The organism is Pseudomonas citri, assembly GCF_025336485.1.
Classification (GTDB): Bacteria; Pseudomonadota; Gammaproteobacteria; order Pseudomonadales; family Pseudomonadaceae; genus Aquipseudomonas; species Aquipseudomonas citri.
Genome location: NZ_JAODAB010000014.1, coordinates 1 through 57671, shown reverse-complemented (window position 1 = coordinate 57671; position 57671 = coordinate 1). Strand labels below are relative to the sequence as shown.

Genomic DNA, 57671 nt, shown 5'->3' with positions numbered 1-57671 from the left:
GGTTTCGTCGATGCGGGTGTGCACGCCCAGGGTCAGGCCGTAGCCGGATGCGTTGATCTGGTTGATCAACTGATCCAGTTCCTTGCGCTTGTAGCGCACCACGTGCAGCACTGGGCCGAAGATCTCGCGCTGCAACTCATCGAAGCTTTCCAGCTCGATCAGGGTCGGCATGACGAAGGTGCCACGCTTGCACTCATCGCTGTCGGCGATGGCCATCTGGTACACGGTGCGACCTTTGTCGCGCATGGCCTGGATGTGTTTCTCGATACCGGCCTTGGCTTCGGCGTCGATCACCGGGCCGATGTCCACCGACAGGCGCTCCGGGTTGCCGAGACGCGATTGCGCCATGGCACCCTTGAGCATTTCGATGACGCGGTCGGCGGAATCTTCCTGCAAGCACAGGACCCGCAGGGCCGAGCAACGCTGGCCGGCGCTGTCGAAGGCTGATGACACCACGTCGATGACCACTTGTTCGGTCAGGGCCGAGGAGTCGACGATCATGGCGTTCTGGCCGCCGGTTTCGGCAATCAGTGGGATCGGACGACCCTGGTTATCCAGGCGACCGGCGATGTTGCGTTGCAGCAGGCGAGCCACTTCGGTGGAGCCGGTGAACATCACGCCCTTGACCCGCTCGTCACCCACCAGGCGGGCGCCGACGGTTTCACCGCGCCCCGGCAGCAGTTGCAGGACACCTTCGGGAATCCCGGCTTCGAGCATCAGGCGCACGGCCTGGGCCGCCACCAGTGGCGTTTGCTCGGCGGGCTTGGCCAGTACCGGGTTGCCGGCGGCGAGTGCGGCGGCGACCTGGCCGCTGAAAATCGCCAGGGGGAAGTTCCACGGGCTGATGCAGACCACCGGGCCCAACGGGCGGTGGGCGTCGTTGGTGAAATCGTTGCGTGCCTGCACCGCGTAGTAGCGCAGGAAGTCGACGGCTTCACGGACTTCGGCGATGGCGTTGGCGAAGGTCTTGCCAGCCTCGCGGGCCAACAAGCCCATCAGCGGCTGGATATCGCCTTCCATCAGGTCGGCGGCGCGCTCCAGGATCGCGGCGCGTTCGGCCGGCGGCGTGGCCTGCCAGATCGGTGCGGCGTTGAGCGCGCACTGGATGGCGTTGTCGACGTCGACAACCGTGGCTTCCTGGACATGGCCGACCACATCGCGATGATCGGACGGGTTCAGCAGTGGTGCCGGGCTTTCTTCGCTGGCGGCGCAACCGAGCATCGGCGCGGCTTTCCAGTCGTTATGGGCGGTGGCCAGCAGCGCGCAGGACAAGGACGCCAGGCGGTGTTCGTTGGCCAGGTCGATGCCGCTGGAGTTGGCGCGATCGCTGCCGTACAGGTCGCGTGGCAACGGGATGCGCGGGTGTGGCAGGCCGAAACCGCCTTCCAGGGTCGCCATTTGTTCGATGCTCGCCACCGGATCGGCCACCAATTCCTGGATGGAGATCGACTGGTCGGCGATGCGGTTGACGAACGAGGTGTTGGCACCGTTTTCCAACAGGCGACGCACCAGATAGGCGAGCAATGTTTCGTGGGTGCCGACCGGGGCGTACACGCGGCACGGACGGTTCAACTTGCCTTCGGAAACCTTGCCGACCACCTGTTCGTACAGCGGTTCACCCATGCCGTGCAGGCATTGGAATTCGTACTGGCCGGGGTAATAGTTCTGACCGGCAATGTGATAAATGGCCGACAGGGTATGGGCGTTGTGCGTGGCGAATTGCGGGTAGATGACTTCCGGCACCGACAGCAGCTTGCGCGCGCAAGCGATGTAGGACACGTCGGTGTACACCTTGCGGGTATAGACCGGATAGCCTTCCAGGCCTTCGACCTGGGCGCGCTTGATCTCGCTGTCCCAGTACGCGCCTTTTACCAGGCGGATCATCAGGCGATGGCGGCTGCGACGGGCCAGGTCGATGACATAGTCGATCACATACGGGCAGCGTTTCTGGTAGGCCTGGATCACGAAGCCGATGCCGTTCCAGCCGGTCAACTGCGGTTCGAAGCACAGGCGCTCCAGCAGGTCCAGGGACAGTTCCAGGCGGTCGGCTTCCTCGGCGTCGATGTTCAGGCCGATGTCGTATTGCTTGGCCAGCAGGGTCAGCGACAGCAGGCGCGGGTACAACTCGTCCATGACGCGCTCGTACTGGGCGCGGCTGTAGCGTGGGTGCAGGGCGGAAAGCTTGATGGAAATGCCCGGACCTTCATAAATCCCACGGCCATGGGACGCCTTGCCGATCGAGTGAATGGCTTGCTCGTAAGAGGCCAGGTATTTCTGGGCGTCATGTTCGGTGAGCGCCGCTTCACCCAGCATGTCGTAGGAATAACGGAAACCCTTGGTCTCGAACTTGTTGGCGTTGGCCAGGGCCTCGGCAATGGTCTCGCCGGTGACGAACTGCTCGCCCATCAGGCGCATGGCCATGTCGACGCCCTTGCGGATCATCGGTTCGCCGCTCTTGCCGATGATGCGGCTCAGGGAGGAGGTCAGGCCTGCTTCATTGTGGGTGGCGACGAGCTTGCCGGTCAGCAGCAGGCCCCAGGTGGCGGCGTTGACGAACAGCGATGGGCTGTTGCCCAGGTGCGGCTGCCAGTTGCCAGTGCTGATCTTGTCGCGGATCAGCGCATCACGGGTGCCTTTGTCCGGGATGCGCAGCAGTGCTTCGGCCAGGCACATCAGTGCGACGCCTTCCTGGGACGACAGGGAGAACTCCTGCAGCAGGCCCTGGACGATACCGGCGCGGCCGCCGGCGCTTTTCTGGTTGCGCAGTTTTTCCGCGATCGAAGCGGCCAGCTTGTTGGTGGCCTCGGCCATTTCCATCGGCAGGCGGGCCTGTTCGATCAGCATCGGTACCACTTCGGGTTCCGGGCGACGGTAGGCGGCGGTGATGGAGGCACGCAACACCGATTGCGGCAGGATGCTCTCGGCAAATTCGAGGAAGCATTGGTGAGCGTGGTCGACCTGGACCTCACCCGCATCGTCGCCGTCGGCACGGGTCGCACCGTTCAGTTCCGTCAGGGTTGCACCACCCTCGAGTTTTTCCAGGTAATTGAAAATTGCCTGCTTGATCAGCCAGTGAGGTGTGCGATCAATCGAGGTTGCGGCCGCCTTCAGGCGTTCGCGGGTCGGGTCGTCGAGTTTGACCCCAAGGGTGGTGGTAGCCATATTTTTATCCTCATGTTTACCACGTATTGCGTGGCATCAGCTGGCGGCAAGATTAGCTGCGCTCTGGTAGAGGTGCAACCGGGTGCAACCCTTTTTTTCTTGAAAGGTCCTACGCTTCATCGGGCAGCGAAAAAGGCTGGTCCTTATGTGCACTGCTTTGGTGCTGAAATTTTTCGCAAAGCTGTTTTTATTGCCCCAAAAAAGAGCAAAAAGTCGGGTTTTGCCGAGAAAACCGATCAGGTGCAACTGATTCGATCAAAACTGGTTGCACCTTATTTCGTTTGTTGCATAGCATTCGCGGCCAAGGTGCAACCGGTTTTTGGCCGAGGGCATCGGCTGATGGCTTTCCTGGGGAAACATCAGTCATTAAATACGCGGGTCTGCAAATCGTCGCTACAACGTCTGCGTTGTTGGCGCTTGCCACTGCCACCGCAACATAAAAACAAAGCCAGGGCGTAACTCATGAGTGTTAGTAATCCCACCTTGATCACCTTCGTGATCTACATCGCTGCGATGGTCCTGATCGGCCTGATGGCGTATCGCTCCACCAATAACCTTTCCGACTACATCCTGGGCGGTCGCAGCCTGGGCAGCGTTGTCACGGCATTGTCCGCCGGGGCCTCCGACATGAGCGGCTGGCTCTTGATGGGGTTGCCGGGTGCCATCTACATGTCTGGCCTGTCGGAAAGCTGGATCGCCATCGGCTTGATCGTCGGTGCCTACCTGAACTGGTTGTTCGTGGCCGGTCGCCTGCGAGTGCAGACCGAACATAACGGCGACGCACTGACGCTGCCGGATTACTTCTCCAGCCGCTTCGAAGACAAGAGCGGCGTGCTGCGGATCATTTCCGCGGTGGTCATCCTGGTGTTCTTCACCATCTACTGCGCCTCCGGCATCGTGGCCGGTGCCCGTCTGTTCGAGAGCACCTTCGGCATGTCCTACGAGACCGCGCTGTGGGCCGGCGCTGCGGCGACCATTGCCTACACCTTCGTCGGTGGCTTCCTGGCGGTGAGCTGGACCGATACCGTGCAAGCCACGCTGATGATTTTCGCGCTGATTCTCACGCCGATCATCGTGCTGCTGGCCACTGGCGGCGTCGACACCACGTTCCTGGCGATCGAGGCGAAGGACCCGGGGTCCTTCGACATGCTGAAAAACACCACCTTCATCGGCATCATCTCGCTGATGGGCTGGGGCTTGGGCTACTTTGGCCAGCCGCACATCCTGGCGCGCTTCATGGCCGCCGACTCGGTCAAGTCCATCGCCAACGCCCGCCGCATTTCCATGACCTGGATGATCCTGTGCCTGGGTGGCACCGTGGCTGTCGGCTTTTTCGGTATCGCCTACTTCTCGGCGCACCCGGATGTGGCCGGTCCCGTGACCGAAAACCATGAGCGCGTGTTCATCGAGCTGGCCAAACTGCTGTTCAACCCGTGGATTGCCGGTGTGTTGCTGTCGGCCATCCTGGCGGCGGTGATGAGTACCCTCAGTTGCCAGTTGCTGGTGTGCTCCAGCGCCCTGACTGAAGACTTCTACAAGACCTTCCTGCGCAAGAACGCCTCCCAGCTTGAATTGGTCTGGGTCGGCCGGGCCATGGTGCTGCTGGTTGCGTTGATTGCCATTGCCATGGCCGCCAACCCGGAAAACCGCGTGCTGGGCCTGGTGAGCTACGCCTGGGCTGGTTTCGGTGCGGCCTTCGGCCCGGTGGTGCTGATCTCTGTGGTCTGGAAAGGCATGACCCGTAACGGTGCGCTGGCCGGCATCCTGGTCGGTGCAACCACCGTGATCGTCTGGAAGCATTTCGCCCTGCTGGGCCTGTACGAAATCATCCCTGGCTTCATCTTCGCCAGCCTGGCGATCTACATTGTCAGCAAGCTGGGTTCGCCTACCGCCGGTATGGTGCAGCGCTTCGAAGCCGCCGAGAAAGATTTCCGCCTGAACCACTAAGGTTCTCGGCGCGGCCTGGATGGCGTGCCTGAGAAACAGGAAAACGGCCTGTCTCCAATGGAGTCGGGCCGTTTTCTTGTGCATCGTCAGTTCGGGTTCGCATCGGGCTGGTTAAGAAAGATCAGCACTCCGACTATCGCCATGTAGAACCTGAACGCGGCGTCCTGACCGTTCCAGACCTCCGATTGCCACATCAGGAACCATTCGCCGCCGACGGCCATGAAACCAAAGAACCAGACCAGGAATCCGGCCGTCAGCCCGGCGATGGCCCAGCGCTTGGCATCGGCGAAAACCGGGCTTGCGGCCCGGCGTGCCTGCCATAGGCGTAATGCGCCGAAGCCCAGCAGGCCAGCGGTGACGGCTTCGCCAAGGATGATCAGCCAATAGGCGGCGTGCCACAGCCAGGGCTGGGTGATGGCGCGATAGCGGGCGGCGTTGTCCGGGAAGATGGTGTCCATGCTCAGTACGTGTTGTACGAAGTTGAAATTGGAGCGGTAATCCGTGACGTTGTTGAACACCGTCAGCAGGGCGAACGCGGCGAGTGCCAGGATCATTGCGATTTTTGCGTAGCGGGTCGTCATGGGGTGCGTCCTTTGCGCTGGGCGACGACGAACGTTATCACGACCGGCCGCAGTCCCGTGGGACGAGACGTTGTACGAAGCCGCTGATTCGTTCGTACGAAGACAGTCGAGTCGTTGCCGAGAGACCCAGGATGTCTGTCGGAAAATACAGCCCAGTGCGCAGGCATTGTCTCAGCAGGCGTAGGGTAAATCTGTTTTTCATGACCTCCGGTCAGGATCGTGCGTTGCTCATGCAGAATCGTCCGTCTTCATTCTGCAGAGGCACATCGGATGTTCGCGCCCGCCGGCCAACCCCGTTTCACACTGACGTTCGACAGCGGGCCGAATGAGCTCCAGGTCCTTGAGTTCAAGGGCAAGGAAGCCATCAGCCAGCCCTATCGCTTCGACCTGGAGCTGGTCAGCGGGCGCGCTGACCTGGCGCTGGAAGAAATCCTGCATCGCCAGGCCTACCTGGCCTTCGACCGGGGCTGTGGCATACACGGCCAGGTCTATAGCGTCGCCCAGGGCGATTCGGGCAAGCGCCTGACCCATTACCGGATCAGCCTGGTGCCGCGCCTGGCCTACCTGGCGCACCGGATCAACCAGCGGATTTTCCAGCACTTGAGCGTGCCGGCGATCGTCACCCGGGTCTTGAAGGACCATGGCATCCTCGGCGACGGGTTCCAGTTCAATCTCGGCGGGCGATACCCGGAGCGTGAGTACTGCGTGCAATACGCTGAGAGCGACCTGGTCTTCATCGAACGGATCTGCGCCGAGGTGGGGATTCACTATCACTTCCGGCACAGCCCTGACGGCCATCTGCTGGTGTTTGCCGATGACCAGACGCAATTTCCCCGCCTGCCCAAGCCAACGCTTTATGAGCCGGGAAGTGGCATGGTTGCCGACGAGCCGGCGATCAAGCGTCTGGCAGTGCAGCTCCAGACCCGGACCAGCGCCGTGGTGCTGCGCGACTATGATTTCCGTCGGCCCGGTTTGTCGTTGCAAGCCCACCTCGACAGCGAGCAGTTGCCCTTGCTGGAGGATTACCGATATCCCGGTGACTTTGCCGGCAGCGAAGAAGGCGAGCGCCAGGCCCTGCGTGCGCTGGAGCGTCACGCGAGCGACGCTTGCCAGGCCGAGGGCAGCAGCGACCAGCACGCCCTCGTCAGCGGGCATTTCCTGCAAATCGACGGGCATCCCCGGACGCAATGGAATGACCTGTGGCTGCTGACACAGGTCACCCACCATGGCCGTCAACCGCAAGTGCTGGAGGAGTCGCTCGGCGAGGGCCCGGACTCATTCCAGGGGTATCGCAATACGTTTCAGGCGATTCCCTGGGCGGTGTTCTTCCGGCCACCCTTGCCGCCGGCAAGGCCCGCCGTGCGCGGTTACCAGTCGGCCGTGGTGACCGGTCCTGTCGACAGCGAGATTCATTGCGACGAGTTCGGACGGGTCAAGGTGAAACTGGCCTGGGATCGTGACGGCCAGGGCGATGAGCATTGCAGTTGCTGGCTGCGGGTGGCCTCCGGCTGGGCCCATGATCGTTATGGCGCAGTGATGATTCCTCGGGTGGGCATGGAAGTGCTGGTGGGATTCATGAATGGCGATATGGACAGCCCTTTGATCGTCGGCTGTTTGCCCAACGGTGCCAACCCGCCGCCGCTGGACCTGCCAGCGGACAAGACCCGCAGCATCTGGCGCAGCCAGAGCAGCCCCGGTGGCGGTGGCTACAACGAATTGCGCATCGAAGACCGCAAGGGCGCCGAGGAGATCTACCTGCGGGCCCAGCGCAACTGGACCCAGCATGTGCTGCATGACCAGCGGGTGCAGGTCGATCATCAGCGCAGCATTGTCGTCACCGGCACCGCTCGTCACGAACTCAAGGCCGACGAGCAGCGTCTCACCCATGGCCGGCGCCAGGCCGAGGTCCGCCAGGATGACCATCTCTTGGTGACAGGCGAGCGGCATATTCGCGTGGGCAGCCAATCGACCAGCGCGGGTGGGCGGTTTCATGTCCGTGCCGGCCAAGAGGTGGTGCTGGACGGTGGCGTCAGCGCCACCCTCCAGGCGGGCGGGCACTGGATCACCCTTGGCGCCGGCGGAATTTTCAGCAGTGTGCCGATCCAGGTCGGCGGCGCGCCGATGGCCGCCATGGCTGCGTCGGCCGTCGCGGCGGGAGCTGTGGAAAAACTGGCCACCGTCGCACCCCGTCTGTCCCTCGCGCAAATCCTTAGTTTGAAGGGCGCTGCGCCATTCTGCGAAGAGTGCCAGCGCTGTCGGGACGGTGCTTGTGGGGTGATGCCTCCATTCACCTACGCACAGAGTGGCGGATGACACGGCAGCCGCTCGGCTCTCGGCGCCTGACGTTCGGCCTGCTTCAAGGTAAACTCTGCGGCCTTCGCAGGAGCCGCCATGAATTATCGCCACGCCTTCCACGCCGGCAATCACGCCGATGTGTTCAAACACCTGACCTTGACCCGTCTCATTGCCCTGATGTCCCGCAAGGAGCAACCCTTCGCCTACCTCGACACCCACGCCGGCATCGGGTTGTACGACTTGCAGGGTGACCAGGCCAATCGCACCGGTGAGTACCTCGAAGGCATCGCACGGTTATGGGGCCAGGACGATCTGCCGCCATTGACTGCCGACTACATGAAGGTGCTTCACGAGATGAACCCGGACGGGCAGTTGCGCTACTACCCGGGCTCACCTGAGCTGGCACGGCGGCTGACGCGCGCCCAGGACCGGGTGCTGCTCAACGAAAAGCACCCCGAGGATGGCGCGCTGCTCAAGGACAACATGAAGGGCGATCGCCGCGTGGCGGTGCACCTGGGCGAAGGTTGGCATGTGCCCCGGGCGCTGCTGCCGGTGGCTGAGAAGCGTGGCCTGATGCTGATCGATCCGCCATTTGAAAAGCTGGACGAGATGCAGCGCTGTGCCGCATCGCTGAAGGAGGCTATTGGCCGGATGCGCCAGACAGTGGCAGCGATCTGGTACCCGGTGAAAGACCAGCGGATGTTGCGCCGCTTCTACCAGGACCTGGCGGGGACAGGCGCGCCGAAACTGCTGCGCGTGGAATTGCTGGTGCATCCGCTGGCCACCCCCAACAGCCTGAACGGCTCTGGCTTGGCGATTGCCAATCCACCGTGGGGATTGGAAGAGGAGTTGCGTGAGCTGCTGCCTTGGCTGTCGAAAAAGCTTGGACAAACCCAGGGCGGGTGGCAGATGGATTGGTTGATCGCCGAAAGCTGATCGGGTGCGGCGCCGGACCTGTGGGAGCGAGCAAGCTCAGCTCCCACATCGGGGCCGGAAAATGAAAATCAGATCGGGCAAGTCACGCCGGTCCCGCCGATCCCGCAATAACCTTCCGGGTTCTTCGCCAGGTACTGCTGGTGATAGGCCTCGGCGAAGTAGAAGGTCGGCGCTTCTTCGATTTCGGTAGTGATAGTGCCCTGGCCGGCCTTGGTCAATTCCACTTGGAACACCTGCCTGCTGTGCTGGGCTGCCGCCAGTTGAGTCGGGTTGGTGGCATAGATGACCGAGCGGTATTGGGTGCCGAGGTCATTGCCCTGGCGCATGCCCTGGGTCGGGTTGTGCAGTTCCCAGAACATTTTCAGCAACTGCTCGTAGCTGACTTTTGCCGGCTCGTAGACCACCAGCACCACTTCACTGTGGCCGGTAAGGCCCGAGCAGACTTCTTCATAGGTCGGGTTCGGCGTGAAGCCGCCGGCGTAACCCACCGCCGTACTGACCACACCTTCACGCTGCCAGAATTTGCACTCTGCGCCCCAGAAGCAGCCGAGGCCGAAGATCGCGAAATCCACATCCATGGAAAACGGGCCCAGCAGCGGCGCGTCGTGGACGAAGTGTTTTTCTGGCACGGTCATCGGTGTTTCACGGCCAGGCAGAGCTTGTTCTTGAGTAGGGAGCACGTTTTTGTTCACCAGTATTTCCGAGCGCAAGACCATCATCAGTCCTCTTGGGGAGGCAGCTGCAAGTTTCGAGCTGCAAGCTACAAGTGGTGAGAGTGTGCCACCGTTTGCCTGAAGCTTGAAGCTAACGACAAGGATAACGCTTGAGCTTGTCCACCAGCTCTGCACCGGGGATAGGCCGGTCGAACAGGTAGCCCTGGCCGACATCGCAGCGGTGGCGGCGCAGGAACGCCAACTGCTGGGCGGTTTCGACGCCTTCGGCCACCACCTTGAGTTTCAGGTTGTGGGCCATGGCGATCACCGCCGAGGTGATTTCCATGTCGTCCTGGTTGTCGGGGATTTCATGGATGAAGCTGCGATCGATCTTGATGATGTCGATCGGGAATTTCTTCAGGTAGCTCAGCGACGAATAACCGGTACCGAAATCGTCCATGGCCAGGGTCAGGCCCAGGTGCTTGAGCTGGTCGAGCTGCAGGTGGGTGTCTTCGGTGGCTTCCAGCAGCAGGCCTTCGGTCAGTTCCAGTTCAAGCAGGCTGGCGGGCAGTTGTTCTTCCTTGAGGATGCTGGCGAGGGACGCGACCAGGTCCGGGTCGGAAAACTGCTTGGGCGACAGGTTGATCGCCACCTGCAAATTGCCCAGGCCGGCGGCGGTCAATTGTTTGCTCATCCGGCAGGCCTGGCGGGCGATCCATTTGCCGATCGGAATGATCAGGCCGGTTTCCTCGGCGACGCTGATGAACTGATCGGGACGGATCATGCCTTTTTCCGGATGATTCCAGCGCAACAGCGCTTCCATGCCCAGCAGGCGACCGCTGCGCAGGCACAGCTTGGGCTGGTAGAACACGTCCAGTTCGTTCTGGGTCAGGGCCCGGCGCAGGTTGTTTTCCACGAACAGTTTGTAGCTGGCCTCGGCGTTCAGCGCCTCGGTGAATACCTGAACCTGGTGTTTGCCGTTGGCCTTGGCCTTGTGCAGGGCGAGGCCGGCGTTGCGCATCAGGGTCTGCGGGTCGCGACCATGCAAGGGCGCGCAGGCCAGGCCGACGGAGCCGGTCACGCTGATCAACTGGTTGTCGACGAACATCGGTTTGTCGAGGGTCATCAGCAACTGGCTGGCGACCTGCTGCCCGGCCTCCAGGTCGGTGTCGTCCAACAGTACGGCGAACTCGTTACTGGCAAAGCGCGCCAGGCTACCGCTGGGGCTCAGGCTGTTGCGCAGGCGCCGGGACAGGCTGATCAGCAGCTTGTCGCCGGTCTGGTGGCCGAGGCTGTCGTTGATGCGCTTGAAGTTGTCGATGTCCACCAGCAGCAGGCAGATCGGCGAATCGCTGTCCCGGGCGAAGCGCTCGTCGAGGTTGCGAATGAAGGCCGGGCGGTTGCCCAGGTTGGTCAGGTTGTCGGTATACGCCAGGCGTTCGATGCGCTGCTGGGCCAGCTTGGACTGGGTGATGTCTTCGTAGATGCCGATGTAATGGGTCAGTTCGCGGTTGTCGCCGTAGACCTTGGAAATCGACAGTTGTCCCCAGTAGGGCTCCAGGTTCTTGCGCCGGCTCTTGAACTCGCCCTGCCAGCTGTTGCCCTGGGCCAGGGCGGACGGCGCGTCGAACAGCAGCTCGCTGAGGTTTTCCAGGGCCGGCAGCTCCGCCAGGCGCTGGCCGTGGACTTCCTCGGTGGTGTACTGGGTGATGGCTGTGAAGCTCGGGTTGACGTACTCCACCACACCGTCGCAGTTGACCAGCAGGAACGCGTTGGCGCTCTGTTCGACGGCGCGCTGGAACAGGTGCAGGGCGCTGGTGGCCGTGCGCCGGTTGTGGTTGTTGATCACTTGGGCGAACTGGTCCGCCAGCTCACCGGCAAAGGCAATCTCGTCCGACTGCCAGGCGCGGGTGACACCTACTTGCTCCAGACACAGCACGCCGACCACCTGGCCGTCGATACGCACACTGGCATCGAGTATGGCATTGACGTTGCGGGTGCGCAGACTCTCGGCCAGCTCCCGGGTGCGCGGGTCACGTATCGCATTGTGGGCGTCAATGGCGCGGCAGGTCTGCAGGGCTTCCATGTAATGGGGGTATTCGCTGGCGTTGATCACCGTCGGCAGGAAGTACTCATGGGACGCCCGGTTATAGGCGGAAATCGGTACCAGTTGGTCATTTTCCAGGTTCCAGAGGCTGGCACAGTCAATCTGGTAGATGTCGCAAGCGCTGCGGGTGATCAGTTCGGCGGCTTCGAGCAAGGAGTTGTTAGCGCTGTAGCGCTGGCGCGTCAGTAACAGGATCAGGTCCTGCTGGGCGCGGACCCGGTCCAGGTGCTGGAGTTGTTCTTGCTGGGCGCGCTGGTTCAGTTCCAGGGCGATCTGCAGGCGGGAGTTCTGGGTTTCCAGGTCCACGGTCGGCAGGGGGAGTTCAGGCTGGGGCAAGCGATCCACGGCCAGCAGGTAACCGCGCAGCAGGTGGCGGTTGTGCTGCTTATAGGCTTCACCCGTTTCCAGCACGTTCATGGGGCCTTTGGCGGTGTGGAGGGTATAGCTGATCTGGTAATGCGACGCCTGGGCCAGTTGCTCCTGGATGGCGTCGTGCAATTGGTAGCGCGCTTCGGGTTCCATCAGGCTGGCGTAGGGCGAGCTGACCAGCGAACAAAGCTCCACGGCCGGCAGGCCAAAGTGATGTTCGCAATTGGGATCGAGGAACAACAGCGCCCAGCTCGCTTCATTCAGCCGCTCGAAACGCAGCATGCCGAGCCGCGAGGGCACCGGTAACTGCGTCACTACCTCGGCCACCATACGGCTGGCGGCATCGGGTTGGCTTTTCATGAGGAAACTCGCTTCGAAAATACTGATCGCGCCGGGCTGACGCCCTCGTTACTACAGGTTGCCGCAAGGTTGCATCATTGCGGCACTGGCTGACAAGAGAGATGAAGGCCAAGTGCTATAAACCTTTTATCGGCCGACCAAAGGATTTCTCCAGTCGCCAGCCGATCAGAGAGTGTAAAGGGGGCTACCGCCTGTCAGTGCAGGTCGATCCCGACGCGCTGCAACGCGATTGCATCGCGGTTGTGAAAGGTGACCTGGACGCTCTGCGCCGTGACATGCAGCTGGGCGAAATTGTCCTGGCTGATCACTTTGCTGGTCAGTTCGTAGTGATAGTCACCGTCGTCGGTCCGGGCCATGGGCTCGCTGAGAACAAAATCCGTGGCCTTGGCGAAAGGCAGCAGCTTGCTGTTGTAAAACGGCGAGGAAACGATGGTGTGCACTTCGAAACCGGTGTCCTGGCTGTGACGCAGGCGGCACGTCAACGAGCCATGGATGTCGCCGGACACGAAAATCACGTTCCTGATGCGACGCCGACGAATGGTTTCCAACAGGCGCAGGCGTTGTTGCGCAAAGGCTTGCCAGGCGTCACCGTCGTCGTGCCTGGCGTCCGGATAGAACAGGACGCTGGTCACGACGAATTTGACCCGGGCGGGGCTGTTGACGAGCCAGTCGAGCAGGCTGTGCTCCTGTTCCTCGTCGAGGATGCGCCGATTGTCCGACGACAGGTTGCGCTGGGTCCGGCTGTCGGTGACGAACCATCCGACATCGCCATGGGCAAATGAATACCAGTAGCGCTTCAGCGGCTCGCGCCGGGTGCCGTCACTTGAAAGCTCGTGGGCCGGGCTGTGGCTGGCCTGGTAAAGCCCATAGGCGTGCATGGCGTTGGCGTACAGGATGGCGTCGTCGCGGTTTCTGTTGGCTGGCCAGTTGTCTTCGATCTCATGGTCGTCGAGGACCATGTACGTGGGCGTCCCGGACATGAGTTGGCTGATATGCGGCTGGGAAAAAGCCGTTCGGTATTTAAAGAGAATGTCCTTGTAGGTCCGGTCCGGGGCGATGATGTTCAGGTCGTCGAGGTAAACCTGGTCGCCCGTCATCAGTACGGCATCGATAGGTGGGTCGGCCTTCGCCACGATGCGATTGATGCCGGCAAAGGTGCGGTCACCGAGCCCGGGCAGTAGCGCGACGCTTCCGGTAATGCGCAGATACCGGCACGAACCGACGATATAGGCGCGTGGCGTACCGGCCTGGCGGGACGGCGTGCGAAAGCGATAGATCTTTCCAGGCCATCGCAGTGTCAGTTCGCCAAGGATTTCCAAGGTATGACCCGGGTGCAAGGGTGTGAACCAGCCGGCCTGGTATTCATAGGTCGTGGCGGGTTGAAGGCCGTTGAGCACGATGACATCGGACATGTCGCGGTAGGCCTTCAGTTGAACGAAATGACCTTTCGACCAGGTGGTGGCGCCAAGGTGCCGGTAGCGAACGCCGGCGAATGCCGGGCTGTTGTCGTGATCGCCGCGCAAGAATATCCGCGCGTGATCCGTCGTGGTGTGGCCGACAATCGGGCCGACGGTAGGTATGAACATATTCGAATCCATTCGAAATGCAGCATTTTAAAAAGTGTGGACGCGAGCGCAAGGGTGTTGCGCTGTGCCGATGCTAAGGCTCGACGCGGAATAAATATTGATAGGCGAGGGGGCGTAGGTTGTGGGCAATGACTACTAAAGGACGTAGTCATTCAGGCGTGGAGGGGTAGGAAAGTTTGCCAGCGTATGGTCGGTGCTCGTCAATCAAGCGCCGCGAGACTTGTGGGAGCAAAGCGTGCTCGCGATAGCGGCGGATCAGTCGATATCGTTGTCGTCTGACGCACCCTGATCGCGAGCAAGCTTTGCTCCCACAGGTTCTGCGCCGTTCGATCCCTGGAGGCCAGGCAAAAAAAGCCCCGCCATACGAGCGGGGTTGAGGTACGAGCGTGGCGCTCGGAAAACAGCGGCCGAAGGGCCCTCCCCAAGGGAGGGCCGCCCGGTGTTACAGCAGGATGGTACGGATGTCGCCCAGCAGGTCGCTCAGACGCTTGGTGAAGCGTGCGGCGGCGGCGCCGTTGATCACACGGTGATCGTAGGACAGCGACAGTGGCAGCATCAGTTTCGGCTGGAAGGCTTTACCGTCCCAGACTGGCTGGATGGTGGCTTTGGAAACACCCAGGATCGCCACTTCCGGCGCGTTGACGATCGGCGTGAAGCCGGTGCCGCCAATGTGGCCGAGGCTGGAAATGGTGAAGCAGGCGCCCTGCATGTCGTCGGCGGTGAGCTTCTTGCTGCGGGCTTTTTCGGCCAGGGCAGCGGCTTCGGCAGCCAGTTGCAGCAGGCTCTTCTGGTCGACGTTGCGGATGACCGGTACCAGCAGGCCTTCCGGGGTGTCGACGGCGAAGCCGATGTGCACGTATTTCTTGCGGATCACAGCCTTGCCGCTTGGCGCCAGGGAGCTGTTGAAGTCCGGCAGTTCCTTGAGCAGGTGCGCGCAGGCCTTGAGCAGCAGCGGCAGTACGGTCAGCTTCACGCCGGCCTTTTCCGCCACGGCTTTCTGCGCAACGCGGAAGGCTTCCAGCTCGGTGATGTCAGCCTGGTCGAACTGAGTCACGTGCGGGATGTTCAGCCAGCTGCGATGCAGGCTCGACGCGCCGATCTGCATCAGGCGGGTCATGGCCACTTCTTCGGTTTCGCCGAAGCGGCTGAAGTCCACCGCCGGGATCGGCGGGATGCCCGCGCCGCCGGTGGCGCCTTCGGCCGGTGCGTTCTTGGCCTTCTGCATCATGGCCTTGACGTAGGCCTGCACGTCTTCTTTCAGCACGCGACCGTGTGGACCGCTTGGGCCGACGGCCGACAGCTCGACGCCGAATTCACGGGCCAACTGACGCACGGCAGGGCCGGCGTGCACCTTGGCACCGCTTGGCGCAGGCGCGGCGACCGCTGCTGGCGCAGCCTCGGCCTTGGCGGCAGGTGCGGCGGCCGGAGCCGGAGCCGCTTCGGCCTTGGCAGCAGGCGCAGCGGCTGGCGCTGGCGCGGCAGGAGCAGCAGCGCCGGCCACTTTCAGTTTCAGGATCAGGTCGCCGGTGCCGACTTCGTCTTCCAGCTTGATCTCGATGCTTTCCACCACGCCGGCAGCCGGCGATGGGATTTCCATGCTGGCCTTGTCGGATTCCAGGGTGATCAGCGACTGATCGGCTTCGACGGTGTCGCCGACCTTGACCAGTACTTCGATGATCTTGGCCTTGCCCGACGAACCGATGTCCGGGACATGGATGTCCTGGACCGAGGCGGCGGCAGGCGCGGCCGCCGGGGCCGGAGCGGCCTCGGCAACCGGTGCAGCGGCAGGCTTTTCAGCCGCCGCCGGAGCAGCCGCAGGAGCGGCCGCGGCAGGGGCCGCAGCGGCGCCTTCGACTTCCAGCTCCAGCAGTTCGTCGCCTTCTTTCAGGCGGTCGCCCAGCTTCACTTTCAGGCTCTTGATGACACCGGCCTTCGGCGCCGGCACTTCCATGCTGGCTTTGTCCGATTCCAGGGTCAGGATGCTCTGGTCGGCTTCGATACGGTCGCCGACCTTCACAAACAGTTCGATTACTTCACCTTCACCGCTGCCGATGTCAGGTACGCGAATGAGTTCGCTCACGAAAATTCTCCTCAGCAGTCCAGTGGGTTGCGTTTTTCCGGATCGATGCCGAACTTGACGATGGCCTCGGCCACCACTTTCGGTTCGATATCGCCACGGTCAGCCAGGGCTTCCAGGGCTGCCAACACAACGAACTTACGGTCGACTTCGAAGAAGTGACGCAGCTTCTTGCGGCTGTCGCTACGGCCGAAACCGTCGGTGCCCAGCACTTTGAATTCCTTGGAAGGAACCCACTGGCGGATCTGCTCGGCGAACAGCTTCATGTAGTCGGTAGAGGCGATGACCGGACCTTTGCGACCGTTCAGGCATTCTTCGACGTAGGTCAGCTTTGGCTTCTGGCCAGGGTGCAGGCGGTTGCTGCGCTCTACGGCCAGGCCGTTGCGACGCAACTCGTTGAAGCTGGTGACGCTCCAGACATCGGCACCGATGTTGAACTCGTCACGCAGGATCTTGGCCGCTTCACGCACTTCGCGCAGGATGGTGCCGGAGCCCATCAGCTGGACGTGGTGCGCCGCTTCGCGGTTGTCTTCCTCGAGCAGGTACATGCCCTTGACGATGCCTTCCTCGACGCCGGCCGGCATGGCTGGCTGCTGGTAGGACTCGTTCATCACGGTGATGTAGTAGAAGACGTCCTGTTGCTCTTCGGTCATCTTCTTCATGCCGTCCTGGATGATCACCGCCAGCTCGTAGCCGTAGGTCGGATCATAGGTGCGGCAGTTCGGGATGGTCCCGGCCAGCATGTGGCTGTGGCCGTCTTCGTGCTGCAGGCCTTCGCCGTTCAGGGTGGTCCGGCCAGCGGTACCGCCGATCAGGAAGCCACGGGTACGGCTGTCGCCCGCTGCCCAGGCCAGGTCGCCGATGCGTTGGAAGCCGAACATCGAGTAGAAGATGTAGAACGGCAGCATGGGCTGGTTGTGGCTGGAGTACGAAGTACCGGCGGCGATGAAGGAGCTCATGGCGCCGGCTTCGTTGATGCCTTCCTCGAGGATCTGGCCCTTCTTGTCTTCGCGGTAGAACATCACCTGGTCTTTATCGACTGGCTCGTAGAGCTGGCCGACGGACGAGTAGATGCCCAGCTGGCGGAACATGCCTTCCATACCGAAGGTACGGGCTTCGTCCGGGATGATCGGAACGATGCGTGGGCCGATTTCCTTGTCCTTGACCAGTTGCGCGAGGATTCGCACGAAGGCCATGGTGGTGGAGATTTCACGGTCGCCCGAGCCGTCCAGGATCGCCTTGAGGGTGTCCAGTGGCGGAGTCGGGACGCTGAAGCTCTTGGCGCGACGCTGCGGCACGAAACCGCCCAGCGCGGCACGGCGCTCGGCCAGGTAACGGGCTTCGGCGCTGCCTTCTTCTGGCTTGAAGAACGGCAGATTTTCCAGCTCGCTGTCCTGGACCGGGATGTCGAAGCGGTCGCGGAACAACCGCAGGCTGTCGACATCGACCTTCTTGGTGTTGTGCGCGGTGTTCTTCGCTTCGCCGGCACCGGTGCCATAACCCTTGATGGTCTTGGCCAGGATGACAGTTGGCTGCTCTTTGTGGTTGACCGCCTGGTGGTAAGCCGCATAGACCTTGTACGGGTCGTGGCCACCACGGTTGAGTTTCCAGATCTCGTCGTCGGACAGATCGGCAACCATCGCCTTGAGTTCAGGCGTGTTGAAGAAGTGCTCACGGACGAACGCGCCGTCCTTGGCCTTGTAGTTCTGGTATTCGCCGTCGATGACTTCGTCCATGCGGCGTTGCAGGATGCCGTCGACGTCCTTGGCCAGCAGTGGGTCCCAGAAACGGCCCCAGATGACTTTGTTGACGTTCCACTGGGCGCCACGGAACACGCCTTCGAGTTCCTGGATGATCTTGCCGTTGCCGCGAACCGGGCCGTCGAGGCGCTGCAGGTTGCAGTTGATGACGAAGATCAGGTTGTCCAGCTTCTCGCGGCCGGCCAGGGAGATCGCGCCCAGGGATTCCGGTTCGTCGCACTCGCCGTCGCCCATGAAGCACCAGACTTTCTGCTTGCCCGGCTCGATGAAGCCACGGGCTTCCAGGTACTTCATGAAACGTGCCTGATAGATCGCCTGGATCGGGCCCAGGCCCATGGAAACGGTCGGGAACTGCCAGAAGTCAGGCATCAGCCAAGGGTGCGGGTACGAGGACAGGCCGTTGCCGTCCACTTCCTGGCGGAAGTTGTTCATCTGGTCTTCGGAGATGCGGCCTTCCATGAACGCACGGGCGTAGACGCCGGGCGATGCGTGACCCTGGAAGTAGATCAGGTCGCCGCCGTGTGCGTCGGTCGGGGCCTGGAAGAAGTAGTTGAAGCCGATGTCATACAGCGTCGCGCTGGAGGCGAAGCTGGAGATGTGACCGCCCAGGTCCGAATCTTTCAGATTGGTGCGCATGACCATGGCCAACGCGTTCCAGCGTACCAGCGAGCGAATGCGGCGTTCCATGAACAGGTCGCCAGGCATGCGTGCTTCGTGGGTAACGGGGATCGTGTTGCGGTACGGCGTGGTGATGGCGTAGGGCAGTTGCGAACCGCTGCGGGTCGCGAGTTCGCCCATACGGGTCATCAGATAGTGAGCACGGTCTTCGCCTTCTTTGTCGAGAACCGATTCCAGGGCGTCCAGCCATTCCTGGGTTTCGACGGGATCGAGGTCTTGCATGGCTTGCTCCAGGGCGGAAAGGCTACCAGAATCGGTTGCCTGAGTTTGCGACTGGCCTTGTGGGCAGACGGTATAAAATTCTTGGATTGCCGAAGGTTGTCTCGGCGGCGTGTAGTTTTACTACAAATCGTTGGCCGTTTCAGCCTCTCGAATGTATAGACGAGTAGTAAAACTACACCTGAGCGGCTTATAGCCCCTCGTTTAGTTGTGAGAATAATCGATACTGTTGGTCATTAACCAACTCGAGCAGGTAAAAACTTGATGTCGGCTGCCAATAAAAACAGATTTTCAGCTATTTATCATCTTTGTTCGACAGTCAATCAGGTAGTGTCTTTTGAAAAAACACTACATCCAGCCCTTCCCGCGCCGATCAAGGATAGACCATGAGCCTGCCTTCGCTCGTTCAAATCCCGGAAATGCTACCGGTGATTCTCCAACCATTGGTCAGTCGCGCCGAGCAGTCGTTCCGTGCAGCAGTGGGTCGCCTCGACGACGACCACGGTTTCTCCGCCTGGACCCCGCGACACTGGGACGCATTCAAGCGCGTCGCTGCCGCCAGCGACTTTGTCATCGAGCAGAGCCTGCGCGATCCGGTGATGTTGCTGGATCTGGTGCGCAGCGGCGAATTGGACCGCGGCTTCGCCCCGGGCGAAATGTGCGCGCAGATCGGTGTCGCGGTACAGGCCGCCGGGACCGAGGACGAACTGGGTCGGGTCCTGCGCCGCCAGCGCACCCGCCAGCAGGTGCGGATCATCTGGCGCGACCTGACCCGTCAGGCTGACCTGGTCCAGACCTGCCGCGACCTCTCGGATATGGCCGACACCTGCATCGATCAGGCTTATCAATGGTTGTACCAGCGCCTCAGCCAGCAGTTCGGCACCCCCACCGGCCGGCGCAGCGGCGAGCCGCAGCAGATGGTCATCCTCGGGATGGGCAAGCTTGGTGCGGTCGAGCTGAACCTTTCCTCGGACATCGACCTGATCTTTGCCTATCCCGAAGGTGGCGAAACCGTTGGTGTGAAGCGGCCACTGGATAACCAGGAATTTTTCATTCGCGTGGGCCAGCGCCTGATCAAGGCGCTGGACCCGATGACCGTCGACGGTTTCGTCTTCCGTGTCGACATGCGCCTGCGCCCGTATGGTTCAGCCGGGGCGCTGGTGTTGAGCTTCAATGCGCTGGAGCAGTATTACCAGGATCAGGGCCGCGATTGGGAACGCTACGCGATGATCAAGGCGCGAGTGGTGGCGGGCGACCAGGTCGCGGGTGCGCAACTGCTCGACATGCTGCGACCGTTCGTTTATCGCCGGTACCTGGACTTCTCGGCCATCGAGGCGCTGCGCACCATGAAGCAGCTGATCCAGCAGGAAGTGCGGCGCAAGGGCATGGCCGACAACATCAAGCTGGGTTCGGGCGGCATTCGCGAGGTGGAGTTCATCGCCCAGGCGTTCCAGCTGATCCACGGCGGTCGTGACTTGAGCTTGCAGCAGCGTCCGCTCTTGAAAGTGCTGGGCACCCTGGAAGGCCAGGGCTACCTGCCAACCAAGGTGATTGCCGAGCTGCGCGAGGGTTATGAATTCCTGCGCTATGCCGAGCACGCGATCCAGGCCATCGCCGACCGCCAGACCCAGATGCTGCCGGACAGTCCGCAGGACCAGGCGCGCATTGCATTCATGCTGGGCTTTGCCGACTGGGAGGCCTTTCATGAGCGACTGATGCACTGGCGCGGGCGTGTGGCCTGGCACTTTGGCCAGGTCATCGCCGACCCGGATGAAGAAGCCGGTGGCGAAAGCGAAGTGGTGGTGGGCGGCGAATGGCTGCCGTTATGGGAAGACAGCCAGGACGAAGAGGCGGCGTGCCGCCAGTTGCAGGAGGGGGGCTTCGTCGATGCGCCCAAAGCGCTCAAGGCGCTGGCCGTCCTGCGCAGCAGCCCGCAATTGCGCGCCATGCAGCGCCTGGGGCGCGAGCGTCTGGACGCCTTCATTCCGCGTCTGCTGGCCCAGGCGGTGGAGCATGCCAATCCCGACCTGGTGCTGGAGCGGGTGCTGCCGTTGGTGGAAGCCGTGGCGCGTCGGTCGGCCTACCTGGTGCTGCTGACGGAAAACCCCGGCGCGCTGCGGCGCTTGCTGACGTTGTGCGCGGCGAGTCCCTGGATTGCCGAGCAGATCACCCGTTTCCCATTGCTGCTCGACGAGTTGCTCAACGAAGGCCGGCTGTTCAAGCCGCCGCTGGCGCCGGAGCTGGCTGCGGAGTTGCGCGAGCGCCTGACGCGCATTCCCGAGGATGACCTTGAGCAACAGATGGAAGCGTTGCGGCATTTCAAGTTGGCGCACCGTCTGCGAGTCGCCGCTTCGGAAATCGCCGGCAGCCTGCCATTGATGAAGGTCAGTGATTACCTGACCTGGCTGGCCGAGGCGATCCTCGAACAAGTGCTGGCCCTGGCCTGGCGCCAGACGGCGGCCAAGTACGGCGTGCCGTTGCGCACCGACGGCAGTCTGTGCGATCCAGGCTTCATCATTGTCGGTTATGGGAAAGTCGGCGGCCTGGAATTGGGGCATGGTTCCGACCTGGACCTGGTGTTCATCCATGACGGCGATCCGCAAGCGGAGACCGACGGGCCGAAACCCATCGATGGCGCGCAGTTCTTCACCCGGCTCGGTCAACGGATCATTCACTTGCTGACCGCCCAGACCAACTCCGGGCAACTTTATGAAGTGGACATGCGCCTGCGCCCATCCGGGGCGTCGGGATTGCTGGTCAGTTCCCTGGGTGCGTTTGCCCGGTACCAGGAAAACGAAGCCTGGACCTGGGAGCATCAGGCCCTGGTGCGTGCCCGGGTGCTGGTAGGCAGTCAGGACGTGGGCCAGGCGTTCGAAAAAGTCCGGGCCCAGGTGCTGGGGCGCAAGCGCGATTTGCCGACGTTGCGCCAGGAAGTCAGCGAGATGCGCGCCAAGATGCGCGATAACCTCGGCAGCAAGGCCACCGCCGCCGGGACCGCGGCAAACGCCTTCGAGGCCACGGCACCCTTCGACCTCAAGCAGGATGCCGGAGGTATCGTCGATATTGAATTTATGGTGCAATACGCGGCCCTGGCGTGGTCCGAAGAGCATCCATCGTTGGTGCGCTACACCGATAACATCCGCATCCTGGATGGGTTGCAGGAGGTGGGGCTGATGCCGGCCGAAGACGCCAGCCTGTTGCGCGAGGCTTATAAAGCCTTCCGCTCCGCCGCTCACCGCCAGGCCTTGCAGAAAGATCCGGGGGTGATAACCGGCGATCAGTTCGTCGATGAGCGCCGGCAGGTCTTGCGGATCTGGCGAGAGCTGGGGCTGAGTTGAGTATTGAGTGAATGTGGGAGCGAGCCTGCTCGCGATGGCGCAATACCAGGCGACATGGAGGTTGGATTCCCCCAGTTGATGGGTGGTGTGTTGTAGATTGAAGGCAGCAGGCAGCGGCCGAAGCCACAGTGATTCTCGAGGCGGGGAGGCATAGGCCTCCCCGTATCGTTCTTGGAAAACACATGAATATTCTGATCGTTGGGCCCAGTTGGGTCGGTGACATGGTGATGGCGCAGACACTGTTCCAGTGCCTCAAGCAGCGCCACCCGCAATGCGAAATCGACGTCCTGGCCCCCGAGTGGAGCCGGCCGATCCTCGAGCGCATGCCCCAGGTGCGCAAGGCCTTGAGCTTCCCGCTCGGCCACGGCGTACTGGAGCTGGCGACCCGTCGGCGCATCGGCAAATCCCTGGCCGGCCAGTACGACCAGGCGATCCTGTTGCCCAATTCGCTGAAATCGGCGCTGGTGCCGTTCTTCGCCGGCATCCCCAAGCGCACCGGTTGGCGTGGCGAGTTTCGCTACGGCCTGCTCAACGATGTGCGGACGCTGGACAAGGATCGCTACCCGCTGATGATCGAGCGCTTCATGGCCCTGGCCTATGAGCCGGGGGCCGAGTTGCCCAAACCCTATCCACGCCCGAGCCTTGCGATCGACCCGGTGACCCGCGAGGCGGCGCTGGCCAAGTTCGGCCTGAGCCTCGATCGTCCGGTACTGGCCCTGTGTCCGGGGGCTGAGTTCGGTGAGTCCAAGCGCTGGCCGGCGGAGCATTACGCCCAGGTGGCCGAGGCGAAGATCCGCGAAGGCTGGCAAGTCTGGCTGTTCGGCTCGAAAAAGGATCACCCGGTGGGCGAAGACATCCGCTCGCGGCTGATCCCGGGGTTGCGGGAGGAATCGGTGAACCTCAGCGGCGACACCTCCCTGGCCGAGGCCATCGACCTGCTGTCTTGCGCCGATTCGGTGGTGTCCAACGACTCGGGCCTGATGCACGTGGCAGCGGCCCTGAACCGTCCGTTGGTGGCCGTCTATGGCTCCACGTCGCCGGGCTTCACGCCACCGCTGGCCGACCAGGTCGAAGTCGTGCGCCTGGGCATCGAATGCAGCCCGTGCTTCGACCGCACCTGTCGCTTCGGTCATTACAACTGCTTGCGCCAGCTCATGCCGTCGATGGTGAACGATGCCCTGGCGCGTTTGCAGGGCACACCGGTGGAGGTGCAGTAACTTGCGGGTATTGCTGATCAAGACCTCTTCGCTGGGGGATGTGGTCCACACCCTGCCGGCGTTGACCGACGCGGCGCGGGCGATCCCCGGCATCCGCTTCGATTGGGTGGTGGAGGAAGGCTTTGCCGAAATCCCGACCTGGCACCCGGCCGTGGGCAAGGTCATCCCGGTGGCGATTCGTCGCTGGCGCAAGAACCTCTGGCAAACCATCAAGAGCGGCGAATGGCGCCGCTTCAAGCAAAACATGCGCGCCGAGAAGTACGACCTGGTGATCGATGCCCAGGGTTTGCTGAAAAGTGCCTGGTTGACCCGCTACGTCAAGGCTCCGGTCGCCGGCCTGGATCAGCAATCGGCTCGCGAGCCGCTGGCGGCGCGTTTCTATTCCCGGCGCCTGGCGGTGGCCCGTGGTCAGCATGCGGTCGAGCGCGTGCGGCAACTGTTTGCCTTGGCGCTGGGTTATGACTTGCCGCAGACGCTGGGTAACTATGGGCTCGATGTCGACCGCTTGGTGGAATTACCGCGCCCGTATCCCTACGTAGTGTTCCTGCATGGCACGACCTGGGACTCCAAGCATTGGCCCGAACTTTACTGGCGCCAGCTCACCGAGCGCATGGGGCAGTTCGGCGTGGTGGTAAAACTGCCGTGGGGCAACCCTGTCGAGAAGGCCCGGGCCGAACGCATCGCCAGCGGGCTGCGCAATGCCTTGGTGCTGCCGAAGCTGAACCTTGGCGGCATGGGCAAGGTGCTCGCCGGCGCCCAGGCTTGTGTGGCGGTGGACACCGGCCTGGGGCATCTGGCCGCGGCCCTGGATGTGCCGACCATTTCGCTGCTGGGCCCGACCAATCCGATATTGACCGGCGCCTACGGCAAGGGCCAGGTTCATCTGGCCAGCGATTTCCCTTGCGCGCCGTGCATGCAGAAACACTGCACTTATACACCGACCGCCGAAGATGCCCGTCGGTTTGACCTGAAACGCGAGCAGCCCCTGTGCTTCACGCGTCTGAACCCCGAGCGTGTGGCCAGCCACCTGAGCACGTTATTGGCTGAGGAGCCGCGCTGATGCAATTGGCTTTTGTCCTTTATAAGTACTTCCCTTTCGGTGGCTTGCAGCGTGATTTCATGCGCATCACCCTGGAGTGCCAGCAGCGCGGGCACCAGATCCGCGTCTACACGCTGATCTGGGAAGGTGATGTGCCGCCGGGCTTCGAAGTGCTGGTGGCTCCGGTCAAGGCGCTGTTCAACCACCGCCGCAACGAGAAACTCAGTGCGTGGATGGAGGCCGACCTGGCCAAGCGCCCGGTGGACCGTTTGATCGGCTTCAACAAAATGCCCGGCCTGGACGTGTATTACGCCGCCGACGGCTGTTTTGAAGACAAGGCACAGAACCTGCGCAATTCGTTGTACCGGCGTTGGGGCCGCTACCGGCATTTCGCCGAATACGAGCGCGCGGTGTTCGCTAAAGACGCCAAGACCGAGGTGCTGATGATCTCCGAGGTCCAGCAGCCGCTGTTCATCAAGCACTACGACACGCCGCTGGAGCGTTTCCACCTGTTGCCGCCGGGCATTGCCCAGGATCGTCGCCGGCCTGCCGACGCCGACACGATTCGTGCCGGGTTCCGCGCCGAATTCGAGCTGGCCGACGACGACCTGCTGCTGGTGCAGATCGGCTCCGGATTCAAGACCAAGGGTGTGGATCGCAGCCTCAAGGCCTTGGCGGCGTTGCCTGCGGACCTGAAAAAACGCACCCGATTGTTTGTAATCGGCCAGGACGACCCCAAGGTATTCCAATTGCAGAGCGCCGCGCTGGGGCTGGGCGACAACGTGCGGTTCCTCAAGGGGCGCAGCGATATTCCGCGTTTCCTGCTCGGCGCCGACCTGTTGATCCATCCGGCCTACAACGAAAACACCGGCACCGTGTTGCTCGAGGCGCTGGTGGCGGGCTTGCCGGTGCTGGTCAGCGCGGTGTGTGGGTACGCTCACTACATCGCCGAGGCGAACAGCGGCCTGGTGCTGGACGAGCCGTTCGAGCAGGCGCAACTCACCGAGTACCTGGCGCGCATGCTGGGCGATGCCGATGCGCGCGCGGCTTGGAGCCGCAACGGTCTGGCCTTCGCCGAGACGGCCGACCTCTACAGCATGCCGCAACACGCGGCCGATGTGATTCTGGCGGAGCACGTGCAATGACACTGATGTTGGCCGAACCGTTCAAGAGCCTCTGGGCCGGGCGCGATGCGTTCGCCGAAGTCGAGGCTCTCCAGGGCGAGGTCTATCGCGAACTCGAAGCCCGGCGCACCTTGCGTACCGAGGTGGCTGGCCGCGGCTATTTCGTGAAGATCCACCGCGGCATCGGTTGGGGCGAGATCTTCAAGAACCTGACCACCGCCAAGCTGCCGGTGCTCGGCGCAGGGCAGGAATGGAAAGCCATCCAGCGCTTGCAGCAAGTCGGTGTGCCGACCATGACGGCCGTCGCATACGGCGAGAAAGGTCGCAACCCGGCAGGCCAGCATTCGTTCATCGTCACCGAGGAGCTGGCGCCGACCGTCAGCCTGGAAGACTACAGCATCGACTGGGTCCGCCAGCCCCCACCGCCGCCACTCAAGCGTGCGCTGATCGCCGAGGTGGCACGCATGACCGGCATGATGCACCGCGCGGGGGTCAACCACCGTGACTGCTACATCTGCCACTTCCTGTTGCACACCGACAAACCGGTGACTGCGCAGGATTTCAAGCTCTCGGTGATCGACCTGCACCGCGCCCAGACCCGCCCGGCCATCACCACCCGTTGGCGCAACAAGGACCTGGCGGCGCTGTATTTTTCGGCGCTGGACATTGGCCTGACCCGCCGCGACAAGCTGCGTTTCCTCAAGGGCTACTTCCAGCAGCCGCTGCGCCGGATCCTCGCCGAAGAGGCTTCCCTGCTGGCCTGGCTCGAAGGCAAGGCCAACAAGCTGTATGCGCGCAAGCAGCGGTACGGGGATGCGCTCTGATGTCCGGTTGGAAACTAGACCCTGCCTACGCGGAGTTGGCCGAGGATTTCGGTAGTCTGGAGGCGGTGTTTGCCTTGCAGGGCGAGCGTTTGACTCGCGATCCGCTGTCGGAAGTCATTCGCGTGCAGCGCAATGGCGTGAATTTTTACGTCAAGCGCTACGTCGGTGCCGGCAAGGGGTTGCGTCGTTATCTGGGCAAGCCACGGGTCAAGTCCGAATGGCAGAACCTCAAGCGCTTCGCCAAATGGGGCATTCCCACCGCGCAGATCATTGGCTGGGGGTTGGAGCGAAACGGCGCGACCTATGCCCGCGGTGCGATGATCACTCGCGAACTGCCCTGCACCGAAGACCTCTCGGCACTGGCCGAGCGTCGAGATGCGAGGCTGGCTGACCGTGCCTGGGTCAATGATGTGAGCCGGCAACTGGCCGACTACACCCGGACCATGCACGAACATCGCTTTACCCATAACGATCTGAAGTGGCGCAATCTGTTGATCGATGACCAGGCGCGGCTGTTCCTGATCGACTGTCCGAACGGTGACTTCTGGCGCGGTTTCTGGCTCAAGTACCGCATCACCAAGGACCTGGCGTGCCTGGACAAGGTCGCCAAATATCATTTGTCGGCCACTCAGCGCCTGCGTTTTTACCTGCAATACCGCCAGCGCGACCGGCTCGATGGGCACGACAAGAAGCGCATCCGCCATGTGCTGAGATTTTTCGAGGGGCGTGAATGACTGATTTCCTGGCCGCTGAGGACCGGGCGTTATTGCAGCGCCACGGCCTGGACAGCTTCGACGCCTTGTGGGCGCGGCAACTGGATGCGGTGGATGAACCCAATACTTCGGGCGACGGTTGGAGCAGTGTGTTCCGGCTGGAGCTGGAAGGGCAGGGCTATTACCTCAAGCGCCAGAGCAACTACCTGACCCGGACCTTCTCGCACCCCTTCGGCGAGCCGAGCTTTTCCCGGGAGTTTCGCAACATCAGCCGCTATCGCCAGCTGGGGATTCCGGCCCTGCAAGCGGTGTTCTATGGGCAGCGCAAGGTGGACGGCGAGGTGCGGGCGATCCTCTTGACCCGTGCCCTGGATGGCTGGGATGACCTGGATTCGCTGCTGCAACGCTGGTCGAGCCTGACGGCCGCACAGCGCAGCACCATCCTCAATGCCTGTGGCCAGTTGGCGCGGCACCTGCACGGCGTGCGTCAGGTCCATGGTTGCTTCTATCCCAAGCACATTTTCCTGCAAGCCACCGCCAGTGGTTATCAGGCGCAATTGATCGACCTGGAGAAAACCCGGCCCTTGCTGTTCGGCCAGCGTGATCGGGTCAAGGACCTGGAGCCCTTGTTGCGTCGTGCGCCCGAGTGGAGCCAAGAGGAGGTGCGGCAGTTGCTGTCTGCCTATCTGGACCAGCCTCGCGACGGTGCGCTGGTCGACCGCTGGATGAGTCACCTGACCGCCCGGCGCAGCCATAAGGAAGCCCGTTGATGCATTTGTCCGAATTGAAAAGCGCCGGCCGCCATCCTGTCCTGCCGTTGAGCCTGGAACTGGTCGATGCCGCCGGCCCGGCGCAATTGCAATTGCTGTCGTTGTTGCGGGTGTTGCCGGGGCAGCGCTACGTCGGTGCGGGCGTCTGGCGCGGTCGGCCGGTGTTGGCCAAGTTGCTGGTAGGCAGCAAGGCAGCCCGGCATTTCCAACGGGAGCTGCAAGGGGTACGCCTGCTGGCCGACCAGGGGCTGACCACGCCGCTTCTGTTGGCCGATGGTCTGAAAGAAGGCGAGGGCGGCTGGTTGCTCTTCGAATTGCTCGAAGATGCCGAAAGTCTGGGGGATGCCTGGAAACAGGTCGAGCACTTGCCTTTGTTGGCCGATGAGCAAACGGCTGTACTGGCCGAAGCCCTGGGGGCCGTCGCGCAGATGCACAGCAAAGGCTTGTGGCAGGAAGACCTGCACCTGGACAACCTGCTGCGCCATGACGGCAAGCTCCACTTGATCGACGGCGCCGGCATCCGCGCCGAAACCCCGGGCCAGCCGCTGTCGAGAGACAAAGTGCTGGAGAACCTCGGGGTGTTCTTTGCCCAATTGCCCAAGGCCATCGAGCCGTTCAACGAAGAGCTGCTGGTGCATTACCTGCTGGGTAATGCCGAGCACGCGTTGCCCATGCAGGCGCTGCAAAAACAGATCAACAGGGTGCATGCCTGGCGGCTGAAGGACTTTTTGGCGAAGGTCGGGCGCGAGTGCAGCCTGTTCAGCGTGCAGCGCGGGCCGTTTGGCCTGCGGGCGATCCGTCGTGATGAAGAGGTGGCCATGGCGCCGGTGCTGGAGCAGGCCGATGCCTTGCTCGATCAGGGCCACCTGTACAAGACCGGGGGCGCGGCCAGCGTCGGCAAGGTCGAGGTGGGCGGTCGCCCCCTGGTGATCAAGCGCTACAACATCAAGCATTTCGCCCACTGGCTCAAGCGCTTCTGGCGTCCGAGCCGTGCCTGGCACTCCTGGCGCGAAGGCCATCGGCTGGCCTTTCTCGGCATCGCCACGGCCAAGCCCCTGGCCTTGCTGGAAAAGCGTTTCCTGTGGCTGCGCCGCGGTGCGTACCTGGTGACCGAATATCTGCCGGGGCCGGACATCATTGAGCGTTTCGCCCCTTACGTGCAGAGCGGCGACGCACCCGAGTCTGAATTGGCGGCGCTGGAGCGGTTGTTCGCCGACCTGATTCGCGAACGCATCAGCCACGGCGACTTCAAGGGCCACAACCTGTTCTGGCAGCAAGACCGCTGGGCGTTGATCGACCTGGACGCCATGTGCCAGCACCGCAGCCACGTCAGCTTCGCCCCGGCCTACGCCCGCGATCGCGCGCGCTTCATGCGTAACTGGCCGCAGGACAGTGCATTGTATCGGGTGATTGACCAGCGGCTGCCCAAAGAGGCCGATAACGCCTCGTCCTAGGCCTGCGGTAAACCTGTGGCGAGGGAGCGCCAGGTAGCCTTCCTCGCAAGCTGGCCGCTTGTAGCTAGAGGCTTAATGCCGCTTTTCAGCTATAATCCCGCCCTTTAGCTGCCCCGCCCCTGGCGCGTGGCACTCATTTTTTCGCGGCGCTTGTCGCCCGTATGCAGATATTAAGAGGCTAGACCCCTGTGGCATTGACGATTCTTGGCCTGTCCGGCGCCCTTAGCCATGATCCTTCCGCAGCGCTGTACATTGACGGCAAGCTGATCGCGGCGGCCGAGGAAGAGCGCTTCGTACGCGATAAACATGCAAAGAACCGCATGCCCTACGAGTCGGCGAAGTTCTGCCTGGAGCAGGCTGGCATCAAGCCGTCCGATGTCGACGTGGTGGCGATTCCGTTCGCGCCGATCAGCCTGTTCGGTGAAGCGCGCTGGCACTACGCCAAGCGCTACTGGTACGCCCCGGACCGCGCCCTCGATGCGATCCTGATGGGTAACCGTCGCTACAAGCGCTATCGCCGCAAGATCGTCTGGTGCCTGGAACAACTGGGTTTCGATCCGAAGAAAATCAAGATCGAGCCGGTCGAGCACCACCTGGCCCACGCCTCCAGCGCCTATCACTGCTCGGGCTTCCAGGAAAAAACCGCCATCCTGGGCATCGACGGCAAGGGCGAATACGCCACGACGTTCTTCGGTTATGGCCAGAACGGCAAGATCCACAAGATCAAGGAGTTCTACGACCCGGACTCCCTGGGCGGCCTGTACGGCGCTATCACCGAATTCCTCGGCTTTGAAATGCTCGACGGCGAGTTCAAGGTCATGGGCATGGCGCCCTACGGCGATGCCAGCAAGTACGATTTCTCGCGCCTGGCCTCGTTCGAAAACGGCGAACTGGTGATCAACACCGACTACGCCAACGTGATCGGCCTGCGCCGCTATAAAGAGAAGGGCAAGGGTTTCTATTTCTCGCCGAAGCTCATCGAATGGCTCGGCCCGAAACGCGAAGGCGACATTGCCGACGAGCCGTACATCCATTACGCGGCCAGCATGCAGGCGCTGTTCGAAAAGCTCGCGCTGCAGATGATCGACCACTACCTGGGCGACGTGCTCAAGGAAACCGGCAAGCTGGCGTTCGCTGGCGGCTGTGCCTTGAACGTCAAGCTGAACCAGAAAATCATCGCCCGTGACGACGTCAAGGAGCTGTTCGTGCAGCCGGCTTCCGGCGACGCCGGTACCGCGGTGGGCGCGGCGGCGTATGTGTCCCATGCCCGTGGCGTGCCGGTGGAGAAGATGGAACACGTCTACCTCGGCCCGGCCTACAGCAACGAAGATGTGATCGCCGCGTGCGCCCGTCACCCGAGCAAGCCGGCATGGCGCAAGATCGACAATACCCCTGAACGTATCGCCAAGATCATGGTCGACGGCAACCCGGTGGCCTGGTTCCAGGGCCGCATGGAGTTTGGTCCGCGTGCCTTGGGCGGTCGTTCGATCATCGGTTGCCCAAGCGCCAGCGGCGTGGCCGACCGGATCAACGAGCAGATCAAGTTCCGCGAGCGCTGGAGGCCTTTCTGCCCGTCGATGCTCGACACCGTTGCACCGCAGATGATCAAGGTCGATCATCCGGCGCCGTTCATGACCTTCACTTTCGAAGTGGCCGAAGAGTGGAAAACCCGTGTGCCGGAAGTCGTCCATGAAGACGGCACCTCCCGGGCCCAGGTGCTCAAGCGCGAATACAACCCGCGCTACTACGACATGATGAAGGCCCTGGAAGTCCTGACCGGCAACGGCGTGTCGCTCAATACATCGCTCAACCGCCGTGGCGAACCGATGATCTGCTCGCCCACCGACGCCTTGAACATGTTCTACGGCTCCGACCTGCAGTACCTGATCATGGAAGATATCCTGGTGGTCAAAGACGGCGTGGACGCTTATGACACGCTCGGCTGAGCGTCATGTGCTGCAGTTCTGCCACGGTTATGACGGGCCGTTCCTGGACTGTGCCCGTCAATACGCCAGCCTGTTCGCCGGTACTGGCTATCGGGTGACCACGGTGTTCCTCACCGGGGCGGCGGATGCGCAAGTCGCCGCCGGTTGCGCCTCGGACGAGGTGCTGTTCATGGAATACAGCTCCAGCGCCATTCGTGGCCTGAAGCTCGGCGCCATCGGCGATCTGCGCAAGATCGCCGCTTCGCGCAATTTCAGTTTCTGCATTGCCCATCGTTTCAAGCCGATCTACATCGCGCTGCTCGGCACCGGCTTGCCGGTGATTGGCGTGCACCATGCCTTTGGCGACTACCAACGCCGTAGCCGCCGTCTGTTTGCGCATATTTTCCGCAAGCGCCTGAGCCTGCTCGGGGTGTCCGATGCGGTGCGTGACGACATGCGTCGTTGCCTGCCCAAGTGGCCGGCCAACCGGATCCAGACCCTCTACAACCGCATCGACGTGGATGTCGCGCAGGCCGGCCTGGTCTCTCGGGAGGAGGCGCGCCACACCCTGGGGCTGGACGCGAATGCCTGGATCATCGGCAACGTCGGTCGCCTGCACCCGGACAAGGATCAGGCAACACTGTTGCGTGGTTTTGCCGCCGCACAGGCCCACTTGCCGCCCCACAGCCAGTTGGCGATCCTCGGCAAGGGCCGCTTGGAGCGGAACCTGCGGGAACTGGCGCTGGAACTGGGCATTGCCGATCGTGTGCTGTTCCTCGGCCAGGTGCCTGACGCGCGCCGCTATTTCCGTGCCTTTGATGTCTTTGCCTTGAGTTCCGACCATGAACCGTTCGGCATGGTACTGCTCGAAGCCATGGCCGCCGGCGTACCGCTGCTGGCCACGGCTTGTGGCGGGGCGAAGGAAGTGGTCGAGGGTGTGGGCATTCTGTTTCCGTTGGGCGACGCCGAGCACATGGCCCAGGGGCTGCAACACCTGGCGAGCATGGACGATCTGCAACGTCGCCAATGCGCCGAGCTGATGCTCGACCGCTTGCGCGAGCGTTTTTCGGATCGCGCCGTACGCGAGGCATTCTGGCGTTTGCCTCAAGTCATCGAACTGGCGCCGAGGGCCTGATGCTCAACCGATTTCAAGGCTGGCGCGAACGCGGCTGGACCGCCGTAGACGCGTCGACGTATGCCCAGGCCTGGCAGCGTTTTGGCGGCAGCGTGGCGACCCACCCCCTGGTGGTCGAGCGCCTGGCGGCCCTGGCCGGGATTCCCGTGCGTTACCTGGCGTTCGAGCAAGATGGAGCACTCAAGGCTGCGATCCCGACCTGGGGGCGCGACCTGGCCTTGTCCAAGGACGTGCTCAAGCGCAGTGGAAAAAAAGGTCTCTTCGACCTGGGCAATGCCGAGCTGATCCTGCCGGCGGCGCCCGACGCGCAGGCACCGTTGCGTCATCGCGGGCGCTACCTGTCGGCGCTCAACGAGGGGCGTTTCACTGGCTTGAAGTTGCAACAGGAGCAACTGGCGATGGCTCGCACGCCGGAGGAGCTGTCGAAAAAGTTTCGCTACAACCAGCGCCGTGAGCTGCGTTTGCTGGAAGAGGCGGGCGGGGTGGTACGACCGGTCGGCGAGTTTTCCAGTGCCGAGTTGGCCTCGATCTACTGCGACCTGTTCCTGCGCCGCTGGGGCTTTGCCGCCACCGGTGCCGAGCGCATGGGCGAAGTGATCGAGCTGCTGCGCGAACTGTTGATCGGCTCGGTGATCTTCCTCAACGATGCGCCGATCGCCATTCAACTGGTATACCGCGTCGAAGCTCCCGAGTGGATCAGTGTGGAGTACATCAACGGTGGCGTCGACCCGCAGACCCGCGAGTTCAGTCCCGGCAGTGTGTTGAGCTTCCTCAACACCCAAAGCGCCTGGGAGCATGCCCGTGCCGCCGGCAAGCCGTTGCGCTTTTCGTTCGGTCGTACCGACCGGGAATACAAGGATCGTTGGTGCAACCCCGTGCCGGTGTTTACCGTATGAACGCCCCGACGAACCGCAAGCAGCAGTTGCTCAAGCGCCACCGTCGTAACAAGCGCGTGGGGTTGCTGCTCGCGCTCATCGTGCTGGTCCTGTCGGGCGTAGCGGTGGCCTGGTGGTTGCCCCTGGTGCTGGCGGTGCTGGGCTGGGTCGCCCATGAAGCCTGGTTCGCCGACCATCTGTTCTATTCGCCCAGGGACGACTATCAGTACAGTTTTGCGCCGTTTACCCAGCAACCCAAGGTGCACCTCAATGCCGGGCGACTGCGCCTGGACGAAGGTGTGATCCTCGACGAAGGCGCGACGTTGATCCTCGCCCTGCGGGTCAAAAGCACCTGGCTGGGACGTTTTCTCGACCCCGTCGTCGAATTGACGGGCGGTGAATACCCGGATCGGCAGACGTTCGAGCGCGGCGTCAACGGCCTACGCTACCTCAACCTCAGTGAGCAGGCGACGGCTTTGTCCCGGGGTGAACTGTGCCTGCGCGGGCGTTTTTGCCGCTTGTTGGGTGAGCCAACGTTGTGGTCGTTCACATCGCCGCAGGTGAAGCACCAGCGGGTGATGATCATCGCTCCCCATGCCGACGATGCAGAACTGGCCGCCTACGGCTTGTACAGCCAGGCGGACGAGACCTGGATCGTGACGCTGACCGCCGGTGAGATCGAGGCCGAACACTACCAGCAGATGGGCCTGGACCGCGTCGAGGCCGCACGGCTCAAGGGCCGCTTGCGTGCCTGGGACAGCATCGCCGTGCCGCGTTGGGCCGGCGTGCCACAAGCCCATTGCGTGCAGTTGGGGTACTTCTGCTTGCAACTGGCCGCCATGCAGGCGGCGCCCGGGCAACCCCAGGGCTCCCGGGAGGCGGACCTGAGCGACACCCGGCCCTTCCGCCAGTTGAACCCGTTTGCCCTGCCCGGTGATGCCGACGGCGCCCCGACCTGGAACAACCTGTTGGCAGACCTGCGCGAGCTGCTGCTCAAGGCCTGCCCTGACGTCATTGTGTTGCCCCACCCGACCCTTGACCCACACCCCGATCATCGCTGCGCCCACGATGCTGTCCTGCAGGCCCTTGAAGGCCTGGAATGGCAACCGACCACGTTGCTGGGCTACGCCAACCACCTGCATGACAACGACCGCTGGCCGATGGGTAATGCGGGAGAGGGCGTGGCGCTGCCACCGGTCTTCGCGGCGGATCGACTGATGCAGCCATTGAGCCTGCCGTTGTCGTTGGCCGGCCAGCGGGACAAGGCCATGGCGTTGGGAATGATGCATGATCTGCAACCGCGAGCGCCGTTCAAGCGTCGCCTGCGCCGCGCTATCCAGCGAGTGCTGGCCGGGCGCACGGTCTCGCGGTATGGCGAGAACGAGTTTTTTCGCAAGGCTGTGCGTCGTCATGAACTGTTTTGGCGACTTTAGCGGCCCCAGGCGGGATGTCCTTGCGCTGTGGCGCAACCGGGCTCCCGGTTTTTTTTCCAGTCGTTTGGTGCCGCAAGGAAAACGATGAAAGTTCTATTTCTGGTGCAGAAAGAACAACGGGCCATTCTGGACCGGCTCTATGAGGGCGTGGCCGCCCATTGCGAATGCGACCTGCGCTGGCTCGACAGCCATGAGCAGCGCAACCTGCGAGCCTACTTCCGGCGCCACGTCGATGTCTCGCGCTACGACCGGATCGTATTTTTCCTGCGCTTCAAGCAAGAGATTCGCCAGGCGGCGTTCATTCGCACCATCCCCAACCTGGTGATTCTCGAGCACGACGCCTATCAGAACTACATTCCGTGTAAATACACCGGCAAGTTCAGCGCGCACTACCGTCGCCTACCGTGGGCGCGCGTCATCAGTTCCGGTTTCATGGTCACCGAGCGCCTGCGCGCCGAAGGTTTTGATGCGGTGTTCGTGCCCAAGGGCTACGATCAGTCGTTGTTGCAGGATCAGGGGCGTGAGCGGGATATCGAACTGGCTTTCGTCGGTAGCACCAACAGCGTCGCCTACAGTGGTCGCAAGGCGTTGCTGGATGAGTTGGGCCGTGTCGAACCGCTGGTGGTGACACGCACCAAGTCCGGTGAAGAGTACTGCGAGACCCTCAACCGCATCCGTTTCTTCGTCAGTGCCGATGTCGGCATGGGCGAGTTCATGATCAAGAATTTCGAAGCCATGGCCTGCGGCTGTGTGCTGCTGGCCTTCGACCAGGGGGCCGATGAGGCCCGTGCGTTGGGCTTGCAGGATATGCATAACGTGGTGTTGTACCGAGATATCGCACAACTTCAGGAAAAGCTCTCCCGGTTGCGTGCCGATCCCGAGCTGGCGCGCAGTGTGGCGCACAACGGCCAGAAGCTGGCGTTGGAACAATTCAGCTTTGCGCGCATCGGGCAGAAGATCGTGCAGGCACTGGAGCCGACCCTGCGACCTCGGGCACCGTTGAGCCTGCTGGAAAAATGGCGCCTGAGGCTGGGTGTTTGACAGGCATGGTCCGCGATAAAAGGTTCCTCGCTCTATGAGCATCATCAACGTCATGTGGGCGGGCGGTTCGCCATTCGCTTCGGTACACAAGGTCCACCACCAGATACTGTCGCGGATCGAGCCTGCCACGCCTGTCAAGACGTGGCTCTTGCAAGGCTCGGCATCTGCCTGCCAGGTTGATGTCGAGCCGGTGCGGGAGTGGAAGCTGACGTCTGCCCAGCTCAAGGGGCGGCATGTCTGGCGGCTGTTCAAACCGTTGATGCACGGCCGTTTCCGCCAGGCATTGCTCGACAGCGATGCCCGTGTCGTGCTGCTCGATGGCGTGGGCGTGGCCCGGGCCTTGTTGCCCGTTTTGCAGGATTTGCCGCAGATTCGCGTCGTGGTGATTTTCCATGGCGCCACTCGACTCAACGCGGCTGTCCGTGACTTGTTGCGCGGCTTCCCGGCCTCCCGGCTGAACCTGGCGGCGGTCTCCGAAACCTTGGCAACGTCGCTCCAGGGCGAACTGGACCTTCCGGTCTTTACGCTACGCAGTGCGTTCGACCCGGTTGCGTTCCGGTCCGCACTCATGCCGCGCGCAGAGGCCCGTGCCCGGCTGGGCTTGCCAGACACTGACGTGCGGGTGTTCGGCGCCATAGGCCGGTTGGTGGACAGCAAGGGGTTCGCCAGTTTGTTGCAGGCGTTTGCCCGGGCGGCGGTCGATCAACCCGAATGGCGTCTGGTGATCGTGGGTGACGGTCCCAGGCGCGAGGCGCTGGAGGCGCGAATCGCCGAGGCGGATCTGGCCGGCAAGGTGGTGTTGACCGGGCATGTGGGGAACGTCGCTAGGCTCTACAAGGCGTTTGACTGGATATTGATCCCCTCCGTGGCCGAGGGGTTGGGCCTGATCCTCCAGGAAGCGGTCCTGGCGGGTGCCCCGGTGCTGGTCAGCGAACTCGCTGTTTTTCGTGAGCAGTTGGGCGATACCGGCTGGTACGCCCCGGTCAACGATGATGAGCGCTGGAGCGAGGCGATCCGGCGGGCGGGGCAGGCGTGCGCAGAGGGGGTCGCGGCCGCCCAGTACCGGGCGCTGGCTCCTGAAGCGGCCTGGTTGAATTTCACCCAGACCGCTCGGCAGCTGATTTCAGGCAGTCGCCAGTAAGGCGTTTTCCAACGCTTGCATTGGAAAGCTGGCGTTCAGGTTTTCACGGGCAATATATCGAGCGAAATGCTGCAAGTTGCGACGCGCCAGATAGCGTGGCAGTGGCGAGCGCAGGAAACGCATGTCCGCCACATCGATCAATCCCAGTTTGTTTTCAGGCGTAACGACAATGTTGCCCAGGTGCAGCGAGCGGAAATAAATGCCGCTGGCGTGCAGGCTGCGGATCAGCTCGACCAGCGCAGGGAGCGCCTGCTGCCAACTGAAATGCTCCTGATTGGATAATTGACGCAGGGTTTTTCCAGGAAGCGGCCGATACAGTACGGCGGTCATGCCGGGCGCGTTCAGGGTATAGGAGGCCAGCACTTGCAAGGTGGGTACGCCGAGCTTGTGCAAGCGCACGGCATTGTTGATAAATCGCGTTGAATAAGGCCGTATGAGGGCCGAGGAAAAAAGCCGCTTGCGGCGAAACAGTTTAAGGATATTCCCATCCTGCAGCAGATAGACTTTCGGGCCGTAGCTGTCGGCCTCCAGAATGCTGGCGCCTTCAATCAATTGATTCAAAGCGGCTTGGGGAAGCCGTGAGGATTGCATCGTAGGGAAACCTTGTTGAAAGAACCGGTGCCGTGGCGGCTCATGATGCCCAAAAGTTTTTGTTTTAACCATGCCGGTTTGGCGGGGACACAGTTTTAGGAGCGATAGATGCAGGCAACACGTTGGGCGCAGAGATGGATGGCTTTTGGCTTGTTATGGTTCTTGTTGGCGATTGCGCTGGCTCCTAGTAACAAGATCTATCAGCAAGGCTTGGTGGTATTTGTCTGGTTGCCCGCAATCCTGTTCGCATGGCCGGCCCGTCGGCGGTTGGGAGAATGGTGGCGCGCCCAGCGGACGATCTGCCTCGCGCTGCTGGCGCTGGCGGCCTGGGCATTGGTCACGCTGCTCTGGGCCGAGTCGGCGGATCCTTCCCGCGAAGTCAAGCGCTTGCTCTACATCCTGGTGTTCCTGATGTTTTTCCCGATCTACGCCGACGGCCAGCCCGAGCGGGTGATTCGTGTCATGCAGTGGGGTGGGGTGGGCCTTGCGCTGACGGCGCTGATGGCGATCATTCATTTCTACGGCATTGCGAACAAACCCTGGACCGCGCGCCTGGAGGGGTTGGGAGAACTCTCCCATCCGCTACTGGGCGGCTATGTGATCGGTCTGGCAGCTATCTGGATGCTGCACTGGATTCCGCGGCATGTCGGGCTGCAAGTGCTTTGGGCGGTGGCCCTGGCGCTACTGGGGGCATTCGTCGTGGCGAGCCAGAGTCGCGGCGCGGCGCTGGCCTTGCTACTCAGCGTGCTGGCCATGCCCCTTTATTGCCGGGACAAGCGCACCCGTCTGATCGCTGTTGCGGCGCTAATGCTGGCGGTGCTGATATTCTGGCTGCTCGCGCCGCTGTTCATGGCGCGTGGCGCGTCCTATCGACCCGAAATCTTCGCTTCGAGCCTGCACATGATCGCCGAGCACCCTTGGGGAGGACTGGGGCTGGCGAGTGACTACCGGGTCCCCGCTAAGGGCCACTTGTTCGATCACGCTCACAATCTGTTCAGTCACGTAACCATTCTGCTTGGGCTACCGGGGCTGCTGCTCTGGTGCGTCGCCTGGTTCTGCGTGCTGCGTGAAGCCTGGCGGGCCCGGGACAGCCAGTTGGGCCGTGGGGTGCTCGGCATGTGGGTGTTTTCGTTCCTGGCGATGCAATTCGACGCCGCGAGCCTGACCGGCACCCCGCGCGCGGAATGGTTCATCAGTTGGCTACCGATTGGCCTGGCCAGCGTTTTGACCTGGGCACGGGCCAAGTCCGATGGCTGTGATAAAATTCCGCGTTCTTCCTAACCAGTGAGCCCGACGATGAGTGACGCACCGCCCAATGCGGAACAGGATTCCAGCCTGAAGATCTATTTTCGGTTGCTGGGATACGTCAAACCCTACGTGGGCATTTTCCTGCTGAGTATCGTGGGTTTCGTGATATTTGCCTCCACCCAGCCCATGCTGGCCGGGATCCTCAAATATTTCGTCGACGGTTTGAGTAACCCCGATGCGGTGCTCTTTCCCACCGTACCGTACCTCAAGGACTTGAAGCTGCTGATGGCCGTGCCGCTGCTGATCATCCTGATCGCCGCGTGGCAGGGCCTGGGCTCGTTCCTGGGCAACTACTACCTGGCCAAGGTTTCCCTGGGGCTGGTACACGACCTGCGGGTCGAGTTGTTCAACAAGTTGCTGGTACTGCCTAACCGCTACTTCGACACCCACAATTCCGGACACCTGATCAGCCGGATCACGTTCAACGTGACCATGGTCACCGGCGCCGCTACCGATGCCATCAAGGTGGTGATTCGCGAAGGCCTCACCGTGGTGTTTCTCTTTGTCTACCTGGTGTGGATGAACTGGAAGCTGACGCTGGTGATGCTGGCGATCCTGCCGTTGATCGCGATGATGGTCAGCAACACCAGCAAGAAATTCCGCAAACAGAGCAAAAAGATCCAGGTGGCCATGGGCGACGTGACCCACGTGGCGTCCGAGACCATCCAGGGTTATCGCGTGGTGCGCAGCTTCGGCGGCGAAGCCTACGAAGAGCAGCGTTTTGCCCAGGCCAGCCAGGGCAATACCGATAAGCAGCTGCGCATGACCCGCACCGGCGCGGTCTATACGCCGATGTTGCAACTTGTGATCTACACCGCCATGGCAGCCCTGATGTTCCTCGTGCTGTTCTTGCGCGGCGACGCGACGGCCGGTGACCTGGTGGCCTACATCACGGCTGCCGGCTTGCTGCCCAAGCCGATCCGCCAGCTCTCGGAAGTCAGTTCCACCATCCAGAGGGGCGTCGCCGGTGCCGAAAGCATCTTCGAGCAACTGGATGTCGAGCCGGAAGTCGACAAAGGCATGGTCGAGCAGGATCGCGTCAGTGGCCGGCTCGACGTGCGCAACCTGAGCTTCACTTATCCCGGTGCCGACCGCGAGGTGCTCAAGGACATCAGCTTCACGGCGATGCCTGGGCAGATGATCGCGTTGGTGGGCCGTTCAGGCAGCGGCAAGTCGACCCTGGCGAGCCTCATCCCGCGCTTCTACCACCATGAAATCGGCGAGATATTGCTGGATGACGTGGAGATCGAGGATTATCGCCTGCGCAACCTGCGTCGGCATGTCGCCCAGGTGACGCAGCATGTCACGCTGTTCAACGACACGGTGGCCAATAATATCGCCTACGGGGACCTGGCTGGCGCGCCGCGGGCCGACATCGAGAAGGCTGCCCAGGACGCCTACGCCATGGACTTCATCGCGCAGTTGCCCCAGGGCCTGGACACCGAAGTGGGCGAGAACGGCGTGCTGTTGTCCGGTGGCCAGCGCCAGCGCCTGGCCATTGCCAGGGCGTTGTTGAAGAACGCCCCGTTGCTGATTCTCGATGAAGCCACGTCGGCCCTGGACACGGAGTCCGAGCGGCATATCCAGGCGGCACTGGACCAGGTGATGAAAGGCCGTACGACCTTGGTCATCGCCCACCGCCTGTCGACCATCGAGAAGGCCGACCTGATCCTGGTAATGGACCAGGGCCGCATCGTCGAGCGCGGCACGCACGGCGAACTCCTTGCACAGAACGGCTATTACGCCCGGCTTCATGCCATGGGCCTGGATGCTCCCGCCCAGGACATCGCCTGATTGCAGGTCAAGGCCCGTGTGGACCGCGCCAGGGTTCCACGGGCTTTGTATCTCTTCTGTTACGTGTATCGACCAAGTCGCTATAAATCCGCGACCTGTGCTTGCTAAGGTTCTGGCGACAGGATTTTCCTGAACGAATCTTCAGCGACGGGTACTTCAATGTTGCAACGTTACCTCTGGAAGCTGTTGCCCAAGCCGCAACGCTCCTTTCTATTGGGGCGTCTGTCGGTTGTCGACCGACAGGTCGTGAACAAGTCGATGTCGGCCAACTGCCGGTTCCCCGACGCTTTCGCTCGACGCGCCTGCCTGTTCATCCATGTACCCAAGTGCGCCGGAAGCAGCGTTTGCGTGGGGCTGTTCGATGGCTACAGTCCAGGACACCTGCCGTTGTATTGGTACGAAGAGCAGTTCGCGCAACAGTACGCCGCCAGCTTCAAATTTACTTTTGTCCGTGATCCGCTGGAGCGTGCGTATTCAGCCTATGCTTTCCTGCGGGGCAATAAACTGGGGCAGCGTGATCATGCGGCGCAGAAGCTGGTGAGTCTTTACCGTGACTTCGACGATTTCGTCAGCCGCTGGCTGCACCCCGAGAACATCACCCGGCAGTTGCATTTCGCTCCCCAGACCGATTTTCTCACCGATTCCCTGGGGCACCTGGCGATGGATTTCATCGGTTACCAAGAGCACCTTGAGCGTGACTACCGGCAGGTGTGCGAGCATCTGGGGTTACACGCAACGTTGCCCCATGTGAACCGCACCCTGAATCGTGTAGCGGTACCGGTACGGGACATATGCTCGGTACGGACCCGTCGGCTGGTGCGGCGGGTGTACCAACGTGACTACGAGATGCTTGGCTATGAATGAGACGTCGAAGGTATCGCTGCAACCCTTGCAGAACCACCCTGGCGCCCTGGCACTTACGCCACGTGACCGGGCCGCCATCAAGCATCAGCGGCCACGCTGCATCTGGCTGACCGGGCTGTCGGGGGCTGGCAAGTCGACGCTGGCCAATGCCTTGGAAGTGCAACTTCACCAACAGGGCTTGCATACCGCCCTGCTCGATGGCGACAACGTGCGCCAGGGATTGTGCCGGGGGCTGGGCATGGACGCCGAGGCGCGCAAGGAAAATATCCGACGTATTGCCGAGGTGGCGCGGTTGATGGTCGACGCCGGCCTGATCGTCATCGTCGCGGCCATTTCTCCTTTTCGTGCCGACCGGGATGCGGCCCGGCAATTGTTCCCCGAGGGCAGTTTCGTGGAAGTGTATGTGAGTACCTCCTTCGACGTGTGTGCCCAGCGCGACCCCAAGGGCCTGTACCGCGAAGCCCGCGCCGGGCGGATCAAGAACTTCACCGGGCTCGACAGCCCCTACGAGGCGCCGCTCGCACCGGACTGCGAGATCGATACCAGCGAGGTGGAACTGGCCCTGGCCTGCGCGCGGCTATCGGCGTTGCTGCAAATCTGAACAATCGCTCGCCCAGTGGCCTGTGGGGTTGATTCGAATGCACGAATCAGCCACGCAGGCCACTGGGTGTCGTGTTGCCACCATGGTCAAGCCTGCGCTAACCCTGTGCTAATATCGCGCCCCTGTTCATTTTGTATTTGGGATGCTCCATGAAGTTGTCCATGCCACGATTCGATCAAGCCCCTGTATTGGTGGTCGGCGATGTCATGCTCGACCGCTACTGGCATGGCGGTACGTCACGGATCTCCCCTGAGGCGCCGGTTCCGGTGGTCAAGGTCGAGCAGATCGAGGATCGCCCCGGTGGTGCCGCCAACGTTGCCTTGAACATCGCCGCCCTCGGTGCGCCGGCCTCCCTGGTGGGCGTGACCGGTGACGATGAAGCCGCCAACAGCCTGGCCAACAGCCTCGAGGGCGCGGGCGTACGGGCGATGTTCCAGCGCATCGCGCACCAGCCGACCATCGTCAAGCTGCGGGTCATGAGCCGTCACCAGCAACTCTTGCGGATCGACTTCGAGGAACCGTTCGCCACCGATCCACTGGCCCTCGGCGCCGAAGTCGATCAACTGCTCGAAGGCATCAAGGTCCTGGTGTTGTCGGACTACGGCAAAGGCGCGTTGAAGAATCACCAGGCGCTGATCCAGGCCGCCCGTTCCCGTGGCATTCCGGTGCTGGCCGATCCCAAGGGCAAGGATTTCTCCATCTACCGTGGCGCCAGCCTGATCACACCGAACCTCAGCGAGTTCGAAGCCATTGTCGGCGGTTGCCACGATGAGCACGAACTGGTGAGCAAAGGCGCCAAGCTGATGCACGACCTCGATCTCGGTGCGTTGCTGGTCACCCGTGGCGAGCATGGCATGACCCTGTTGCGTCCCGATCATCCGGCGCTCCACTTGCCGGCCCGTGCCCGTGAAGTGTTCGACGTGACGGGTGCCGGCGACACGGTAATTTCCACCTTGGCGGCGGCCATCGCGGCCGGAGAGGAACTGCCCCACGCGGTGGCCCTGGCGAACCTGGCGGCGGGCATCGTTGTCGGCAAGCTCGGTACGGCGGCCATCAGCGCCCCTGAGCTGCGGCGTGCGATCCAGCGTGAAGAGGGTTCCGAGCGCGGCGTGCTGGGCCTTGAGCAATTGCTGCTGGCGGTGGATGACGCCCGTGCCCACAACGAAAGAATCGTCTTCACCAATGGCTGCTTCGACATCCTCCACGCCGGTCACGTGACCTACCTCGAACAGGCCAGGGCCCAAGGCGACCGCCTGATCGTCGCGATCAACGACGATGCCTCCGTGAGCCGGCTCAAGGGGCCGGGGCGCCCGATCAACAGTGTCGACCGGCGCATGGCGGTTCTGGCCGGCCTTGGTGCCGTGGACTGGGTGATCAGCTTCAGTGAAGGCACGCCGGAAAACCTGCTGCGCCAGGTCAAGCCGGATGTGCTGGTCAAGGGCGGCGACTACGGGATCGACCAGGTCGTAGGTGCGGACATCGTCACGGCTTACGGCGGCACCGTGAAGGTCTTGGGGCTGGTGGAAAACAGCTCGACGACGGCGATTGTGGAAAAGATCCGCAGTAACTGAGCCGGTGTATCAGATAGTTTTGAATGGGGGGAGCTTCGCTCCCCAGCGGGGATAAATCCCCTCGCCACAGGTTGGCCCCGACTTCTTAACGAGCCACGTTGCGCGGCACGATCTTCTTGAACAACTGCCGGGCCTTGCCCTTGAGTAGGGTCAGGCCCGATTCCTTGTCCGGTGGCGTCAGTCCTTGCTGGCGCAACCAGTCCTTCCAGCGAATCCGCTCGTCTCGCACCAGCCAGCCGTCCTGCCGGGCGAAACTCTCAGCCAGGTACAGCCCACGGGTAGCGGCCGGGTACAACTGATCCTTTTTCAAGGTATACAGCTCGGGCAACGGCTGCCCGTCCTGCAGCGGCATCAGATACAGGTCGGGGCGCTTGCGGTCCAGGCGTGCCACCAGTTGATCGCCTTCAAGGCGTTCATCGACGTGGAACAGGCTCAAGGACTTGGCCTCCCTGGGCACATCCAGGCGCAGGTCGTAGATCAATTGCAGCGATGCCGTCGGCAGATGGACGTAGGCCCGCGGCCGCTCGATCAGTTGCAGGTTGGCGCAGCGTACCGGGCGCGCGGAGCCGGACAGCGGTGTCAGGCGAAACGGCAGGGCTTCGCGATAGTGCAGGGCACTGGCGTAGGGCGCGGGCAGCCAGGTGTCGTTGAAACGTCCGCCGAGCCAGCCTTCAGGGGTTTCCAGCAGGCATTCTTCGGCGATCTCACTGATGGCGGTGAGCAGCGGCAAATTCAGTTCGTGGGCCGGCACGTAGCCGGAAATCAATTTGAGCACCACATCGCCGCGGTCCTGCCGGCGTTGGCGGACCAATACCCAATAGTCACGGTTCTGCCAATGCAGGGTCAGGCGCACTGAAACGCCGAGGTTGGCCAGTTCCAGGGAAAAACGCTCGGCGTCGGCCACCGTCACGGGGCGACGGCGTTGCAGGGTCTGGGCGAAGTTCAGCGGCATCCCGACGCTCTGGTAAGTCAGGCCTTCGGGTGTCGCTTCGACGAACAGGGGCAGGGTCTTGAAGTTGCTGGGGTTCTTCCTGATGAGCGTACGCGGCATGTCGGCTCCTGCTTAATGCCGCGTAGTGCGGCGTCAGTTTTTACGTAGGACCTGGGCTAAGGTCGCGACGTTATGGGCGAGGTGCAGCGGATTGATCGTGCCGACAATAGCACTGGCAACCCCAGGATGCTCAAACAACAGTTCGAAGCTGGCACGAACCGGGTCTGTCCCAGGGTTCAGGCAGACGTGGCCGCTGGCCAGGGCTTTCTTCACCAGGATCGCCTTGCCGTGCGCGTTTGCGTAGTCAATGACAGCCTTCTCGTTTTGCTCGTTCAGATTGTAGGTGACCATCGCGCAATCGCCTTGCTCCAGGGCTTTCAAGCCACCGTCGACGGTTTTTCCGGAGAAGCCGAAGCCGCCGATCTTGCCCTCGCGCTTGAGCGCCGCCAGGGTCGGGTAGACCTCGCTGTCGTTGAGAATCGCCAGGTCGTTGCCGTCAGAATGCACCAGCACCAGGTCGATGTAGTCCGTTTCCAGGCGCTTGAGGCTGCGTTCCACGGAAAACCGGGTATGGGCGGCGCTGAAGTCGTGACGGGACTGGCCGTCGCTGAATTCTTCGCCGACCTTGCTGACAATCACCCAGTCCTGGCGTTGGCCGCGCAGCAGCGGGCCCAGGCGTTCTTCGCTGCGACCGTAGGCCGGCGCGGTGTCGATCAGGTTGATGCCCAGGTCGCGGGCCAGTTTGAGCAGCCGGCGTGCTTCGTCGTCATCGGGAATCTGGAAACCGCTGGGGTATTTGACGCCCTGGTCGCGACCCAGCTTGACGGTGCCCAGGCCCAGCGGGGAGACCCGCGGACCGTTATGGCCCAGCGGGCGGTGGAAGTCGTGCAGGGTCGCTTGGCTCATGGCAGCAGTTGCTCCCAGGCGGGGACGCCCATGGGCGGTTTCGGCAAGTCTGGCAGTGGCGTCGGGTGACTAGGCCGGATGCCATGGCGTTGCAGCACGCTGATCACCCGATCAGCGAAATCCGGGGCCAGGGCCAGTTTGGTCGGCCAGCCCACCAGCAGACGATCCTGTTCGGCGAGGAAGGCGTTGTCCGGGCGGGTCAGGCCCGATTGCAGCGGTTCGGCGCGGTCGACCCGCAGCGTGGCCCATTGGACGGTGCTGAGATCAATCCAGGGCAGCAATTGGCCAAGTTCTTTCTGGGCGACGGCGATCTGCGCAGCGGGTTCGCGGGCGACGGCATCTCCTTCGGCGAGGTCGCCGCCCAGGTACCAGACCCATTGGCCATCGGCGGCCGGGTGGGTGGTCACGGTGACACGTGGCTTTGGTCCGCCGCCCAGGCAATGGGCGTAAAGAGGTCTGAGGCTCGGCCCCTTGGCCAGGACCATGTGCAACGGCCGGGTCTGCATGGCCGGTTTGTCCAAGTCCAAGGCTTTGAGCAACTCGGCGGTGCCACCGCCAGCGCTGAGGACAATGCGCTGGGCGCGAATTTCGCGGCCGTCGACCTTCAGCCCGGTCAGCGTGTCACCTTCGCGCAGCGGTTCGATGTGTTGCCCGGCCAGCAGGCTGTCGCCGGCCAGTTCCGCCAGGCGTGCGATCAGGCTGGGGACGTCTACCACCAGCTCGGCCAGGCGATAGACCTTGCCCTTGAAGCGCTTGTCTTGCAGCGCCGGTGGCAATTCGCTGCCTTTGACCTGGTCGACGCGGCCGCGCACGGCCTTGCTGGCAAAGAAACTGGTGAGGTTGCCGGCAAGAGTGCCGGGGGACCAGAGGTAATGGGCGTCGGAGAGCATGCGCACCCCGGACAGGTCCAGCTCGCCGTCGCCCTTCAAGGCCTCGCGCCAGCGCCGCGGCATGTCGGCGATGGCTTCCGAGGCGCCGGTGAGGGCGCCATGCAGGGCGTACTTGGCGCCACCGTGGATGATGCCTTGGGATTTGACGCTTTGTCCGCCGCCGAGGCTGGCGCTTTCCACCAGCACAGTGGAAAAACCGAGTCGACGCAGGCGCGCATTCAGCCAGAGACCAGCGACTCCGGCGCCGACAATCAGAACGTCGGTGGAAATAACGGATGGCATGCAGCGACCTCAGAGTTCAAGACGAGGGCGCAGTATACAGACTCGACGAATTGAGTTTTCTCTGCTGAATCCGTGGGAGCAAAGCTTGCTCGCGATACAGGCGCCTCGGTTCCCGAGAGATCGCGTTGTCTTCATCGCGGGCAAACCTTGCTCCCACAGATCCCTTGGCCTATTTCTGTGTGTTCCAGCCCGTCAATCCGCGTTTTTAGTGTCCTGCGGTCTTGGAAAACAACTGGATCACCACCACCCCCAACACAATCAACGCCATCCCCAGCATCGCCGGGGTGTCCAGCTTCTGCCCATAGATGAACAGCGCCGCCACGCTGACCATGACGATCCCCATCCCGGCCCAGACCGCGTAGGCCACACCCACCGGGACGGTACGCACCACAAGGGTCAGCATCCAGAAGGCGATGCCGTAGCCGACGATCACCAGCAGCAGCGGCAACGGCGTGCTCAAGCCCTTGATCGCTTTCATCGAGACGGTGCCGATCACTTCGGCGCAGATGGCGATGACAAGGTAGTAGTAAGCGTTCATGGGCAACTCCTTTTTGACGGTTGCGTCTTTCGATGGCGCTATTTTTAGGCGGAGGCTAAATGCGGTAAAGTCATTACCTATCTGTTTAAGAGATGGGTTGAGCCATGAGTGTTCAATGGAACCTGGAGCAAGTACGGCTGTTTGTCAGTGTGGTCGAAAAACGCTCGTTTTCCGCCGTGGCCCGGGATGAGCGCAAAGCCCAGTCGGCCATCAGCAGCGCGATCGCCTTGTTGGAAGCCGACCTGGGGGTAAGTCTGTTCGAGCGCAGCAGTGGCCGTCAGCCCCGGTTGACCGAGGCGGGCCAGGCCTTGTTGGAAGAGGCGCGGGAGCTGCTGCGCCAGTGTGAACGCCTCAACGGCCGGGCCCTGGCGCTGATGCGTGGCCAGGAAGCGTCGCTGCGCCTGGCCCAGGACGAGGCCATGCCCTACCAACCGGTGATCGACAGCCTGGCGGCGTTGGCCCGGCAATTCCCGACCCTTGAGGTGCAACTGGCCAGTGCCGCCCAGGGCGACGTGGCGCGCAAACTGGTGGAGCGGCGCGCCGACCTCGGCTTGTTGTTCTATCACGACCAGATCCCCGAAGCGCTGGAGCGCCGGGTCCTGGGCAGCGTCGAGATGGTCACGGTGTGCAGCAAGGGGCATCCGTTGGCCTCCCTTGATTATGTGTCCTGCCGGGAAATGGCCCGGCACCGGCAATTGTTGATGGCCACTCAATCCAGCCTGTACCCCGGCAGTGAGCAGGCCAGCCCGCAGGTCTGGCGGGCCGACAGTTTCTACGTCCTGGCCGAATGGCTGAGAAGCGGCCTGGGGTGGGCCTGGCTGCCGCGACATGTCGTGCAGTACCCGGCGTACCTGGGCGACATGGTCGAGCTCAACAGCGAATGGACCCCGCCGGCCCTGGTGGTGGAGCTGGTCTGGCGCCGCGACGAACCCCTGGGGCCGGCGGCGCGCTGGCTGGCGGAACGTTTTGCCGTGCAGTTGCAGGCGATCGGCTGAAAACCCGATAAACTCCGCCGCCATGAACAGAACTCTCTATAGCGCATTGTTTTACCTGGGGCTGCCACTGGTAGCGATTCGGCTGTGGCTGCGGGCCCGCAAGGCGCCGGCTTATGCCCGGCGCATCGGCGAGCGTTTTTCCTGGGGGCTGCCGGTCATGGTCCCGGGGGGCATCTGGGTCCATTCGGTGTCGGTGGGCGAGAGCATCGCCGCCGCACCGATGATCCGCGCCCTGTTGCAACGTTATCCACAGCTGCCGATCACCGTCACCTGCATGACCCCCACCGGCTCGGAGCGGATCCAGGCGTTGTTCGCCAGCGAGCCGCGCGTCCAGCATTGCTATCTGCCTTATGACTTGCCTTGCGCGGCCAAGCGTTTCCTCGACCGGGTTCGTCCGTGCCTGGCGGTGATCATGGAAACCGAGCTGTGGCCCAACCACATCCACCAATGTGCTCGGCGCGGCATTCCGGTGGCCTTGGCCAACGCTCGGTTGTCGGAGCGTTCGGCGCGCGGTTATGGGCGTTTTCCCAAGCTCACCCGGCCCATGCTCGCCGAAATGAGCCTGTTCGCCGTGCAGACCGAAGCGGAAGCCGAGCGTTTTCGCCAGTTGGGCGCCCGGGCGGACACCGTCGAGGTCTCCGGCTCGATCAAGTTCGACCTGACCATCGACCCGCAACTGCTCGAAGATGCCAACGCCCTGCGCCGCCAGTGGCAGGCAACCGAGCGCCCGGTGTGGATCGCCGCCAGTACCCACGAGGGCGAGGATGAAGTGGTACTGGCTGCCCACCGTCGCCTGCTCGAAAGTTACCCTGACGCGTTGCTGATCCTGGTGCCGCGCCATCCCGAGCGTTTCGACTCAGTGCAGCAACTGTGTGAGCGCGAGGGGTTCGCCACCGTCCGGCGTTCCCGTGCACAACCGGTCAGTGCCCAGGCGTCGGTGTTGCTTGGCGACACCATGGGCGAGCTGCTGTTCCTCTATGCCTTGGCCGACAGCGCTTTTGTCGGTGGCAGCCTGGTGCCTAACGGCGGGCACAATCTGCTGGAGCCGGCGGCGCTGGCGAAACCGGTGCTGAGCGGGCCGCACCTGTTCAATTTCCTCGAAATCGCGGCGCAACTGCGCAGTGCCGGGGCGCTACAGGAAGTCGAGGACGCCGAAAGCCTGGCCCTGGCGGTGCAGCGCTTGTTCGAGCTGCCCCGCGATGCCCAGCGCATGGCCGAGGCGGGATTGAAAGTGATGCGCACCAATCAAGGCGCGTTGCAGCGGTTGCTGGATGGGTTGGGGCGGTTGATCGACTGAGGGGCTCATACCTGTGGGAGCAAAGCTTGCTCCCACAGGGGCACTGGGTAGACCGGTGGGGTTACTGCCCCGGCCGCGAACGCAACTGCTCCGCTGCCGCCTGCGCCAGGTCCGGCGGCAGGAAGTCCTTGTCCGGGTTGTAGTCGGGCTTGAGGTAGCGTGACAGGTCCTGCAGATCCGCCGGGCTCAAGGTGCCGGCCGCCTGCTTGAGGCGCAGGTTGTCGAGGATGTAGTCGTAGCGGGCGTTGTTGTAGTTGCGCACCGAGGTGTACAGCTGGCGCTGGGCATCGAGGACGTCGACGATGTTGCGGGTACCCACCTGATAGCCGATCTCCGTGGCCTCCACCGCGCTCTGGTTGGAAATGATCGACTGGCGCCGGGCCTGGACCTGTTCGACGTCGGTGTTCACCGCCCGGTGCAGGTTGCGGGTGTTTTCCACCACCTGCCGACGCAGGCCTTCGCGTTGCTGTTCGGTCTGGCTGAGCTGCGAGTAGGACTCGCGCACCTGGGAACTGGTCAACCCGCCGCTGTAGATCGGGATACGCAGTTGCAGGCCGATGGTGCGTTGGTCGGCATCGCCGCCATAACGCTCGCCGGTGACGCTTGGGTTGCTGAAGCCGAGGCCGTCGTTGTCGCCTTTTCTGTACTGGGCAACCGCATCGAGGGTCGGTGCATGGCCGGCCTTGCGCTGGCGCAGGGTGTCCTCGGCGGCTTCCACGGCGTAGTTGCTGGCCAGCAGGTTGAGGTTCTGCTTGGCTGCGGTGTCCACCCACGCCTTGGCATCGTTCGGTGCCGGCGGCAGGATCGGCAGCGTGTGGACGACGCCCTGGAGCGAGTTGTACTGGCGGTTGGTCAGGGTGATCAACGCTTCGAACGCATCCTCGACCTGGCGCTGGGCGACGATCCGGTTGGCCCTCGCCGTGTCATAGCTGGCCTGGGATTGCAGCACGTCGGTCTTGTCCGACAGGCCTACGTCATAGCGTTCATTGGACTGATCGAGCTGGCGCTTTAACGCGGCTTCCTCGGCCTTGGTCGAGGCCAGGTTGTCCTGGCTGCGCAGCACATTGAAATAGCGCTCGGCGCTTTGCAGGATCATGTCCTGTTCCGTGGCCGACAGTTGCAGCGAGGCTTGTTCGTTGACGGATTTCGCCGCCTGCAGTTGAAACCAGCGGTCGGCGCGGAAAATCGGCTGGGACAGTGTCGCCTGGTAAACGGTGGCGCTGCGGGTGGCAGTCATCGCCGGCTCGTCAAGCGAGGTGCGGGTATTGTTCAGGTCGGCGCCCGCCGAAAGATTGGGCAACAGCCCGGCGCGGGCCTGGGGCACCACTTCCTTCCGGGCACCATACTGGGCGCGGGCGGCGGCCAGGTCGGCGTTATTGTCCACGGCTTCCTGGTAGACGCTCACCAGGTCGGTTTTGGTGGACAAGGGCGCTTCGGCAGCCCAAGCCATCGCGGTGGATGTACAGGACACGGCAACGGCCAATGACAGTTTGCGCAGCATGAGGCTATCCCTAGTTCACAAGTGAGAGTGCGCAAGAGGCGCGGCGTAGCGAGTGTAGTTGCGCGGACGCACGGCAACAATCCTGCAGATGCGCCATTCATCATGCCTTTTGCCCCAGTGATGGCGTTCTGTGTCGGTTGTGTCTAGACTGGCCGGGTTCTTGTCGGGGTGCCTTGCTATGAGGCTGAGATCGAATAAATTCGGATCCCGTTGAACCTGATCAGGTTAGCGCCTGCGTAGGGAACAAGATTTCTCGTCTTCCCGGCGAGTCCTCTTGTGCTTCGTCCGGGATGTGTTCGACTTCGAATACCCTCGTGTATCAAGCACAGCATCCGCACAATCGTGCAGGGGTGCGTCCATTCGTGACAGGTTCGCTCCGACAAAAAATCCACTGCCTGGATGTGTGTCTGGAGAGCCCGTGATGACGACAAAATCAAAAAACGCGACCAACCTCAGTGAATCGGCCCAAGTCGACGAGCAATCGGTCCAGCCTTTTGCCCGCTCGCAAAAAATCTACGTCCAGGGCAGCCGCCCGGACATTCGCGTGCCCATGCGTGAAATCAGCCTCGACGTGACACCGACCGATTTCGGCGGTGAAATCAACGCACCGGTGACGGTGTACGACACCTCGGGCCCCTACACCGACCCGAACGTGATCATCGACGTGCGCAAAGGCCTGGCCAACGTGCGCTCGCCGTGGATCGAAGCCCGTGGCGATACCGAACGCCTGGCGGGCCTGAGTTCCAACTTCGGCCAGGAGCGCCTCGCCGACCCCGAGCTGACCAAGCTGCGTTTTGCCCACGTAAACAACCCGCGTCGGGCCAAGCCGGGTGCCAACGTCAGCCAGATGCACTACGCGCGCAAAGGCATCATCACCGCCGAGATGGAATACGTCGCCATCCGCGAAAACATGAAGCTGGAAGTGGCTCGGGCCGCCGGCCTGCTGGACCAGCAACACGCCGGCCACAGCTTCGGCGCCAGCGTGCCGAAGGTCATCACCCCCGAATTCGTGCGTGACGAGATCGCCCGCGGTCGCGCGATCATCCCGGCCAACATCAACCACACCGAACTGGAACCGATGATCATCGGCCGTAACTTCCTGGTGAAGATCAACGGCAACATCGGCAACAGCGCCCTGGGTTCGTCCATCGAAGAAGAGGTGGCGAAGCTGACCTGGGGTATCCGCTGGGGTTCGGACACGGTCATGGACCTGTCTACTGGCAAGCACATCCACGAAACCCGCGAGTGGATCATCCGCAACTCGCCGGTGCCGATCGGTACCGTGCCGATCTACCAGGCCCTGGAAAAAGTCGGCGGCGTGGCCGAAGACCTGACCTGGGAGCTGTTCCGCGACACGCTGATCGAGCAGGCCGAGCAAGGTGTCGACTACTTCACCATCCACGCCGGCGTACTGTTGCGCTACGTGCCGATGACCGCCAAGCGCGTCACCGGCATCGTCAGCCGTGGCGGTTCGATCATGGCCAAGTGGTGCCTGGCGCACCACAAAGAGAACTTCCTCTACACCCACTTCGAAGACATCTGCGAAATCATGAAGGCCTACGACGTCAGCTTCTCGCTGGGCGATGGCCTGCGTCCGGGCTCGATTGCCGACGCCAACGACGAAGCGCAGTTCGGCGAGCTGGAGACCCTCGGCGAACTGACCAAGATCGCCTGGAAACACGACGTGCAATGCATGATCGAAGGCCCCGGCCACGTGCCGATGCAGTTGATCAAGGAAAACATGGACAAGCAGCTGGAGTGCTGCGACGAGGCGCCGTTCTACACCCTCGGCCCGCTGACCACCGACATCGCGCCGGGCTACGACCACATCACCTCCGGCATTGGTGCGGCGATGATCGGCTGGTTCGGCTGCGCCATGCTCTGCTACGTGACGCCGAAGGAACACCTCGGCTTGCCGAACAAGGATGACGTCAAGACGGGGATCATCACCTACAAGATCGCCGCCCACGCGGCCGACCTTGCCAAGGGTCACCCGGGCGCGCAGATCCGCGACAACGCCTTGAGCAAGGCGCGTTTCGAGTTCCGCTGGGAAGACCAGTTCAACCTCGGCCTGGACCCGGACACCGCCCGTTCGTACCACGACGAAACCCTGCCGAAGGACTCGGCCAAGGTCGCGCATTTCTGCTCGATGTGCGGGCCGAAATTCTGTTCGATGAAAATTACCCAGGAAGTGCGTGAGTACGCGGCCAACCAGCGCATCGAAGCGGTGGATGTGGACGTCGCCCAGGGGATGGCGGAGCAGGCGGAGCGGTTCAAGCAGGAAGGCAGTCAGCTGTACAAGAAAGTGTGACCTGAGCGGTGTTCACCCGTGGCGAGGGAGCAAGCACCCTCGCCACGGGGACGATCAGCGATCCAAAACAATAACCGCCCTGAGATATTTCTGTGAACATCCAACCCAGCACCTACTCCCCGGGCACCGCGGTCCCCCTGGACAAGCGCGTCTTCGGCGCCCGCGATCTCTTCTCCCTGTGGTTTTCCCTCGGTATCGGCCTGATGGTCTTGCAGGTCGGCGCCTTGCTGGCACCGGGACTGGGCCTGAGTGGTTCGTTGCTGGCGATTTTCCTTGGCACGCTGGTGGGCGTCCTGCTGCTGGCGGCCGTCGGGGTGATCGGCAGTGACACTGGCCTGTCGGCCATGGCCGCGCTCAAGCTCAGCCTCGGCGGTAAAGGTGCGAGCGTGCCGGCGGTGTTGAACCTGTTGCAGTTGATCGGCTGGGGCTCGTTCGAAATCATCGTCATGCGTGACGCCGCCAGCCTGCTGGGCGCCCGGGCCTTCAGCGAAGGCAGCCTGGGGGCGAATCCGTTGCTGTGGACCTTGTTCTTCGGCGCCCTGGCAACCTTGCTCGCGGTGAGCGGGCCGCTGACTTTCGTGCGCAAGGTGTTGCGCAAGTGGGGCATCTGGCTGTTGCTGGCGGCGTGCAGCTGGCTGACCTGGAACCTGTTCGCCAAGGCCGACCTGGCGGCGCTATGGGCCCAGGCGGGCGATGGCTCGATGCCGCTGGCGGTGGGGTTCGATATCGCCATTGCCATGCCGCTGTCGTGGCTGCCATTGATTGCCGATTACTCTCGTTTCGGTAAACGCGCGAAAAATGTCTTCGGCGGCACTGCCCTGGGCTTCTTCATCGGTAATTTCTGGCTGATGAGCCTGGGCGTGGCCTACACCCTGGCGTTCGCCCCGAGCGGTGAGGTCAACGCGTTGTTACTGGCCTTGGCTGGCGCTGGGTTGGGGATTCCGCTGCTGCTGATTTTGTTGGACGAATCGGAAAACGCTTTTGCCGACATTCATTCGGCGGCGGTGTCCAGCGGCATGTTGTCGGGACTCAAGGTCGAGCACCTGGCGTTGGCGATTGGCGTGCTCTGCACTTTGATCGCCTGCTTTGCGCCGTTGGCGCAATACCAGAACTTCCTGTTGCTGATCGGTTCGGTGTTCGCGCCGTTGTTCGGCGTGGTGCTGGTGGATCATTTCATCCTGCGCCAGCGCGGCAGCCGGGTCGCGCCAGCGGCGTTGCGTTGGCCGGCGCTGTTGGCCTGGCTGGGCGGGATCGGCACCTATCACCTGCTCGCCAATTTCTATCCGGACATCGGCGCAACCCTGCCGTCGCTGATCCTGGCAGGGCTGCTGCAACTGTTACTGGGTCGGGCCTTCAGCTACGGCCAGGAAACAGCTCAGGCTTGAGAATGCCGTTGAGGCGCGGATAAGCGATCTTCAATTCAACGTGGCCCAGGGCGTAGGGCGCGATGGTGCTCACTTCGTACTTGAGGATCACCCCGCCGTAGGTCAGCGCCACGTTCGGGGTCTTCTGGAACGACCACTGCTTCAGGAACTCAGGTTCCTGATCCAGCTTGGTGCTGATCAGCCAACTGTTGTGGGCCACCTGGGCGGCTTTCCAGAAGTCTTCTTCCTGGCCTGGCAGCAGCATGTCCGACAGCGTCAGCACCTTGTGCTGCTGGCGCGAATAGTTGATGAAACCACGCCCCGGCGTGCCGTGGGCGCCGCCGGTGTCCAGGTAGCTGGACAGTTCGATGATCACCAGGCCGTCATGCTGCTCGCGTACCTTGGCTTGCAAATAGCTGCTGGTGCGCGGCGCGGCGCTGCGCAAGAACTGCTCCCGATAGGCCGCCAATGTCGGCGCCACCGGCGCGCCCGGGGTGGCGCGGGTCAATTCCAGCAGGCGTTTTTCGATGATGCCGTCCAGGTTCGGTTCGGCGGGAAAGTGCAGTGTATCGATGTTCACCAAGGGGCAGTCGGCGCTGGCGCAACCGGGTTGCAGTTGCTCCGAGGCATCACGGGTGGTTTCCAGGGGAGTGCGGTAGTTGGGCTGGAACAGGCTTTGGCAAGCCCCGAGAGTGAGGGCAATGGCCGCCACGCAAGCAGTTTTGAAAAGCGACATGGGTGTCCTTCATGGAACAGGGAAAGGCGAAAAGTTACCGGCTTCGACTGTCGGCAAGGCAATCAGTTCGCCACTAAGCTCATTAGAGTGGCTTTAAGCGCAGCCGTCCATCCCGATGACTGGAAAGGGGCTGCATCAAAGGGTATGGGCGCGTTAGGATGGCGCGAAGCCGAGGTTGGAACCTCGTATTGATCGACTGCACACGAGGATTGTCATGACCAATTTCGCCAACGCCACCCCGAGCACCGTGGACATCATCAAGCGCGAAAGCTGCTTCAAGGGTTTCTACAAACTCGACCGTGTGCACCTGCGCCATGAATTGTTCGCCGGTGGCATGAGCCGTGAAATCAAGCGTGAACTGTTCGTGCGCCATGATGCGGTGTGCGTGCTGCCCTATGACCCGCAACGCGATGAAGTGGTGCTCATCGAGCAGTTTCGCGTCGGCGCCATGGGCAAGACCGCCAATCCCTGGCTGGTGGAACTGGTGGCCGGCCTGATCGACAAGGACGAGCAGCCGGAAGAAGTGGCTCATCGCGAAGCGCAGGAGGAAGCCGGGCTGGCCTTCGCGGCGTTGTGGCCGATGACCCGGTATTTTCCATCCCCCGGCGGCAGCGATGAGTTCGTGCACCTGTACCTGGGACGTTGCGACAGCAAGGGGGTAGGCGGGCTGCATGGCCTGGAGGAAGAGGCCGAGGACATCCGCGTCAAGGTGTGGGCTTTCGAAGATGCCTTGCAAGCGGTACGCGACGGTATGATCTGCAACGCACCGAGCATTATCGCCCTGCAGTGGCTGGCCTTGAATCGCGAGGAAGTGAGGGGGTTATGGTCCTGAACAAGCTGCGCGATCGCTATCGCGTCGATCTGGTGGGGTTGCAGGCCGCCTGCGAGGCCAACTATGCCCGCCTGATGCGCTTGTTGCCGGACATGCGCAACGAGCCGTTGCCGCGCCGCATCGCCGTGACCCACGGCGACCAGATGCTCGGCGTGCTGGCCCTGGAAGTGCTGCAGGCCTGCCCCTACACCACCACGTTGCAGGTGCGCCAGGAACACAGCCTGCCGTGGCTGCCGGTGCCGCAGCTGGAAGTCCAGGTCTATCACGATGCGCGCATGGCCGAAGTGGTGAGCGCCGAACATGCGCGGCGCTTTCGCGGCATCTATCCTTACCCCAATGCGTCGATGCACCAGCCGGACGAAAAGGCCCAGTTGAACCTGTTCCTGGGCGAGTGGCTGAGTCATTGCCTGGCGCTGGGCCACGAGTTCGAAGTCGTTCGGTAACGATACCGAGCGCTGGTTGTGAACCGGTTCCGGTTCGCGGGTTTCACCTTTCGATCATCCCCAGCATAATTGCGGCTTCATGCAACGGCGTGATTGCGCCAGGGAGAGAGCGATTTGCCGAGCGTATCCAGCCTGACCACTGCCGACACGGCGTTGCTGGTCCAACTGTCCGACAGCCACCTGTACGCCGAGGCCGATGCTTCGTTGCTGGGCATGAACACCCGCGACAGCCTGCGGGCGGTGATTGACCTGGTGCTCAGGCAGCAACCGGACATCGACCTGATGCTCGCCACTGGCGATCTGTCCCAGGACGGCACACTGGAGTCCTACGAGGCGTTCCGGCAATTGACCGCGCAAATCGAGGCGCCGGCGCGCTGGATCCCGGGTAACCATGACGAGCCGCAGGTGATGCTGAGGGCGGCGGTCCAGAGTGCGTTGCTCGACCCGGTGGTGGACATTGGCAACTGGCGCGTGACGATGCTCGACTCCGCCGTGCCCGGATCGGTGCCGGGGTTTTTGGCCGAAGAGCAACTGATTCTGCTGGCCAATGCCCTGAGTGAAGCGCCGGAGCGGCATCATCTGGTGTGCCTGCATCATCATCCTGTTTCGATTGGGTGTGCGTGGATGGAGCCCATCGGGTTGCGTAATCCTGAGGCGCTGTTTGCGGTGTTGGATCGGTTTCCCCAGGTACGGGCGGTGCTGTGGGGGCATGTGCATCAGGAGGTTGATCGGGTGCGCAACGGGGTGCGGTTGTTGGCTTCGCCTTCGACCTGTATTCAGTTTGAGCCTGGTTCTGTGGATTTTGCGGTGGGGGAGCAGGTGCCGGGGTATCGGTGGTTGCGGCTTTTGGCGGATGGGCGGTTGGAGACGGGGGTTGAGCGGGTGGTTGGGTTTGAGTTTGCGGTCGACTATGGGGCTAATGGGTATTGAGTTTTCTGTGGGAGCGGGCTTGCCCGCGAAGGCGGCCCTGTGATTGGCTTGGGTTTTGTTGATGGAGTACATATCCATTGCTGCGGTAACGAGGGTGTCAGAAATTTTGTGTTCGGGCATAACATGAGTAAGAGGTGCATGTATGCCAACCAAAAAGAAACCGCTTC

The 57671-nt window shown here is 62.4% G+C and carries 44 protein-coding genes and 1 riboswitch (1 of these 45 running past the window's edge); of the genes, 30 read left to right on the top strand and 14 right to left on the bottom strand.

The genetic code is table 11. The features are described from left to right. A protein-coding gene (gene putA / locus N4Q37_RS16545; protein WP_260959409.1) for a trifunctional transcriptional regulator/proline dehydrogenase/L-glutamate gamma-semialdehyde dehydrogenase crosses the window boundary here: on the bottom strand, positions 1 to 3162 show its 5' portion. The gene continues 792 nt to the left of window position 1, outside the view; the window shows 3162 of its 3954 coding nt (coding positions 1–3162); it begins with the start codon at positions 3160 to 3162; the stop codon falls past the left edge of the window. Between the two features lie 12 nt (positions 3163 to 3174). Here putA and N4Q37_RS16540 point away from each other — a divergent pair, with 12 nt between their 5' ends. Next, complete coding sequence (locus tag N4Q37_RS16540) at positions 3175 to 3621, top strand: hypothetical protein (protein ID WP_260959407.1); 447 nt, start codon at positions 3175 to 3177, stop codon at positions 3619 to 3621. 3 nt (positions 3622 to 3624) lie between these two features. Then, a complete protein-coding gene (gene putP, locus N4Q37_RS16535) occupies positions 3625 to 5109 on the top strand; it encodes a sodium/proline symporter PutP (RefSeq protein ID WP_260959405.1) in 1485 nt (494 codons plus the stop codon). Positions 5110 to 5195: 86 nt separating this feature from the next. Here putP and N4Q37_RS16530 read toward each other — a convergent pair whose 3' ends face one another. Then, a complete protein-coding gene (locus N4Q37_RS16530) occupies positions 5196 to 5690 on the bottom strand; it encodes a DUF2165 family protein (protein ID WP_260959403.1) in 495 nt (164 codons plus the stop codon). 270 nt (positions 5691 to 5960) lie between these two features. Between N4Q37_RS16530 and tssI the strand changes: the two genes are divergently transcribed. Beyond that, entirely contained in the window at positions 5961 to 8003 is a 2043-nt protein-coding gene (gene tssI, locus N4Q37_RS16525; protein WP_260959401.1) for a type VI secretion system Vgr family protein, read from the top strand. 78 nt (positions 8004 to 8081) lie between these two features. After that, complete coding sequence (locus N4Q37_RS16520; protein WP_260959399.1) at positions 8082 to 8921, top strand: 23S rRNA (adenine(2030)-N(6))-methyltransferase RlmJ; 840 nt, start codon at positions 8082 to 8084, stop codon at positions 8919 to 8921. 68 nt (positions 8922 to 8989) lie between these two features. On the opposite strand, the gene msrA is transcribed toward N4Q37_RS16520, so the two are convergent. The 5 genes from msrA to aceE form a co-directional block, all read right to left on the bottom strand. Further along, entirely contained in the window at positions 8990 to 9637 is a 648-nt protein-coding gene (msrA, locus tag N4Q37_RS16515; RefSeq protein WP_260959696.1) for a peptide-methionine (S)-S-oxide reductase MsrA, read from the bottom strand. Between the two features lie 88 nt (positions 9638 to 9725). Further along, entirely contained in the window at positions 9726 to 12410 is a 2685-nt protein-coding gene (locus N4Q37_RS16510; RefSeq protein WP_260959397.1) for a putative bifunctional diguanylate cyclase/phosphodiesterase, read from the bottom strand. 194 nt (positions 12411 to 12604) lie between these two features. Beyond that, positions 12605 to 13996, bottom strand: a complete 1392-nt coding sequence (locus tag N4Q37_RS16505) for an alkaline phosphatase D family protein (RefSeq protein ID WP_260959396.1) — start codon at positions 13994 to 13996, stop codon at positions 12605 to 12607. 442 nt (positions 13997 to 14438) lie between these two features. Next, a complete protein-coding gene (gene aceF, locus N4Q37_RS16500; RefSeq protein ID WP_260959394.1) occupies positions 14439 to 16076 on the bottom strand; it encodes a dihydrolipoyllysine-residue acetyltransferase in 1638 nt (545 codons plus the stop codon). A gap of 11 nt (positions 16077 to 16087) precedes the next feature. Further along, the gene (gene aceE / locus N4Q37_RS16495; RefSeq protein WP_260959392.1) at positions 16088 to 18733 is read right to left on the bottom strand and encodes a pyruvate dehydrogenase (acetyl-transferring), homodimeric type; all 2646 of its coding nucleotides are present in this window, start codon (positions 18731 to 18733) and stop codon (positions 16088 to 16090) included. Positions 18734 to 19116: 383 nt separating this feature from the next. On the opposite strand from aceE, the gene glnE reads away from it, so the two are divergent. The 14 genes from glnE to N4Q37_RS16425 all read left to right on the top strand — a co-directional run bounded on the left by glnE (position 19117) and on the right by N4Q37_RS16425 (position 36759). After that, a complete protein-coding gene (gene glnE / locus N4Q37_RS16490) occupies positions 19117 to 22068 on the top strand; it encodes a bifunctional [glutamate--ammonia ligase]-adenylyl-L-tyrosine phosphorylase/[glutamate--ammonia-ligase] adenylyltransferase (protein WP_390897932.1) in 2952 nt (983 codons plus the stop codon). Between the two features lie 182 nt (positions 22069 to 22250). Continuing rightward, on the top strand, positions 22251 to 23285 hold the full coding sequence (gene waaF, locus N4Q37_RS16485) for a lipopolysaccharide heptosyltransferase II (protein ID WP_260959390.1): 1035 nt from the start codon (positions 22251 to 22253) through the stop codon (positions 23283 to 23285). A 1-nt stretch (position 23286) separates the two neighbouring features. Next, the gene (waaC, locus tag N4Q37_RS16480; RefSeq protein WP_260959388.1) at positions 23287 to 24345 is read left to right on the top strand and encodes a lipopolysaccharide heptosyltransferase I; all 1059 of its coding nucleotides are present in this window, start codon (positions 23287 to 23289) and stop codon (positions 24343 to 24345) included. Next, positions 24345 to 25469: a glycosyltransferase family 4 protein gene (locus N4Q37_RS16475; protein WP_260959385.1), complete on the top strand. Its 1125-nt coding sequence runs from the start codon at positions 24345 to 24347 to the stop codon at positions 25467 to 25469. The genes waaC and N4Q37_RS16475 overlap by 1 nt, the downstream gene beginning before the upstream one ends. Beyond that, entirely contained in the window at positions 25466 to 26272 is an 807-nt protein-coding gene (rfaP, locus tag N4Q37_RS16470; RefSeq protein WP_260959383.1) for a lipopolysaccharide core heptose(I) kinase RfaP, read from the top strand. The genes N4Q37_RS16475 and rfaP overlap by 4 nt, the downstream gene beginning before the upstream one ends. Further along, on the top strand, positions 26272 to 27006 hold the full coding sequence (locus N4Q37_RS16465; protein ID WP_260959381.1) for a lipopolysaccharide kinase InaA family protein: 735 nt from the start codon (positions 26272 to 26274) through the stop codon (positions 27004 to 27006). The genes rfaP and N4Q37_RS16465 overlap by 1 nt, the downstream gene beginning before the upstream one ends. Beyond that, on the top strand, positions 27003 to 27755 hold the full coding sequence (locus N4Q37_RS16460; protein WP_260959379.1) for a lipopolysaccharide kinase InaA family protein: 753 nt from the start codon (positions 27003 to 27005) through the stop codon (positions 27753 to 27755). Before N4Q37_RS16465 ends, N4Q37_RS16460 begins: the two co-directional genes overlap by 4 nt. Then, on the top strand, positions 27755 to 29209 hold the full coding sequence (locus tag N4Q37_RS16455; protein ID WP_260959377.1) for a lipopolysaccharide kinase InaA family protein: 1455 nt from the start codon (positions 27755 to 27757) through the stop codon (positions 29207 to 29209). Before N4Q37_RS16460 ends, N4Q37_RS16455 begins: the two co-directional genes overlap by 1 nt. Before the next feature lie 188 nt (positions 29210 to 29397). Further along, the gene (locus N4Q37_RS16450; protein WP_260959375.1) at positions 29398 to 31155 is read left to right on the top strand and encodes a carbamoyltransferase family protein; all 1758 of its coding nucleotides are present in this window, start codon (positions 29398 to 29400) and stop codon (positions 31153 to 31155) included. Beyond that, the gene (locus tag N4Q37_RS16445; protein ID WP_260959373.1) at positions 31139 to 32269 is read left to right on the top strand and encodes a glycosyltransferase; all 1131 of its coding nucleotides are present in this window, start codon (positions 31139 to 31141) and stop codon (positions 32267 to 32269) included. The genes N4Q37_RS16450 and N4Q37_RS16445 overlap by 17 nt, the downstream gene beginning before the upstream one ends. Beyond that, positions 32269 to 33165, top strand: a complete 897-nt coding sequence (locus tag N4Q37_RS16440) for an antimicrobial resistance protein Mig-14 (RefSeq protein ID WP_260959372.1) — start codon at positions 32269 to 32271, stop codon at positions 33163 to 33165. Before N4Q37_RS16445 ends, N4Q37_RS16440 begins: the two co-directional genes overlap by 1 nt. Next, positions 33162 to 34577 (top strand): PIG-L deacetylase family protein, encoded by a 1416-nt coding sequence (locus tag N4Q37_RS16435; RefSeq protein WP_260959370.1) that lies wholly within the window; start codon positions 33162 to 33164, stop codon positions 34575 to 34577. Before N4Q37_RS16440 ends, N4Q37_RS16435 begins: the two co-directional genes overlap by 4 nt. Before the next feature lie 84 nt (positions 34578 to 34661). After that, complete coding sequence (locus N4Q37_RS16430; protein ID WP_260959369.1) at positions 34662 to 35618, top strand: glycosyltransferase; 957 nt, start codon at positions 34662 to 34664, stop codon at positions 35616 to 35618. Between the two features lie 34 nt (positions 35619 to 35652). Further along, positions 35653 to 36759, top strand: a complete 1107-nt coding sequence (locus N4Q37_RS16425) for a glycosyltransferase (protein ID WP_260959367.1) — start codon at positions 35653 to 35655, stop codon at positions 36757 to 36759. On the opposite strand, the gene N4Q37_RS16420 is transcribed toward N4Q37_RS16425, so the two are convergent. Beyond that, complete coding sequence (locus N4Q37_RS16420; protein WP_260959688.1) at positions 36742 to 37350, bottom strand: toluene tolerance protein; 609 nt, start codon at positions 37348 to 37350, stop codon at positions 36742 to 36744. The genes N4Q37_RS16425 and N4Q37_RS16420 overlap by 18 nt on opposite strands. A gap of 108 nt (positions 37351 to 37458) precedes the next feature. On the opposite strand from N4Q37_RS16420, the gene N4Q37_RS16415 reads away from it, so the two are divergent. The 5 genes from N4Q37_RS16415 (at position 37459) to hldE (ending at position 43488) form a co-directional block, all read left to right on the top strand. After that, on the top strand, positions 37459 to 38631 hold the full coding sequence (locus tag N4Q37_RS16415; protein WP_260959365.1) for an O-antigen ligase family protein: 1173 nt from the start codon (positions 37459 to 37461) through the stop codon (positions 38629 to 38631). A 15-nt stretch (positions 38632 to 38646) separates the two neighbouring features. Then, on the top strand, positions 38647 to 40452 hold the full coding sequence (gene msbA, locus N4Q37_RS16410) for a lipid A export permease/ATP-binding protein MsbA (protein ID WP_260959364.1): 1806 nt from the start codon (positions 38647 to 38649) through the stop codon (positions 40450 to 40452). Positions 40453 to 40611: 159 nt separating this feature from the next. Continuing rightward, positions 40612 to 41316, top strand: coding sequence for a sulfotransferase family protein (locus N4Q37_RS16405; RefSeq protein WP_260959363.1), 705 nt, complete (start codon positions 40612 to 40614; stop codon positions 41314 to 41316). After that, positions 41309 to 41917, top strand: a complete 609-nt coding sequence (gene cysC, locus N4Q37_RS16400; protein WP_260959362.1) for an adenylyl-sulfate kinase — start codon at positions 41309 to 41311, stop codon at positions 41915 to 41917. Before N4Q37_RS16405 ends, cysC begins: the two co-directional genes overlap by 8 nt. 149 nt (positions 41918 to 42066) lie before the next feature. Beyond that, positions 42067 to 43488 (top strand): bifunctional D-glycero-beta-D-manno-heptose-7-phosphate kinase/D-glycero-beta-D-manno-heptose 1-phosphate adenylyltransferase HldE, encoded by a 1422-nt coding sequence (gene hldE / locus N4Q37_RS16395; RefSeq protein WP_260959360.1) that lies wholly within the window; start codon positions 42067 to 42069, stop codon positions 43486 to 43488. An 85-nt stretch (positions 43489 to 43573) separates the two neighbouring features. On the opposite strand, the gene N4Q37_RS16390 is transcribed toward hldE, so the two are convergent. From N4Q37_RS16390 to N4Q37_RS16375, 4 genes are all read right to left on the bottom strand, one after another. After that, positions 43574 to 44539 carry a metal ABC transporter ATPase gene (locus N4Q37_RS16390; RefSeq protein ID WP_260959358.1) on the bottom strand — a complete coding sequence of 322 codons (966 nt, stop codon included), beginning with the start codon at positions 44537 to 44539 and terminating at the stop codon, positions 43574 to 43576. Between the two features lie 33 nt (positions 44540 to 44572). Next, entirely contained in the window at positions 44573 to 45385 is an 813-nt protein-coding gene (locus tag N4Q37_RS16385) for an aldo/keto reductase (protein ID WP_260959356.1), read from the bottom strand. After that, positions 45382 to 46557, bottom strand: a complete 1176-nt coding sequence (locus N4Q37_RS16380; RefSeq protein WP_260959354.1) for an NAD(P)/FAD-dependent oxidoreductase — start codon at positions 46555 to 46557, stop codon at positions 45382 to 45384. The genes N4Q37_RS16385 and N4Q37_RS16380 overlap by 4 nt, the downstream gene beginning before the upstream one ends. 205 nt (positions 46558 to 46762) lie before the next feature. Beyond that, positions 46763 to 47095, bottom strand: a complete 333-nt coding sequence (locus N4Q37_RS16375) for a DMT family transporter (protein WP_260959353.1) — start codon at positions 47093 to 47095, stop codon at positions 46763 to 46765. Positions 47096 to 47199: 104 nt separating this feature from the next. Between N4Q37_RS16375 and N4Q37_RS16370 the strand changes: the two genes are divergently transcribed. Both N4Q37_RS16370 and waaA read left to right on the top strand, forming a co-directional pair. Continuing rightward, the gene (locus N4Q37_RS16370; RefSeq protein WP_260959342.1) at positions 47200 to 48090 is read left to right on the top strand and encodes a LysR family transcriptional regulator; all 891 of its coding nucleotides are present in this window, start codon (positions 47200 to 47202) and stop codon (positions 48088 to 48090) included. Positions 48091 to 48112: 22 nt separating this feature from the next. Further along, on the top strand, positions 48113 to 49387 hold the full coding sequence (gene waaA / locus N4Q37_RS16365) for a lipid IV(A) 3-deoxy-D-manno-octulosonic acid transferase (RefSeq protein WP_260959340.1): 1275 nt from the start codon (positions 48113 to 48115) through the stop codon (positions 49385 to 49387). 61 nt (positions 49388 to 49448) lie between these two features. On the opposite strand, the gene N4Q37_RS16360 is transcribed toward waaA, so the two are convergent. Beyond that, positions 49449 to 50888 carry a TolC family outer membrane protein gene (locus tag N4Q37_RS16360; RefSeq protein ID WP_260959339.1) on the bottom strand — a complete coding sequence of 480 codons (1440 nt, stop codon included), beginning with the start codon at positions 50886 to 50888 and terminating at the stop codon, positions 49449 to 49451. 154 nt (positions 50889 to 51042) lie between these two features. Beyond that, positions 51043 to 51148, top strand: a riboswitch (TPP riboswitch). Positions 51149 to 51309: 161 nt separating this feature from the next. Here N4Q37_RS16360 and thiC point away from each other — a divergent pair. Then, positions 51310 to 53199, top strand: a complete 1890-nt coding sequence (gene thiC, locus N4Q37_RS16355) for a phosphomethylpyrimidine synthase ThiC (protein WP_260959338.1) — start codon at positions 51310 to 51312, stop codon at positions 53197 to 53199. 92 nt (positions 53200 to 53291) lie between these two features. Further along, positions 53292 to 54584: a putative hydroxymethylpyrimidine transporter CytX gene (gene cytX / locus N4Q37_RS16350; protein ID WP_260959336.1), complete on the top strand. Its 1293-nt coding sequence runs from the start codon at positions 53292 to 53294 to the stop codon at positions 54582 to 54584. Here the strand turns inward: cytX and N4Q37_RS16345 are convergent. Continuing rightward, on the bottom strand, positions 54553 to 55299 hold the full coding sequence (locus tag N4Q37_RS16345) for a DUF3298 domain-containing protein (RefSeq protein WP_260959334.1): 747 nt from the start codon (positions 55297 to 55299) through the stop codon (positions 54553 to 54555). The two genes, cytX and N4Q37_RS16345, sit on opposite strands and share 32 nt — an antisense overlap. 214 nt (positions 55300 to 55513) lie before the next feature. On the opposite strand from N4Q37_RS16345, the gene N4Q37_RS16340 reads away from it, so the two are divergent. The 3 genes from N4Q37_RS16340 to cpdA all read left to right on the top strand — a co-directional run bounded on the left by N4Q37_RS16340 (position 55514) and on the right by cpdA (position 57504). Beyond that, on the top strand, positions 55514 to 56131 hold the full coding sequence (locus N4Q37_RS16340; protein ID WP_260959332.1) for an NUDIX domain-containing protein: 618 nt from the start codon (positions 55514 to 55516) through the stop codon (positions 56129 to 56131). Next, on the top strand, positions 56122 to 56574 hold the full coding sequence (locus tag N4Q37_RS16335) for a DUF1249 domain-containing protein (protein WP_260959330.1): 453 nt from the start codon (positions 56122 to 56124) through the stop codon (positions 56572 to 56574). The genes N4Q37_RS16340 and N4Q37_RS16335 overlap by 10 nt, the downstream gene beginning before the upstream one ends. A gap of 114 nt (positions 56575 to 56688) precedes the next feature. Continuing rightward, positions 56689 to 57504: a 3',5'-cyclic-AMP phosphodiesterase gene (gene cpdA / locus N4Q37_RS16330; protein WP_260959328.1), complete on the top strand. Its 816-nt coding sequence runs from the start codon at positions 56689 to 56691 to the stop codon at positions 57502 to 57504. Positions 57505 to 57671: the final 167 nt, after the last annotated feature.

What these genes read in the sequence shown, in the direction of transcription:
- N4Q37_RS16380 (WP_260959354.1), bottom strand. Translation starts at nt 46,557, where the DNA reads ATGCCATCCGTTATTTCCACCGACGTTCTGATTGTCGGCGCCGGAGTC.
- N4Q37_RS16360 (WP_260959339.1), bottom strand. Translation starts at nt 50,888, where the DNA reads ATGCTGCGCAAACTGTCATTGGCCGTTGCCGTGTCCTGTACATCCACC.
- putP (WP_260959405.1), top strand. Translation starts at nt 3,625, where the DNA reads ATGAGTGTTAGTAATCCCACCTTGATCACCTTCGTGATCTACATCGCT.
- aceE (WP_260959392.1), bottom strand. Translation starts at nt 18,733, where the DNA reads ATGCAAGACCTCGATCCCGTCGAAACCCAGGAATGGCTGGACGCCCTG.
- N4Q37_RS16340 (WP_260959332.1), top strand. Translation starts at nt 55,514, where the DNA reads ATGACCAATTTCGCCAACGCCACCCCGAGCACCGTGGACATCATCAAG.
- N4Q37_RS16375 (WP_260959353.1), bottom strand. Translation starts at nt 47,095, where the DNA reads ATGAACGCTTACTACTACCTTGTCATCGCCATCTGCGCCGAAGTGATC.
- N4Q37_RS16530 (WP_260959403.1), bottom strand. Translation starts at nt 5,690, where the DNA reads ATGACGACCCGCTACGCAAAAATCGCAATGATCCTGGCACTCGCCGCG.
- N4Q37_RS16460 (WP_260959379.1), top strand. Translation starts at nt 27,003, where the DNA reads ATGACTGATTTCCTGGCCGCTGAGGACCGGGCGTTATTGCAGCGCCAC.
- N4Q37_RS16390 (WP_260959358.1), bottom strand. Translation starts at nt 44,539, where the DNA reads ATGCCGCGTACGCTCATCAGGAAGAACCCCAGCAACTTCAAGACCCTG.
- N4Q37_RS16455 (WP_260959377.1), top strand. Translation starts at nt 27,755, where the DNA reads ATGCATTTGTCCGAATTGAAAAGCGCCGGCCGCCATCCTGTCCTGCCG.
- N4Q37_RS16420 (WP_260959688.1), bottom strand. Translation starts at nt 37,350, where the DNA reads ATGCAATCCTCACGGCTTCCCCAAGCCGCTTTGAATCAATTGATTGAA.
- N4Q37_RS16385 (WP_260959356.1), bottom strand. Translation starts at nt 45,385, where the DNA reads ATGAGCCAAGCGACCCTGCACGACTTCCACCGCCCGCTGGGCCATAAC.
- msbA (WP_260959364.1), top strand. Translation starts at nt 38,647, where the DNA reads ATGAGTGACGCACCGCCCAATGCGGAACAGGATTCCAGCCTGAAGATC.
- msrA (WP_260959696.1), bottom strand. Translation starts at nt 9,637, where the DNA reads ATGGTCTTGCGCTCGGAAATACTGGTGAACAAAAACGTGCTCCCTACT.
- cysC (WP_260959362.1), top strand. Translation starts at nt 41,309, where the DNA reads ATGAATGAGACGTCGAAGGTATCGCTGCAACCCTTGCAGAACCACCCT.
- glnE (WP_390897932.1), top strand. Translation starts at nt 19,117, where the DNA reads ATGAGCCTGCCTTCGCTCGTTCAAATCCCGGAAATGCTACCGGTGATT.
- N4Q37_RS16345 (WP_260959334.1), bottom strand. Translation starts at nt 55,299, where the DNA reads ATGTCGCTTTTCAAAACTGCTTGCGTGGCGGCCATTGCCCTCACTCTC.
- N4Q37_RS16435 (WP_260959370.1), top strand. Translation starts at nt 33,162, where the DNA reads ATGAACGCCCCGACGAACCGCAAGCAGCAGTTGCTCAAGCGCCACCGT.
- rfaP (WP_260959383.1), top strand. Translation starts at nt 25,466, where the DNA reads ATGACACTGATGTTGGCCGAACCGTTCAAGAGCCTCTGGGCCGGGCGC.
- N4Q37_RS16425 (WP_260959367.1), top strand. Translation starts at nt 35,653, where the DNA reads ATGAGCATCATCAACGTCATGTGGGCGGGCGGTTCGCCATTCGCTTCG.
- N4Q37_RS16405 (WP_260959363.1), top strand. Translation starts at nt 40,612, where the DNA reads ATGTTGCAACGTTACCTCTGGAAGCTGTTGCCCAAGCCGCAACGCTCC.
- N4Q37_RS16540 (WP_260959407.1), top strand. Translation starts at nt 3,175, where the DNA reads ATGTTTACCACGTATTGCGTGGCATCAGCTGGCGGCAAGATTAGCTGC.
- tssI (WP_260959401.1), top strand. Translation starts at nt 5,961, where the DNA reads ATGTTCGCGCCCGCCGGCCAACCCCGTTTCACACTGACGTTCGACAGC.
- N4Q37_RS16520 (WP_260959399.1), top strand. Translation starts at nt 8,082, where the DNA reads ATGAATTATCGCCACGCCTTCCACGCCGGCAATCACGCCGATGTGTTC.
- waaF (WP_260959390.1), top strand. Translation starts at nt 22,251, where the DNA reads ATGAATATTCTGATCGTTGGGCCCAGTTGGGTCGGTGACATGGTGATG.
- N4Q37_RS16465 (WP_260959381.1), top strand. Translation starts at nt 26,272, where the DNA reads ATGTCCGGTTGGAAACTAGACCCTGCCTACGCGGAGTTGGCCGAGGAT.
- N4Q37_RS16440 (WP_260959372.1), top strand. Translation starts at nt 32,269, where the DNA reads ATGCTCAACCGATTTCAAGGCTGGCGCGAACGCGGCTGGACCGCCGTA.
- N4Q37_RS16430 (WP_260959369.1), top strand. Translation starts at nt 34,662, where the DNA reads ATGAAAGTTCTATTTCTGGTGCAGAAAGAACAACGGGCCATTCTGGAC.
- N4Q37_RS16445 (WP_260959373.1), top strand. Translation starts at nt 31,139, where the DNA reads ATGACACGCTCGGCTGAGCGTCATGTGCTGCAGTTCTGCCACGGTTAT.
- N4Q37_RS16505 (WP_260959396.1), bottom strand. Translation starts at nt 13,996, where the DNA reads ATGTTCATACCTACCGTCGGCCCGATTGTCGGCCACACCACGACGGAT.
- N4Q37_RS16335 (WP_260959330.1), top strand. Translation starts at nt 56,122, where the DNA reads ATGGTCCTGAACAAGCTGCGCGATCGCTATCGCGTCGATCTGGTGGGG.
- N4Q37_RS16370 (WP_260959342.1), top strand. Translation starts at nt 47,200, where the DNA reads ATGAGTGTTCAATGGAACCTGGAGCAAGTACGGCTGTTTGTCAGTGTG.
- thiC (WP_260959338.1), top strand. Translation starts at nt 51,310, where the DNA reads ATGACGACAAAATCAAAAAACGCGACCAACCTCAGTGAATCGGCCCAA.
- N4Q37_RS16475 (WP_260959385.1), top strand. Translation starts at nt 24,345, where the DNA reads ATGCAATTGGCTTTTGTCCTTTATAAGTACTTCCCTTTCGGTGGCTTG.
- N4Q37_RS16510 (WP_260959397.1), bottom strand. Translation starts at nt 12,410, where the DNA reads ATGAAAAGCCAACCCGATGCCGCCAGCCGTATGGTGGCCGAGGTAGTG.
- waaA (WP_260959340.1), top strand. Translation starts at nt 48,113, where the DNA reads ATGAACAGAACTCTCTATAGCGCATTGTTTTACCTGGGGCTGCCACTG.
- N4Q37_RS16415 (WP_260959365.1), top strand. Translation starts at nt 37,459, where the DNA reads ATGCAGGCAACACGTTGGGCGCAGAGATGGATGGCTTTTGGCTTGTTA.
- hldE (WP_260959360.1), top strand. Translation starts at nt 42,067, where the DNA reads ATGAAGTTGTCCATGCCACGATTCGATCAAGCCCCTGTATTGGTGGTC.